At 72.5% G+C, this 55865-nt stretch carries 58 protein-coding genes (1 of these 58 running past the window's edge); 23 read left to right on the top strand and 35 right to left on the bottom strand.

The genetic code is table 11. The features are described 5' to 3' along the window. From ald to ACTG9Q_RS04785, 9 genes are all read left to right on the top strand, one after another. Positions 1-358 carry the end of an alanine dehydrogenase gene (ald, locus tag ACTG9Q_RS04825; RefSeq protein ID WP_455571383.1) on the top strand. It extends 758 nt beyond the left edge of the window, so the window shows 358 of its 1116 coding nt (coding positions 759-1116); its start codon lies beyond the left edge, outside the window; it ends in the stop codon at positions 356-358. A gap of 163 nt (positions 359-521) precedes the next feature. Continuing rightward, positions 522-776 carry a hypothetical protein gene (locus ACTG9Q_RS04820; RefSeq protein WP_455571382.1) on the top strand — a complete coding sequence of 85 codons (255 nt, stop codon included), beginning with the start codon at positions 522-524 and terminating at the stop codon, positions 774-776. Further along, positions 773-1090, top strand: coding sequence for a hypothetical protein (locus ACTG9Q_RS04815; protein WP_455571381.1), 318 nt, complete (start codon positions 773-775; stop codon positions 1088-1090). The genes ACTG9Q_RS04820 and ACTG9Q_RS04815 overlap by 4 nt, the downstream gene beginning before the upstream one ends. A 79-nt stretch (positions 1091-1169) precedes the next feature. Next, positions 1170-2438 carry an ABC transporter ATP-binding protein gene (locus tag ACTG9Q_RS04810; protein WP_455571380.1) on the top strand — a complete coding sequence of 423 codons (1269 nt, stop codon included), beginning with the start codon at positions 1170-1172 and terminating at the stop codon, positions 2436-2438. Then, the gene (locus ACTG9Q_RS04805) at positions 2438-3343 is read left to right on the top strand and encodes an ABC transporter permease (protein WP_455571379.1); all 906 of its coding nucleotides are present in this window, start codon (positions 2438-2440) and stop codon (positions 3341-3343) included. Before ACTG9Q_RS04810 ends, ACTG9Q_RS04805 begins: the two co-directional genes overlap by 1 nt. Positions 3344-3405: 62 nt before the next feature. Beyond that, positions 3406-7311, top strand: coding sequence for an ABC transporter transmembrane domain-containing protein (locus ACTG9Q_RS04800; RefSeq protein ID WP_455571378.1), 3906 nt, complete (start codon positions 3406-3408; stop codon positions 7309-7311). Positions 7312-7558: 247 nt separating this feature from the next. Continuing rightward, positions 7559-11254: a multifunctional oxoglutarate decarboxylase/oxoglutarate dehydrogenase thiamine pyrophosphate-binding subunit/dihydrolipoyllysine-residue succinyltransferase subunit gene (locus ACTG9Q_RS04795; RefSeq protein ID WP_455571377.1), complete on the top strand. Its 3696-nt coding sequence runs from the start codon at positions 7559-7561 to the stop codon at positions 11252-11254. A 25-nt stretch (positions 11255-11279) separates the two neighbouring features. Next, positions 11280-11459 carry a DUF6104 family protein gene (locus tag ACTG9Q_RS04790; protein WP_455571376.1) on the top strand — a complete coding sequence of 60 codons (180 nt, stop codon included), beginning with the start codon at positions 11280-11282 and terminating at the stop codon, positions 11457-11459. A gap of 1 nt (position 11460) precedes the next feature. Then, positions 11461-11832 carry a hypothetical protein gene (locus ACTG9Q_RS04785; RefSeq protein ID WP_455571375.1) on the top strand — a complete coding sequence of 124 codons (372 nt, stop codon included), beginning with the start codon at positions 11461-11463 and terminating at the stop codon, positions 11830-11832. A 228-nt stretch (positions 11833-12060) separates the two neighbouring features. Here the strand turns inward: ACTG9Q_RS04785 and ACTG9Q_RS04780 are convergent, their stop codons facing one another. The 13 genes from ACTG9Q_RS04780 to ACTG9Q_RS04720 form a co-directional block, all read right to left on the bottom strand. Beyond that, complete coding sequence (locus ACTG9Q_RS04780) at positions 12061-12579, bottom strand: YceI family protein (RefSeq protein WP_455571374.1); 519 nt, start codon at positions 12577-12579, stop codon at positions 12061-12063. 168 nt (positions 12580-12747) lie between these two features. Further along, complete coding sequence (locus ACTG9Q_RS04775) at positions 12748-13740, bottom strand: aldo/keto reductase (RefSeq protein WP_455571373.1); 993 nt, start codon at positions 13738-13740, stop codon at positions 12748-12750. Positions 13741-13772: 32 nt separating this feature from the next. Next, positions 13773-14204, bottom strand: a complete 432-nt coding sequence (locus tag ACTG9Q_RS04770; RefSeq protein WP_455571372.1) for a hypothetical protein — start codon at positions 14202-14204, stop codon at positions 13773-13775. After that, on the bottom strand, positions 14201-15469 hold the full coding sequence (locus ACTG9Q_RS04765) for a hypothetical protein (RefSeq protein ID WP_455571371.1): 1269 nt from the start codon (positions 15467-15469) through the stop codon (positions 14201-14203). Before ACTG9Q_RS04765 ends, ACTG9Q_RS04770 begins: the two co-directional genes overlap by 4 nt. Further along, on the bottom strand, positions 15469-15780 hold the full coding sequence (locus tag ACTG9Q_RS04760; protein ID WP_455571370.1) for a hypothetical protein: 312 nt from the start codon (positions 15778-15780) through the stop codon (positions 15469-15471). Before ACTG9Q_RS04760 ends, ACTG9Q_RS04765 begins: the two co-directional genes overlap by 1 nt. Before the next feature lie 66 nt (positions 15781-15846). Further along, entirely contained in the window at positions 15847-17010 is a 1164-nt protein-coding gene (gene hutI, locus ACTG9Q_RS04755; protein ID WP_455571369.1) for an imidazolonepropionase, read from the bottom strand. After that, entirely contained in the window at positions 17007-18284 is a 1278-nt protein-coding gene (locus ACTG9Q_RS04750; RefSeq protein ID WP_455571368.1) for a formimidoylglutamate deiminase, read from the bottom strand. Before ACTG9Q_RS04750 ends, hutI begins: the two co-directional genes overlap by 4 nt. After that, positions 18281-18409, bottom strand: a complete 129-nt coding sequence (locus ACTG9Q_RS04745) for a hypothetical protein (protein ID WP_455571367.1) — start codon at positions 18407-18409, stop codon at positions 18281-18283. The genes ACTG9Q_RS04750 and ACTG9Q_RS04745 overlap by 4 nt, the downstream gene beginning before the upstream one ends. Continuing rightward, entirely contained in the window at positions 18406-19605 is a 1200-nt protein-coding gene (locus tag ACTG9Q_RS04740) for an allantoate amidohydrolase (protein ID WP_455571366.1), read from the bottom strand. Before ACTG9Q_RS04740 ends, ACTG9Q_RS04745 begins: the two co-directional genes overlap by 4 nt. After that, complete coding sequence (gene hutU, locus ACTG9Q_RS04735; protein ID WP_455571364.1) at positions 19602-21239, bottom strand: urocanate hydratase; 1638 nt, start codon at positions 21237-21239, stop codon at positions 19602-19604. Before hutU ends, ACTG9Q_RS04740 begins: the two co-directional genes overlap by 4 nt. Continuing rightward, positions 21236-22753, bottom strand: coding sequence for a histidine ammonia-lyase (gene hutH, locus ACTG9Q_RS04730; RefSeq protein WP_455571363.1), 1518 nt, complete (start codon positions 22751-22753; stop codon positions 21236-21238). Before hutH ends, hutU begins: the two co-directional genes overlap by 4 nt. A gap of 73 nt (positions 22754-22826) precedes the next feature. Continuing rightward, the gene (locus ACTG9Q_RS04725) at positions 22827-23813 is read right to left on the bottom strand and encodes a hypothetical protein (protein WP_455571362.1); all 987 of its coding nucleotides are present in this window, start codon (positions 23811-23813) and stop codon (positions 22827-22829) included. Then, a complete protein-coding gene (locus tag ACTG9Q_RS04720) occupies positions 23810-24301 on the bottom strand; it encodes a SigE family RNA polymerase sigma factor (RefSeq protein WP_455571361.1) in 492 nt (163 codons plus the stop codon). The genes ACTG9Q_RS04725 and ACTG9Q_RS04720 overlap by 4 nt, the downstream gene beginning before the upstream one ends. A 67-nt stretch (positions 24302-24368) precedes the next feature. On the opposite strand from ACTG9Q_RS04720, the gene ACTG9Q_RS04715 reads away from it, so the two are divergent. After that, a complete protein-coding gene (locus tag ACTG9Q_RS04715; protein WP_455571360.1) occupies positions 24369-25154 on the top strand; it encodes an IclR family transcriptional regulator in 786 nt (261 codons plus the stop codon). 211 nt (positions 25155-25365) lie between these two features. On the opposite strand, the gene ACTG9Q_RS04710 is transcribed toward ACTG9Q_RS04715, so the two are convergent. From ACTG9Q_RS04710 to ACTG9Q_RS04690, 5 genes are all read right to left on the bottom strand, one after another. Next, positions 25366-26772, bottom strand: a complete 1407-nt coding sequence (locus ACTG9Q_RS04710) for a TIR domain-containing protein (protein ID WP_455571359.1) — start codon at positions 26770-26772, stop codon at positions 25366-25368. A gap of 70 nt (positions 26773-26842) precedes the next feature. Next, the gene (locus ACTG9Q_RS04705; RefSeq protein WP_455571358.1) at positions 26843-27760 is read right to left on the bottom strand and encodes a glycine betaine ABC transporter substrate-binding protein; all 918 of its coding nucleotides are present in this window, start codon (positions 27758-27760) and stop codon (positions 26843-26845) included. Continuing rightward, the gene (locus tag ACTG9Q_RS04700; protein WP_455571357.1) at positions 27757-28482 is read right to left on the bottom strand and encodes an ABC transporter permease; all 726 of its coding nucleotides are present in this window, start codon (positions 28480-28482) and stop codon (positions 27757-27759) included. The genes ACTG9Q_RS04705 and ACTG9Q_RS04700 overlap by 4 nt, the downstream gene beginning before the upstream one ends. After that, on the bottom strand, positions 28479-29117 hold the full coding sequence (locus tag ACTG9Q_RS04695) for an ABC transporter permease (RefSeq protein ID WP_455571356.1): 639 nt from the start codon (positions 29115-29117) through the stop codon (positions 28479-28481). Before ACTG9Q_RS04695 ends, ACTG9Q_RS04700 begins: the two co-directional genes overlap by 4 nt. Then, positions 29114-30253 carry an ABC transporter ATP-binding protein gene (locus ACTG9Q_RS04690; RefSeq protein ID WP_455571355.1) on the bottom strand — a complete coding sequence of 380 codons (1140 nt, stop codon included), beginning with the start codon at positions 30251-30253 and terminating at the stop codon, positions 29114-29116. Before ACTG9Q_RS04690 ends, ACTG9Q_RS04695 begins: the two co-directional genes overlap by 4 nt. A gap of 133 nt (positions 30254-30386) precedes the next feature. Here ACTG9Q_RS04690 and ACTG9Q_RS04685 point away from each other — a divergent pair, with 133 nt between their 5' ends. Further along, positions 30387-31832, top strand: a complete 1446-nt coding sequence (locus ACTG9Q_RS04685; protein WP_455571354.1) for a bis-aminopropyl spermidine synthase family protein — start codon at positions 30387-30389, stop codon at positions 31830-31832. A gap of 50 nt (positions 31833-31882) precedes the next feature. On the opposite strand, the gene ACTG9Q_RS04680 is transcribed toward ACTG9Q_RS04685, so the two are convergent. The 3 genes from ACTG9Q_RS04680 to ACTG9Q_RS04670 form a co-directional block, all read right to left on the bottom strand. Further along, positions 31883-32362, bottom strand: a complete 480-nt coding sequence (locus ACTG9Q_RS04680; RefSeq protein ID WP_455571353.1) for an SRPBCC family protein — start codon at positions 32360-32362, stop codon at positions 31883-31885. Between the two features lie 73 nt (positions 32363-32435). Further along, entirely contained in the window at positions 32436-34973 is a 2538-nt protein-coding gene (locus tag ACTG9Q_RS04675; protein ID WP_455571352.1) for an EAL domain-containing protein, read from the bottom strand. Positions 34974-35036: 63 nt separating this feature from the next. Further along, complete coding sequence (locus ACTG9Q_RS04670; RefSeq protein ID WP_455571351.1) at positions 35037-36221, bottom strand: NAD(P)-dependent malic enzyme; 1185 nt, start codon at positions 36219-36221, stop codon at positions 35037-35039. Positions 36222-36564: 343 nt separating this feature from the next. On the opposite strand from ACTG9Q_RS04670, the gene rfbC reads away from it, so the two are divergent. After that, positions 36565-37164, top strand: coding sequence for a dTDP-4-dehydrorhamnose 3,5-epimerase (gene rfbC / locus ACTG9Q_RS04665; protein ID WP_455571350.1), 600 nt, complete (start codon positions 36565-36567; stop codon positions 37162-37164). Here rfbC and ACTG9Q_RS04660 read toward each other — a convergent pair. Then, a complete protein-coding gene (locus ACTG9Q_RS04660; RefSeq protein ID WP_455571349.1) occupies positions 37161-37460 on the bottom strand; it encodes a S26 family signal peptidase in 300 nt (99 codons plus the stop codon). The two genes, rfbC and ACTG9Q_RS04660, sit on opposite strands and share 4 nt — an antisense overlap. Before the next feature lie 91 nt (positions 37461-37551). On the opposite strand from ACTG9Q_RS04660, the gene sodN reads away from it, so the two are divergent. Further along, positions 37552-37959 carry a superoxide dismutase, Ni gene (gene sodN, locus ACTG9Q_RS04655; protein ID WP_455571348.1) on the top strand — a complete coding sequence of 136 codons (408 nt, stop codon included), beginning with the start codon at positions 37552-37554 and terminating at the stop codon, positions 37957-37959. Positions 37960-37987: 28 nt separating this feature from the next. On the opposite strand, the gene ACTG9Q_RS04650 is transcribed toward sodN, so the two are convergent. Beyond that, positions 37988-38470 carry a hotdog fold domain-containing protein gene (locus ACTG9Q_RS04650; RefSeq protein ID WP_455571347.1) on the bottom strand — a complete coding sequence of 161 codons (483 nt, stop codon included), beginning with the start codon at positions 38468-38470 and terminating at the stop codon, positions 37988-37990. A 62-nt stretch (positions 38471-38532) separates the two neighbouring features. Here ACTG9Q_RS04650 and ACTG9Q_RS04645 point away from each other — a divergent pair, with 62 nt between their 5' ends. Further along, a complete protein-coding gene (locus ACTG9Q_RS04645; RefSeq protein WP_455571346.1) occupies positions 38533-39090 on the top strand; it encodes an acid phosphatase in 558 nt (185 codons plus the stop codon). A gap of 9 nt (positions 39091-39099) precedes the next feature. Continuing rightward, a complete protein-coding gene (locus tag ACTG9Q_RS04640) occupies positions 39100-39570 on the top strand; it encodes an N-acetyltransferase family protein (RefSeq protein ID WP_455571345.1) in 471 nt (156 codons plus the stop codon). 46 nt (positions 39571-39616) lie between these two features. Here ACTG9Q_RS04640 and ACTG9Q_RS04635 read toward each other — a convergent pair whose 3' ends face one another. Then, positions 39617-40024 (bottom strand): hypothetical protein, encoded by a 408-nt coding sequence (locus ACTG9Q_RS04635; RefSeq protein ID WP_455571344.1) that lies wholly within the window; start codon positions 40022-40024, stop codon positions 39617-39619. A gap of 276 nt (positions 40025-40300) precedes the next feature. Between ACTG9Q_RS04635 and ACTG9Q_RS04630 the strand changes: the two genes are divergently transcribed. Continuing rightward, positions 40301-41218, top strand: a complete 918-nt coding sequence (locus ACTG9Q_RS04630) for a diacylglycerol/lipid kinase family protein (RefSeq protein ID WP_455571343.1) — start codon at positions 40301-40303, stop codon at positions 41216-41218. Between the two features lie 222 nt (positions 41219-41440). After that, on the top strand, positions 41441-41695 hold the full coding sequence (locus ACTG9Q_RS04625) for a WhiB family transcriptional regulator (RefSeq protein ID WP_455572010.1): 255 nt from the start codon (positions 41441-41443) through the stop codon (positions 41693-41695). A gap of 88 nt (positions 41696-41783) precedes the next feature. Here the strand turns inward: ACTG9Q_RS04625 and ACTG9Q_RS04620 are convergent, their stop codons facing one another. Both ACTG9Q_RS04620 and ACTG9Q_RS04615 read right to left on the bottom strand, forming a co-directional pair. After that, complete coding sequence (locus tag ACTG9Q_RS04620; RefSeq protein WP_455571342.1) at positions 41784-43295, bottom strand: sensor histidine kinase; 1512 nt, start codon at positions 43293-43295, stop codon at positions 41784-41786. 3 nt (positions 43296-43298) lie between these two features. After that, positions 43299-43514: a biotin/lipoyl-binding carrier protein gene (locus tag ACTG9Q_RS04615; protein ID WP_455571341.1), complete on the bottom strand. Its 216-nt coding sequence runs from the start codon at positions 43512-43514 to the stop codon at positions 43299-43301. A 161-nt stretch (positions 43515-43675) separates the two neighbouring features. Here ACTG9Q_RS04615 and ACTG9Q_RS04610 point away from each other — a divergent pair, with 161 nt between their 5' ends. Continuing rightward, positions 43676-43750, top strand: coding sequence for a 50S ribosomal protein bL37 (locus tag ACTG9Q_RS04610; protein WP_096498094.1), 75 nt, complete (start codon positions 43676-43678; stop codon positions 43748-43750). A gap of 60 nt (positions 43751-43810) precedes the next feature. Here ACTG9Q_RS04610 and rsrA read toward each other — a convergent pair whose 3' ends face one another. Together rsrA and ACTG9Q_RS04600 are read right to left on the bottom strand one after the other, a co-directional pair. Further along, on the bottom strand, positions 43811-44092 hold the full coding sequence (gene rsrA / locus ACTG9Q_RS04605) for a mycothiol system anti-sigma-R factor (RefSeq protein ID WP_455571340.1): 282 nt from the start codon (positions 44090-44092) through the stop codon (positions 43811-43813). Then, a complete protein-coding gene (locus tag ACTG9Q_RS04600; protein WP_455571339.1) occupies positions 44089-44703 on the bottom strand; it encodes a sigma-70 family RNA polymerase sigma factor in 615 nt (204 codons plus the stop codon). Before ACTG9Q_RS04600 ends, rsrA begins: the two co-directional genes overlap by 4 nt. 181 nt (positions 44704-44884) lie before the next feature. Here ACTG9Q_RS04600 and ybaK point away from each other — a divergent pair, with 181 nt between their 5' ends. Then, positions 44885-45361, top strand: a complete 477-nt coding sequence (gene ybaK, locus ACTG9Q_RS04595; protein ID WP_455571338.1) for a Cys-tRNA(Pro) deacylase — start codon at positions 44885-44887, stop codon at positions 45359-45361. 161 nt (positions 45362-45522) lie between these two features. Here the strand turns inward: ybaK and ACTG9Q_RS04590 are convergent, their stop codons facing one another. After that, the gene (locus ACTG9Q_RS04590; RefSeq protein ID WP_455571337.1) at positions 45523-46134 is read right to left on the bottom strand and encodes an alpha/beta hydrolase family protein; all 612 of its coding nucleotides are present in this window, start codon (positions 46132-46134) and stop codon (positions 45523-45525) included. Further along, positions 46131-46889, bottom strand: a complete 759-nt coding sequence (locus ACTG9Q_RS04585; protein WP_455572009.1) for an SOS response-associated peptidase — start codon at positions 46887-46889, stop codon at positions 46131-46133. The genes ACTG9Q_RS04590 and ACTG9Q_RS04585 overlap by 4 nt, the downstream gene beginning before the upstream one ends. A 105-nt stretch (positions 46890-46994) precedes the next feature. On the opposite strand from ACTG9Q_RS04585, the gene aroA reads away from it, so the two are divergent. Further along, entirely contained in the window at positions 46995-48257 is a 1263-nt protein-coding gene (aroA, locus tag ACTG9Q_RS04580) for a 3-phosphoshikimate 1-carboxyvinyltransferase (RefSeq protein ID WP_455571336.1), read from the top strand. A 2-nt stretch (positions 48258-48259) separates the two neighbouring features. After that, a complete protein-coding gene (gene rsgA / locus ACTG9Q_RS04575) occupies positions 48260-49273 on the top strand; it encodes a ribosome small subunit-dependent GTPase A (RefSeq protein WP_455571335.1) in 1014 nt (337 codons plus the stop codon). A gap of 16 nt (positions 49274-49289) precedes the next feature. Here rsgA and ACTG9Q_RS04570 read toward each other — a convergent pair whose 3' ends face one another. Beyond that, positions 49290-50048 (bottom strand): helix-turn-helix domain-containing protein, encoded by a 759-nt coding sequence (locus ACTG9Q_RS04570; RefSeq protein ID WP_455571334.1) that lies wholly within the window; start codon positions 50046-50048, stop codon positions 49290-49292. Between the two features lie 123 nt (positions 50049-50171). Here ACTG9Q_RS04570 and ACTG9Q_RS04565 point away from each other — a divergent pair, with 123 nt between their 5' ends. Then, the gene (locus ACTG9Q_RS04565) at positions 50172-50993 is read left to right on the top strand and encodes a hypothetical protein (RefSeq protein ID WP_455571333.1); all 822 of its coding nucleotides are present in this window, start codon (positions 50172-50174) and stop codon (positions 50991-50993) included. 66 nt (positions 50994-51059) lie between these two features. Here the strand turns inward: ACTG9Q_RS04565 and pruA are convergent, their stop codons facing one another. Genes pruA through ACTG9Q_RS04550 form a run of 3 tightly spaced genes read right to left on the bottom strand, consistent with a single transcriptional unit; the run spans position 51060 to position 54546 of the window. Then, positions 51060-52688 carry an L-glutamate gamma-semialdehyde dehydrogenase gene (gene pruA, locus ACTG9Q_RS04560; RefSeq protein ID WP_455571332.1) on the bottom strand — a complete coding sequence of 543 codons (1629 nt, stop codon included), beginning with the start codon at positions 52686-52688 and terminating at the stop codon, positions 51060-51062. A gap of 57 nt (positions 52689-52745) precedes the next feature. After that, positions 52746-53249, bottom strand: a complete 504-nt coding sequence (locus tag ACTG9Q_RS04555; protein WP_455571331.1) for a DUF6912 family protein — start codon at positions 53247-53249, stop codon at positions 52746-52748. A 4-nt stretch (positions 53250-53253) separates the two neighbouring features. Continuing rightward, on the bottom strand, positions 53254-54546 hold the full coding sequence (locus ACTG9Q_RS04550; protein WP_455571330.1) for a wax ester/triacylglycerol synthase family O-acyltransferase: 1293 nt from the start codon (positions 54544-54546) through the stop codon (positions 53254-53256). A 16-nt stretch (positions 54547-54562) separates the two neighbouring features. Between ACTG9Q_RS04550 and ACTG9Q_RS04545 the strand changes: the two genes are divergently transcribed. Next, positions 54563-55339: a TrmH family RNA methyltransferase gene (locus ACTG9Q_RS04545; protein ID WP_455571329.1), complete on the top strand. Its 777-nt coding sequence runs from the start codon at positions 54563-54565 to the stop codon at positions 55337-55339. Here ACTG9Q_RS04545 and ACTG9Q_RS04540 read toward each other — a convergent pair. Then, the coding region (locus ACTG9Q_RS04540) for an HAD-IA family hydrolase (RefSeq protein ID WP_455571328.1) at positions 55316-55865 on the bottom strand (550 nt) is incomplete at its 5' end. The genes ACTG9Q_RS04545 and ACTG9Q_RS04540 overlap by 24 nt on opposite strands.

The raw sequence follows: 55865 nt of genomic DNA, 5'->3' as shown, positions 1-55865 counted from the left end.
GCTGGTCGCGCAGATGCAGCCCGGCTCGGTGCTGGTGGACATCGCCATCGATCAGGGCGGCTGCTTCGAGGACTCCCACGCCACCACGCACGCCGACCCGACCTATTCGGTACACGAATCGGTCTTCTACTGCGTGGCCAACATGCCCGGCGCCGTGCCGCGCACGTCGACCTTCGCCCTGACCAACGTCACCCTCCCCTACGCCGTCGCGCTGGCGGACAAGGGCTGGAACCAGGCCCTGCGCCAGGACCGCGCGCTGGCCCTCGGCCTGAACACCCACGCGGGGACGGTGACCAACGAGCCGGTCGCCGCCGCGCACGGGCTGACCCACACACCGGTCGAGATGGCATTGGCCTGAGAAGAAAGCAAAGGGCGGCCCGCTCAACCAGCCTGGGGGTCACTGGGAGCGGGCCGCCGTCTATAGCTTAGGCACAAACGAGACGGAGCGCTGCATCGGGGGCCGATTTCGCCGGTAATAGTTCTCCACCAGTTATGACACCAACGGGTGAGAAGTTCGACAGGTGAGTGAATTCACCCCACTGCCGCTACGGATCGCGGTCACCGAGGCCGATACCAAGACGGTGACGGAGCCTCGCTGGAACATTGGGTGCCGCGACCCCTTCGGCCGTGACCGCGCGGTCACGGTGCTGATCGAGTCCGACCTGGTGCTCATCGTGCCGCCGCCGGGCGCGTCCGCGGTGCTCTCCGCCCAGCAGACCCGGTCCCTGGGCGCGGCACTCGGGCAGGCGGCCGTGGAAGTCGGCCAGCGCGGATGAGCGCCGAGGACGGCGATGCCGACATGCGCGCGGCGGTCATGCACCGGCTCGCGATGCTCGACGACGCCGCCGACCGCGCCGACGAGCGCACGCTGCTGCCGTTGGCGCGCAGCGAGATCAGCCGCCTGGTCGACGGCTGGCGCCTGCTGCTGACCGTGCACCACCCCGACGCCGACAGCCGCTGCCAGGCGTGCCCGGCCGGGTTCCGCGCCAAGCGCTGGCCGTGCCAGGTCTGGCGGATGGCCCACGACCACCTCATCGGCGACGGCCCCGCGCGCGCTCGCACCGGGTTCGCGCGGCGTCACCGGCGGTGATCTCGCCGGTCCTCCCACGGGGACCGCTGGGCATGGGGCAAGATGGCCGCCACGACATGCCAGGCGATCGGGAGGGCCCGTGCAGGACGGTAGCGGTCGCATCGTGGTGCAGAACCTGACGAAGAACTTCGGTTCGGTGGCCGCGGTGCAGAACCTGAGCTTCCACGTGGAGCCGGGTTCGGTGACAGGGTTCCTCGGGCCCAACGGGGCGGGGAAGACCACGACGCTGCGGATGCTGCTCGGTTTGGTCCGCCCGACCGCCGGGTTCGCGACGATCAACGGACAGCCCTTCTCCGGGCTGGGAAACCCCGGGCGGGTGGTCGGCGCGGTGCTGGAGGCGCAGGGCTTCCACCCCAAGCGCTCGGCGCTCAACCACCTGCGGGTGTACTGCTCGGCGATGGGCCTGCAGGACCGCCGCGCCGACGAGGTGCTGCACCTGGTCGGGCTGGCCGCCACCGCCAACCGCGCGGTGGGCGGGTTCTCCCTGGGCATGAAGCAGCGCCTGGCACTGGCCACGGCGCTGCTCGGCGACCCGCAGGTGCTGGTGCTCGATGAGCCCGCCAACGGCCTGGACCCGGAGGGCATCGCCTGGTTGCGCTCGTTCCTGCGGTCCTTCGCCGCGTCCGGGCGGACGGTGCTGATCTCCAGCCACCTGCTGGCCGAGATCGAGCAGACCATCGACCAGGTGGTCATCATCAGCCGCGGGCAGACGATGTTCTACGGGATGCTCGACGACCTGCGCCGCTCGCAGCAGACCCGGGTGATCGTGCAGCCCGCCGATCCCGCCGCGCTGGTCACCGCGCTGCAGGAGGCCGGGATCAGCGGCATCCAGCCGACCGGCGACGGCCGGGTGGCCATCGCCGACGCCACCGCCCAGCAGATCGGCGACGTCGCGGCGAAGGCCGGGGTGGCGCTGTACGGGGTGCAGGAGGAGCGCGTCGACCTGGAGCAGCTGTTCTTCCGGCTGACCAGCGGCCAGTACGCCGCACCGCCGCAGGTGCAGTACGGCACGCCGCCGCAGGTCGGCTACACGCCGCCGCAGGGATACCAGCAGCAGGGATACCAGCAGCCCGGGTACCAGCCCGATTATCAGCAGCCCTCGCCTTACCAGCAGCAGGGCTACCAGGCGCAGCAGTCGGGCTACCACAAGCCCGTGCAGCCGGGCTACCAGTCCGGCTACCAGCAGCCCCCGCAGCACTCGGGCTACCACCAGCCGGTCCAGCAGCCCGGCTACCAGCCGCCCGCGCAGGAGTCCGGCTACCAGCAGCCCTCGCCTTACCAGCCGCCGTCGGCGCCGCCCGCGCCCGAGGCCAAGCCGGAGTCCAACGAGCAGGGGGGTAACGCCTGATGGGCAGGCTGATCAGCGCGGAGTTCCGCAAGATCACCACCACGAAACTGTGGTGGGCACTGATGATCCCGGCTTTCCTGCTGGCGTTCGGCTGGGCGTGGGGCGCCGCCGCGCTGACCACCGAGCTCATCTCCGAGGCCATGGACGAGCCGCTGATCCAGGACACCAGGGTGCCGCTGGACGAGTTCTCCTGGTCGGTGATCGCGCTCTCGCGCGCGGTCAACTTCGCCTCGATCTTCCCGATGATCTTCGGCGCGCTCGGCCTCGCGAACGAGCTGAGCCGCAAGACCATCACCACGACCTTCCTCACCGCCGCCTCCCGCACCTCGGTGCTGGGCGCGAAGGCCATCACCTACGCGCTGTGGGGCGTGATCTACGGCCTGCTGATCGGCCTGGGCGCCAGCCTCGGCGTGCTCGTCGGGTCGGACTCGAGCCTGCTGCCCGAGGGCGGGCAGTGGTTCGTCATCCTGCTCTCGGGCGTGTTCATGTGTGCCCTGTGGACGCTGCTGGGTCTCGGTGTCGGCGCGCTGCTGGGCTCCCCGGTGGGCGCCCTGGTGCTGCTGCTGATCTACGCGCTGATCGTCGGCCCGTTCGGCGAGGTGGTGCTGCTGGCGGTCACCGAGTGGCAGAACCTGCCCGGCATCCTGCCCAACGGCTCGGCCAACGGCATGACCGGCTCGACGGCGGCGGCGCTGCTGTTCGACCAGGTGCAGTCCATCGTGCTCGACCAGGGCGGCACGCCCGCCAGCGACGAGGACAGGGACAGCTTCGAGCAGGTGGTCCGGGTGATCGCGGGCGCGCCGGGGGCGTTCTCGCCGTGGCTCAGCGGGCTGGTGTTCGCCGCGTGGTCGGCCCTGTTCGTCGGGATCGGCATGGCCCGCAACGCCGGGCGCGACATCACCTGAGTTGTCCACAGGCCGCGAGAAAGGGTGGCGGGCACGTCGGGGGCTCGGCCTAATGTGGAAGCGTGAGGGATGACTCCGCTTCCACGGGCTGGATTCGCAGGCTGACCCGGGCGTGCTGGCGCCACCGCGGGCTGGTCGTGCTGTCCGTGCTCGCCTCCGTCGTGGGCGTCGGGTTCGTGGCGATCAGTCCACTGCTGGTGAAGTTCGTGGTGGACGACGCCGTGGCAGGCTCGACCGACCGGCTCGGCTGGCTCGTCGGCGCCCTGGCCGGGCTGGCCGTGCTGAGCTTCGGCAGCGCGTTCCTGCGCCGCTACCTGGGCGGGCGGCTGGCCCTGGACGTGCAGCACGACCTGCGCCAAGCGGTCTTCGGCGCGGTGCAGCGCCTCGACGGCGGCAAGCAGGACGCGTTGCGCACCGGTCAGGTGGTCTCGCGCTCGATCACCGACCTGCAGTTGGTGCAGGGGCTGCTGATGATGGTGCCGCTGTCCATCGGCACGGTGGTGTTCGCGATCGTCGCGCTGGCGTCGATGGTGTGGCTCTCGCCGCTGCTGACGCTCGTGGCGTTCGTCGTCGTGCCGATCGTGGCGTGGGTGGCCCTGCGGATGCGGCGCACGCTGTTCCCGGCGACGTGGTCGGCGCAGCAGCGCGCCGCCGACCTGGCCCAGCACGTCGAGGAGACGGTCACCGGGGTGCGCGTGGTCAAGGGTTTCGGCCGCGAGACCCGCGAGGTCGCGCGCTTGGAGGACAGCGCCCGCGTGCTCTTCGCCGAGCGAATGCGCGCCGCCCGGCTGACCGCGCTCCCGGCGGCGACCCTGGTGGCGGTCCCGATCGCCGGGCAGGTGGGCGTGCTGGCGCTGGGCGGGCTGCTGGCCATGCGCGGCGAGGTCAGCCTGGGCACGTTCCTGGCCTTCGCCGGGTACGTGGCGAACCTCGTCGGCCCGACCCGGCTGCTGGCGGGCCTGGTGGTCAACGCCCAACTGGCGCGCGCGGGCGTGGAACGGGTCTACGAGCTGATCGATTCCCAGCCCGACGTCACCGACGCCCCCGACGCGCGGGACGTCCCGGAGGGGCCGGTCGCGGTGGAGTTCGACGCCGTGGGCTTCGGCTACACCCGCAGCGAGCCGGTGCTGGACGGGGTCGGGCTGCGCGTGTCCCCCGGCGAGACCCTGGCGCTGGTGGGCACGGCGGGCTCCGGCAAGTCGACCGTCTCCCTGCTGCTGCCGCGGTTCTACGACGTGCACGCGGGCGCGGTCCGGGTGGGCGGGGTCGACGTCCGGTCGCTGCGGCTGCATTCCCTGCGCAGCACCGTGGGGGTGGTGTTCGAGGAGGCGTTCCTGTTCTCCGACAGCGTCGGCGCCAACATCGCCTACGGCCGTCCCGACGCCACCGACGAGGACATCCGCGCCGCGGCCAAGGCCGCCCAGGCGCACGACTTCATCGAGGCCCTCTCCCACGGCTACGACACCGTGGTGGGCGAACGCGGGCTGACCCTCTCCGGCGGGCAGCGCCAGCGCGTGGCCCTGGCCCGTGCCCTGCTCTCCGACCCCCGCGTCCTGGTGTTAGACGACGCCACCTCCGCGGTGGACGCGGGCACCGAGTCCGCCATCCACGACACCCTCCGCGAGGTCACCGCCGACCGCACCACGCTGCTGATCGCCCACCGCCGGTCCACCCTGTCCCTGGCCGACCGCATCGCCGTCCTCGACCGGGGCCGCGTCGTCGACACCGGCACCGACGCCGAGCTGCGCGCCCGCTGCGCCCTGTACCGCGCGCTCTTGGCGGGCCCGGGCGATGCCATCGAGGACCCGACCAGCCGTCCCGTCACCGACCTGGTCCCCGGCCCCGACGGCACCACCGCCGCCCTCTGGCCCGCGGAGCCCGAGCCGGACCCCGAGTCCCCTGAAGATCACTCCCAGTCCGCTCCGCGCGAGCACGGGTCAGCGGAGACCCCCGGGCCCGACGCGGACCTGGTGAGCGTCCGGGCGCACACCCGCAGGCGGCCCACGCGCGGCGGTGGCGTGGTTCGCCCGCCCGCGCCGCGGGGCACGGTTCGACCGGCCTCGGCGCGGGCGGGGCGGATGGGCGGCGGCGTCGCCGACGTCCTGGGCGCCCTGCCCCCGACCCCGGAGCTGCTGGCCCAGGTCGAGGCGCTGCCGCCCGCCACGGAGCGGCCGGACCTGCGCGGTGTCGACGCGACGGCGCCGGACCCCGGCTTCCGCCTGGCCCGGCTGCTGCGCCCCATGCGCGCGCCGCTGGCCGTCGTCGCCATGCTGGTCGTCGCCGACGCGCTGGTCGCCGTGGGGATGCCCGCGCTGATCAGGATTGGCGTGGACGACGGCGTGCTGACCGGGTCGACGGGGACACTGTGGACGGTCACGGCGGCGGCCGCGACGCTGGCGGCCATCGCGTGGGTGAACACCGCCCTGATCACCGTGCTGACCGCCCGGGTCGGCGAACGGCTGCTGTACCTGCTGCGGGTGCGCAGCTACGCGCACTTACAACGCCTCGGGCTCGACTACTACGAGCGCGAACCCGCCGGTCGCATCATGACCCGGATGACGACCGACGTCGACGCGCTGTCCACGTTCCTGCAGACCGGGCTGACGGGCGCGGTCTCCGGGCTGCTCACGGTCATCGCGGTGACGGCGGGGCTGCTGCTGACCGACCTGTCGTTGGCCCTGGTGGCACTGGCGATCCTGCCTCCGCTCGCCGTGGCGACGATGGTGTTCCAGCGGTTATCCACCACCGCGTACACCGAGGCGCGGGAGCGGGTGAGCGCGGTCAACGCCGACATGCAGGAGAACGTCTCGGGGCTGCGGGTCTCGCAGGCGTTCACCCGCGAGGGGGTGGCCGCGCGCCGCTTCGCCGAGCGCAGTGACGCCTACCGGCGCTCGCGGCTGCGGGCGCAGCGGTACGTGGCCACGTACTTCCCGTTCGTCGCCCTGCTGGCCGACCTGGCGCAGGCGGCGGTGCTGGTGGTCGGCGCGCAGCGGGTGGTGGCCGGGGAGTTGCAGCCCGGGGTGCTGTTGGCGTTCATGCTGTACCTCGGGCTGTTCTTCGGGCCCATCCAGCAGCTCTCCGGCGTCTTCGACGGCTACCAGCAGGCCCGCGTCGGCCTGCGCCGGATCGGGGATCTGCTGCGCACCCCGACCACCGTGACCCCGCCCGCGGTGCCGGTGCCGGTGCCCGCGCACCTGTCGGGCGAGATCGAGCTGCGCGAGGTCACCTTCGCCTACCCGGGCACCGACACCCCGGCGCTGCGCGGGGTGTCCCTGCGGGTGCGCGCCGGTGAGACGGTGGCCTTCGTGGGGGCGACCGGGGCGGGGAAGTCGACGGTGGTCAAGCTGCTGGCCCGCTTCTACGACCCCACCGGCGGGGCCGTCCTGGTCGACGGGATCGACCTGCGGCGGATCGACCTCACGGGCTACCGCTCGCGGCTGGGTGTCGTGCCGCAGGAGCCGCACCTGTTCACCGGTGACGTCGCCCGCAACGTCGGCTACGGCGACGACGACGCCACCCCCGCCGAGGTCGAGGGGGCGGTCCGGGCGGTGGGGGCGCTGACGATGGTCGCCGAGCTGCCCGGCGGCTTCCGCCACGAGGTCGGCGAGCGGGGCCAGTCCCTCTCGGCGGGCCAGCGGCAGCTGGTCTCCCTGGCCCGCGCCGCCCTGGTCGATCCCGACATCCTGCTGCTCGACGAGGCCACCGCCGCCCTGGACCCGGCCACCGAGGCCACCGTCCTCACCGCGAGCGACCGCCTCAGCCGCTCGGGCGCCGCCCCGGCGGGCCTGTCCCGACCGCGCACGACGATCGTCGTCGCCCACCGCCTGGCAACAGCGGCCCGTGCCGACCGGATCGTCGTGCTCGACCACGGCCAGGTGGTGGAGGAGGGCACGCACGCCGAGCTGCTGGCCGCGGGCGGGCGGTACGCGCGGCTGTGGGAGCAGTCCACCCATTCGGGAACCCGCTGAGCAACAGGTGTGTCGGCGGTCATAGCACCGAACTCCCAGCGCCCGCACCCCCGCCCGCCTCGACCAGACCCACGTCGAGCTGCTGCGGGCCGCTTATGCGGAACCGATCACTTGATCGATGCAGCAAGACAGAGCACCATGAGGTCGCTCACGGCCGTCCTGCTGATTTACCGCACGGGCTGGGACAGGACTAGCCTGGTACGGGGTTCCGTATGAGATCGAGAATGGATAGAGGCGAGAGCCAGCCGTGTCCAGCAGCAGTCCAGCGTCACAGTTCGGTGCGAACGAGTGGCTGGTCGAGGAGATGTACGAGCAGTTCCTCGCCGACCCCTCGTCGGTAGACCCGGCGTGGCACGACTTCTTCGCCGACTACAAGCCGACCCAGCGCGCGGCGAGCCAGGGGGCCGCGCAGGCCAAGGCCGCCGGGACAGCCACCAAGACCGCCGCTCCGCCGTCGGGCAACGGGCAGGTCAAGCCGGCCGCACCCGAGCAGGCCGCAGCCGAGCCGGCCTCAGGCAAGCAGGCCCCAGGCAAGCCCACCCAGGCCGAGCCATCCAAGCCGAAGGCCGAGGCCGCCAAGCCGAAGGGTGAGCAGCCCAAGGACGGCGAGCAGCGCACCCAGCTGCGCGGCGCGGCGATGGCGATCGCCAAGAACATGAACGCCAGCCGGGACCTGCCGACGGCGACCAGCGTGCGCGCGGTCCCGGCGAAGCTGCTGGCCGACAACCGCATCGTCATCAACAACCACCTCAAGCGCACCCGCGGCGGCAAGGTCTCCTTCACCCACCTCATCGGCTACGCCATGCTGCGGGCGCTGGAGTCATACCCGAACCTCAACCGCCACTACGCCGAGGTCGAGGGCAAGTCCTTCTCCGTCACCCCCGAGCACGTCAACCTGGGCCTGGCGATCGACCTGCCCGGCAAGGACGGCTCGCGGACCCTGGTGGTCGCCTCCATCAAGGGCTGCGAAGGCATGAGCTTCCAGCAGTTCTGGCAGGCCTACGAGGACATGATCCGCAAGGCCCGCACCGGCTCGCTGACCGCGGACGACTTCGCGGGCACCACGATCTCGCTGACCAACCCCGGCGGCATCGGCACCAACCACTCCGTGCCCCGCCTGTCGGTCAACCAGGGCGCGATCCTGGGCGTCGGCGCGATGGAGTACCCCGCGCCGTTCCAGGGCGCCTCCGAGCGCACCCTGATCGACATGGGCATCAGCAAGATCATCACGCTGACGTCCACCTACGACCACCGCATCATCCAGGGCGCGGAGTCCGGCGAGTTCCTGCGCCGCATCCACCACCTGCTCCTGGGTGAGGACGGTTTCTACGACGGCATCTTCACCTCGCTGCGCATCCCGTACGAGCCGATCCGCTGGACCGAGGACATCACCGAGGGCCCGGTCGACAAGACCGCCAGGGTGATCGGCCTGATCGACGCCTACCGCACCCGCGGCCACCTGATGGCCGACACCGACCCGCTGAACTACCGGCAGCGCAAGCACGAGGACCTCGACGTCCGCTCGCACGGGCTGACGCTGTGGGACCTCGACCGCAAGTTCCCGGTCGGCGGGTTCGGCGGCAAGGAGAAGATGCGGCTGCGCGACGTCCTCGGCGTCCTGCGCGACTCCTACTGCCGCACCGTGGGCGTGGAGTACACCTACATCCTCGACCCGGCCGAGCGCCGCTGGATTCAGGAGCGGGTGGAGATCCCGCACGAGAAGCCCCCGGCCGCGGTGCAGAAGTACATCCTGAGCAAGCTCAACGCCGCCGAGGCGTTCGAGACGTTCCTGCAGACCAAGTACGTCGGGCAGAAGCGGTTCTCCCTCGAGGGCGGCGAGTCGGTCATCCCGCTGCTGGACACGCTGCTGGACAAGGCCGCCGAGTTCGAGCTCGACGAGGTCGTCATCGGCATGCCGCACCGCGGGCGCCTCAACGTGCTGGCCAACATCGTCGGCAAGCCGATCTCGCAGATCTTCCAGGAGTTCGAGGGCAACCTCGACCCCGGCCAGGCGCACGGCTCCGGTGACGTGAAGTACCACCTGGGCGCGGAGGGCAAGTACTTCCGCATGTTCGGCGACGGCGAGACCAGGGTGTCGCTGACGGCGAACCCCTCGCACCTGGAGACCGTCGACCCGGTGCTCGAGGGCATCGTCCGGGCCAAGCAGGACCTGCTGGACAAGGGCGAGCAGGGCTTCACCGTGCTGCCGGTCGCGCTGCACGGCGACGCCGCGTTCGCCGGGCAGGGCGTGGTCGCCGAGACGCTGAACCTGGCGCTGCTGCGCGGGTACCGCACCGGCGGCACCGTGCACGTGATCATCAACAACCAGGTCGGCTTCACCACCGCCCCCGAGCACTCCCGCTCGTCGCAGTACGCCACCGACGTGGCGAAGATGATCCAGGCGCCGGTGTTCCACGTGAACGGCGACGACCCGGAGGCCTGCTACTGGGTGGCGCGCCTGGCGATGGACTACCGGCAGACGTTCAACAAGGACGTCGTCGTCGACCTGGTCTGCTACCGCCGCCGCGGCCACAACGAGGGCGACGACCCCTCGATGACCCAGCCGGGCATGTACGACATCATCGACGCCAAGCGCAGCGTGCGTAAGGGCTACACCGAAGCGCTGATCGGCCGCGGCGACATCTCCGTCGAGGAGGCCGAGAAGGCGCTGCGGGACTTCTCCAGCCAGCTGGAGCACGTGTTCAACGAGGTCAGGGAGCTGGAGAAGCACCCGATCTCGCCGAGCCCCTCGGTCGAGTCCGACCAGCAGATGCCCGCCAAGCTGCCGACCGCGGTCTCCGAGGCCGTGCTGGCCGCCATCGGCGACGCGCACATGGACCTGCCGGAGGGCTTCAGCCCGCACCCGCGGGTCAAGCCGGTGCTGGAGCGCCGGGTGAAGATGGCCCGCGAGGGCGGCATCGACTGGGCCTTCGCCGAGCTGCTGGCGTTCGGCTCGCTGGTCATGGAGGGCCGCACGATCCGCCTGGCGGGTCAGGACTCCCGCCGCGGCACCTTCGTGCAGCGCCACTCCGTGGTCATCGACCGCAAGTCGGGCAAGGAGTTCCTGCCGCTGCAGCACTTGGCCGAGGACCAGGGCAAGTTCATGGTCTACGACTCCGCGCTCTCGGAGTACGCGGCGCTGGGCTTCGAGTACGGCTACTCGGTGGCCGACCCGGAGGCCCTGGTGCTGTGGGAGGCGCAGTTCGGCGACTTCGTCAACGGCGCGCAGTCGGTGATCGACGAGTACATCTCCTCCAGCGAGGCCAAGTGGGGCCAGCGCTCGGACGTGGTGGTGCTGCTGCCGCACGGCCACGAGGGCCAGGGCCCAGACCACACCTCCGGCCGCATCGAGCGGTGGCTGCAGCTGTGCGCCGAGGGCTCGATGACGGTGTCGATGCCGTCGACCCCGGGGAACTACTTCCACCTGCTGCGCCGCCACGCCCTCGACGGCGTGCAGCGCCCGCTGATCGTGTTCACGCCGAAGTCCATGCTGCGCAACAAGGCCGCGGTCAGCGCGGTCGCCGACTTCACCGGCGAGTCCCGGTTCCAGACGGTGATCGATGACTCCACTGTGGACGCCTCCGCGGTCACCAAGGTGCTGTTCGTCTCCGGCAAGCTCTACTACGAGCTGATCGCCGAGCGCGAGAAGCGCGGCGCCTCGGACGTGGCGATCGTGCGGGTGGAGCAGCTGTACCCGGTGCCGGAGAAGAAGCTGGCCGCGGTGTTCGCGAAGTACTCCGGCGCCCAGGCGGTGCGCTGGGTGCAGGAGGAGCCCGCCAACCAGGGCTCCTGGCCGTTCTACGGCCTGCTGATGCCGGAGCTGTTCCCCGACGCCCCGCGCGTCACCCGGGTCTCGCGCCGCCCGATGTCGGCGCCGTCGGCCGGGTCGAGCAAGGTGCACGAGCTGGAGCAGCGAGCGCTGATCGAGAAGGCGTTCGAGTAGAGGGTTCCGCACGAAACGAGTAGGCGTGTACTTCACCGATCGCGGTATCGAGGAGCTGGAGAGTCGACGGGGCGAGGAGGAGGTCACACTGGCCTGGCTGGCCGACCGCCTCCGCGCCTTCGTCGACGCCAACCCCGACTTCGAGGTCCCCATCGAACGCCTGGCCACCTTCCTGGCCCGCGACGACGAGGACTTCGAGGACTGACATGCCCGGCTTCATGCTGATCCTGCTCATCCTGATCGGCCTAGGCGTGGTGGTCACGGTCATCGTGATCACGACCAACAACACCAAAGCCAAGCGCGCGATGTACCCACCACCCGGCCACCACCCACCGCCAGGTCAGTTCCCACCGGGCCAGTACCCGCCCGGCCAATTCCCCCAGGGCCAATACCCACCCGGCCACCACCCACCGCCGAGCCAGTACCCACCGGGCCACATGCCACCCGGCCAGTTCCCCCAGGATCAGTTCCCACCGGCGCAGTTCCCCCAGCAGGGCCAGCACCCGCAGGGCCAGGTCCCCCCACCCGGCCCGAACCCGCCCGGTCCCTACCCGCCCCCCGGCCAGGGACCGTACTAGCCCTCCCCTGCCACGCAGCCCGCATCCTCCGACCGGCCCGCCCCCCTGCCGCACACCCTCACCTGCTGAAAAAACAACCCCGCCCATACATGGACAACCCCCGCCCACCCTGGGGGGACGGCCCTTGTCCAGTCTACCGGCGCGAGGGGTCGCTGACGGGGAAAAACGGCGGGGTGTGGACAACTCGGGCCTCTGTGGACAAACGAGGTGGGGAGGGTGCGGTTTGTGCTACGCCTCCCGGTTCCGCACCGCCGTCAGGTCGAGGTGCAGGGCCAGGTTGCGGCCGGTCATGCCCTTCATCGCCGTGATGCCGAACTCGTAGCGGTCGACGTCCGCGGCCGCGTGCACCACGACCTGGTCACCGTCCACCGACGCGCTCTCGATCCGGACCGGGAGGGGACGGGTCTCGCCGCGCACCGTCAGGGTGCCGCGCAGGGTCCAGCCGTCCTCGGTCTTGTCCATGCCGGTCGCGGTGTAGGTGATTTCCGGGTGGTTGCCGGTGTCGAGGTACGTCGCCGAGCGGACCATGCCGTCGCGGGCCTTGTTGCCGGTGGTGAAGCTCCCGGCGAGGATCGTGGCCCACGCCGTCGACCCGGCCACCGGGTCGGCGACCTGGATCAGCCCGTCCCGCAGGGCGAAGCTGCCGCGGACCTTCCCGAGGCCGAACATGTGCTTCGTCGTGAACGAGATCGCCGAGGCCGTCGGGTCGATTCGGTACTCGCCCGCGGCGGGGATCTGGACGGTCAAGGTTCCTCCTGATGGGTCGCCCGGCTCTCCCCGAACGCCGCGGAGGCCGGGCCGTCAGCCGAGCGTAGGCGTGAGGCCGATCCCGGCCGGGGCCGGTGTCGACTTCGGTCGGTCCGCGACGCGCCTGGTCGAGCACGGGGCCGTCGTGCTCGACCAGGGCGGCGGACGTCACCAGGCGTAGGCCTCCGGGGCGGGCTTGGCGCCGTTGGGGGCGGGGGCGGGGAACAGCTCGTCCAGAGAGGACAGGGTGGCGTCGTCCAGCGTGATCTCCAGGGCGCGCAGGGAGCCGTCGAGCTGCTCGGTGGTGCGCGGGCCGATGATCGGGCCGGTGACGCCGTCCTGGTGCAGCAGCCAGGCCAGGCCGACGTTGGCCGGGTCCTCGCCGAGGTCGGCGCACAGCTTCTCGTAGGCCTCGATGGTGTCGCGGTGCTGGGCCAGCGCCTCGCCGGAGCGTCCGCTGGTGCCGCGGGAGGCGCCGCCCTCGCGCTGCTTGCGCAGGACGCCGCCGAGCAGGCCGCCGTGCAGGGGCGACCAGGGGATCACGCCGAGGCCGTAGTGGCGGGCGGCGGGCAGGACCTCCAGCTCGGCCCAGCGGGTCAGCAGGTTGTAGATGGACTGCTCGCTGACCAGGCCGAGGAAATGCCTGCTGCGCGCGGCTTCCTGCGCCTGGGCGATGTGCCAGCCCGCGAAGTTGGACGAGCCGAAGTAGAGGACCTTGCCCTGCTGGCGCAGGACGGTGAACGCCTCCCAGATCTCCTCCCACGGCGTGTTCCGGTCGACGTGGTGCATCTGGTAGAGGTCGATGTGGTCGGTCCGCATCCGCGTGAGCGAGCCCTCGACGGCCCGGCGGATGTTGAGCGCGGAGAGGAACGTCTCGTTGGGCCAGTCGCCCATGCTGCCGTAGAGCTTGGTGGCGATGACGGTCTTCTCCCGCCTGCCGCCGCCCTGGGCGAACCACCGCCCGATGATCTGCTCGGTGATCCCCTCCCCCTTCTGCCACCCGTAGACGTTGGCGGTGTCGAAGAAGTTGATCCCGTGCTCATGGGCGCGGTCCATGATCGTGTGGCTGTCGGCCTCGCTGGTCTCGGGCCCGAAGTTCATCGTGCCGAGGACCAGGCGGGACACGGACAGGCCGCTGCGGCCGAGGTGGGTGTACTCCATGTCTCCAACCTAACCCCGGAGCGGCTCCAGGATCAGGTCGTGAACAGCCACCACGTCACCACCGGTCGCGCCGGGTCGGTGCGGTCGACCAGCACCTCCCGGGTCACCGCGCCGCGACGGTCCTGCGCCGAGGCGATGTCGGTGCCGGGGTCCTGCTCGGCCACGGGCGGCATGTGGACCTGGCGTCCGGGCTGCAGGGGGGTGGTGAAGCCGGAGTCGTCGAGCAGCGCGGACACGTCGGCGGAGTCCACCGCGATGGCGACGGTGTAGAGCTGGTCGATGCCCTTGTCGCCGCGCACGCCGAGGACGTCGGCCCCCGGCGGCAGGACGATGCCGCCGAAGGCCAGGGCCTCGGACGTGCTCACGGCGGGCATGCGGTCCTCCTGGTGGGTGGTGAGCATGACGACGGCGGCCAGCGCGACCGCCAGGACGGCCGCTGCGGCGACGACCGCCCAGCGGGTCATCGCGGACCGCGGCCGGGGTCGGTGCGCGTGCCGTCGCGACTCTGCGGAGGGTCGGGCAGCTGCCCCGCCTGGGGCACCTCGCCGGTGTAGGACTTGGTGTCGGTGGAGCCCGCGATGTCGTACTCCTGGGCCACGCCCGCGCGGTGCATCTCGGCCATCTGGCTGTCCTCGATGGTGATGGGTCCGATGTCGGTGGACTTGCCGCCGTCCCAGTTGTAGCGGTCGAACACGTGAACCTGGTAGTTCATGTCCACTATCGGTTGACCCCCGGGAGTGGCGGGCGGGTGCACCGTCGCCACGCCGGTCACCGCGTACTGGACCCCGCCCATCGCGTAGAACCAGTCCTTGTTCTCGCCCTTGGTGATGTAGTGGCCCTGCCAGCCGGTGTCGAATCGGACCGGGCGGCCGTAGCCCCCGGTGGCGGCGGCGTCGGCGGCGATGCGCCGGACCTCGGCGGTGGCCCTGTCGTCGACGGTGGCCTGGAAGCCGGGCGCGTCCCGCATCATGTGGTCCGGGTTGACCGTCAGGGGCGCGCCGGAGTTGGCGAGGTAGTGGTTCAGGTGCGCGGCGGCGTTGGTCAGTCCGACGGCGTCGGCGGCGTCGGCCGCCTGGAACGCCAGCGCGCGCACGGTGTGGTCATCGGCAGTGGTCCACCACGGGTCCGTGCCGTGTCCGCCCGCGCCGGGGTCGGTCGGCGGGTTCGGCGGCGGGCCGGGGATGGCGGGCAGGCCGTGGCCGAATCCCACGGCGGCGGCCTCGGCGAGGGTGCGGGCGCCGCCGTCGGTGATCTCACCGCGCACGACCTTGCCGAGCACGTCGGCGAGCGCGGCGTCGATCTCGCCCGCTCGGCGCAGGATCAGCTGGACGCGGTGTTCCAGGTCGGTCCGGACGCTCGCGCGGGCCGGGTCGGCGGGGACCGGCGGCACGTCGGCCACCGCGCCGCCGTCGCTGATGGTGAACCGGTGGTGGCGGGCCAGTTCCTCGGCCTCGGTGACGACGTGGCGCAGGCCGATGAGCTCGTCGGCGGCGGTCATCAACGCCCGCCGGACGACGTTGACCGCGGCGACGATGTGCTCCAGTTCGTCGGCGAGCCGGTCACGGTGTGCGGCGGCGTCCGCGGCCTCGCCCGTCCACGCCTGCGGGCGGGTGGCGGTGGCCAGGTCGTCGGCGAGGCCGACCAGCACGTCGCCACGGGCTTTGAGCACCTGTTCGGCGTCGTCCAGTGGTTCGGGGCGCCAGCCGCGGACCGCGCCGTAGGCGGGCATCAGCTTGGCCCGAGTCTGGTGGCCGGGACCCGGAATCCGCGCTCGGCGTCGGCCTCGTTGGCGGCGTAGAGTTCCTCGGCGCGGACCATTTCCGCGCCGAGGGTGCCGACCGCGGTGCTCCACGCGGTGACCTGCCTGGCCCAGGTGGCCGCCACCGTGGCGATCACCTCGGCGGAGTGGGCATCGGGCAGGGCCGGTGGCACCCCGGCGACCGCGTCGGCCAGGTCCACCCGGCGGGCCTGCTCCCCCGCGCTGATCGCGGCGTTCCCGGCCGCGCGCAGCTGATCCAGCACCAGCTCGTAGCCACTCATGCGACCTCACATGGAGTATCACCGACGTGCCGTTGTGTGCGACGGTACGGGACCCACGGACGCGTGTCAGCAGTTTGGCTGCACTACAGGGTTTCCAGCTCGCCAGACGGCGCTGGTGAGTGGAACTCCTGGGCGGTAAGCCAAATGAGTGATGGATGGCGCGTCGAGGAGGTGGATGTCGGCCCGCGCGCCCGCGGCGATGAGGCCGATATCCGTGCGATTGAGGGACTTCGCTGCTCCGATCGTGGCGGCGCGGACTGCTTCCGTGACCGACAGCCGCATTTGCAGGACGGCGGTGGCGACGCAGTAGGCCATGGAGGTGGTGTAGGAGGAGCCGGGGTTGCAGTTGGTGGCGAGGGCGATGGTGGCGCCCGCGTCGAGGAGGCGGCGGGCGTTGGGGAGGGGTTGGCGGGTGGAGAGGTCGCAGGCCGGGAGGAGGGTGGCGACGGTGTCGGAACCTGCCAGGGCGTCCACATCGGACTCGGTGAGGTGGGTGCAGTGGTCTACGCTGGCGGCGCCGAGTTCGACTGCCAGCGCCACACCGGGGCCGGGGCCGAGCTGGTTGCCGTGGACGCGCAGGCCGAGGCCGTGGGCGGCGGCGGCTTGGAGGACCGCGCGGGACTGGTCGGCGTCGAAGGCGCCGGTTTCGCAGAAGACGTCGGCCCAGCCGACGTGGGGGGCCACGGCTGTGAGCATCTCGCCGATGACCAGGTCCACATAGGAATCCGCGGACATACCGGGGGGCACCAGGTGCGCGCCGAGGAAGGTGACCTCGTCGGCGGCGGTGGCGGCGATGCGGGCGGAGCGGAGTTCGTCGGCGACGGTGAGGCCGTAGCCGGTCTTGGTCTCGATGTAGGTGGTGCCCTGGGCGACGGCCTCGGCGACGTGGCGGTGCAGGACGGCGGTGAGTTCGGCGTCGGTGGCGGCGCGGGTGGCGGTGACCGTGGTGGCGATGCCGCCGGCGGTGTAGGGCTGTCCCGCCATGCGGGCGGCGAACTCGGCGGTGCGGTCGCCCGCGAAGACCAGGTGGGTGTGGCTGTCGACCCAGCCGGGGAGCGCGGCGCGGCCCTCGGCGTCGTACACCGCGTCGGCGGCGGGGGCGCGCGCGGCGGGGCCGACCCAGGCGATCCGGTCGCCGTCGATGACCAGGGCGGCGTCGGTCAGGGTGGGCTGGTCATCGACGGCGTGGGTGGTGAGTTCGGCGATGTTGGTGATCAGGGTGGTCGTCACAGGGCCTCGATCGCGGTGGTGAGCAGGGGGGCGATGTCGCCGAGGATATGCCTGCCCGAGCGGACGATTTCGCGGCCGTCGCGGATCACGGTGTCCACATCGGACGCGGTGGCGGCGAGGACGGCTTGGGCGGGCAGGCAGCCCGCGGTGCGGACGGTGTCGAGGCGGACGGCGACGAGGTCGGCGGGGGCGCCGACGGCGATGCGGCCCGCGTCCCAGCCGATGGCGGCGTGGTTGGTGAGGGCGGCGACCAGCTCGGCGGGGGTGAACCGGCCGCGCTCGCCGGTGCGCAGGCGTTCGCCGTGCTCCAGCGCGCGGGCCTCCAGCAGCGGGTCGACGACGGCGTGCTGGTCGCTGCCGAGGGACAGCGCCGCGCCCGCGTCGGCGAGGGGGCGGGCGGGGCCGATGCCGTCGGCGAGGTCGGCCTCGGTGGTGGGGCACAGGCAGACGCCGCTGCCGCCGAGCAGGGTGGTGTCGCGCGCGGTCAGGTGGGTGGCGTGCACGGCGGTGAACCGGGGGCCGAGGACTCCGGCCTCGGCCAGCAGTTCCACCGGCGTACGGCCGTAGGCCGCCACGCAGGCGGCGTTCTCGGCGGGCTGCTCGGAGACGTGCGCGTGCAGCGGCCCGTCGAAACCCGCCACGGTCGGCAGGTCGGCGGGGAGCACCGCGCGCACCGAGTGGATCGCCGCGCCCACCCGGAATCCGGCGCCGGGCCGCAGGGCGGCGACCCGCTGCGCCCACGCCTGCGCCGTGCCGTCGGAGAACCGCAGCTGCGGCTCGGACAGCTCCTGGCCGATCCCGCCCCGCAGGTAGCAGGTGTCCAGGAGGGTCAGCCGGATGCCCGCCTCCGCCGCCGCCGCGCGCAGCGCCGACGCCATCGCGTTCGGGTCGGTGTAGCGGGCGCCGCCGGGGGCGTGGTGCAGGTAGTGGAACTCGCCGACGCCGGTGACGCCGGCCAGCGCCATCTCGGCGTACGCCGCCCGCGCCAGCCGGAAGTACGAGTCCGGGTCCAGGCGCGCCGCGACCTCGTACATCCGGGTCCGCCACGTCCAGAACGTGCCGCCGCCGTCGTGGGTACGGCCCCGCAGCGCGCGGTGGAAGGCGTGCGAGTGGGCGTTGGCGAAGCCGGGGAACACCACCCCGGGCAGCCGGGTCGCGGCCCCGGCGGGCACCCCGGCCGTGACCGAGGTGAACACCCCGTCGGCCACGGTGACCAGCACGTCGGAGGCCAGGCCGGTGGGCAGCCAGGCGTAAGGGCACCAGTAGGCGGTCATCGGATCAGGTGGACGGGGACATCGGCCAGCGCGCCCGCGCCCGCCTCGCGGTTGACCACGGTGACCAGCACGTCGGTGACCAGGCTGGCGGGCAGCCAAGCGAGGGCACACCCATAGGCGGTCATCGGGCCAGGTGGGCGAGGACGTCGGCCAGGGCGGCCGCGCCTGCCTCGCAGTCGGCGGCGGTGGCGAACTCCTCGGGCGCGTGGCTGATGCCGGTCGGGTTGCGCACGAACAGCATCGCGGTGGGCACGTGTGCGGCGAGGATGCCCGCGTCGTGGCCTGCCCCCGTGGGCAGGTCCGGGACACCGCCCAGCACGCCGGACAGCTCGTCGCGCAGCGCCGGGTCGAACACGACGGTGTCCCCATAGGACTCCTCGGTGACCGTCACCGAGCAACCCTCGGCCGCCGCCAGGTCCTCCGCCGCCGCGGCGATCTCCGCCACCACCGCGCGGGTCGAGGTGTCGTCGACGGCCCGCGCGTCCAGCCAGAGGTCCACAGTGGACGCGATGACGTTGGTGCCGCCCGGGACCGGGACGATCCGGCCGACGGTGGCCCGCGAGCCCGCCACCGCGGCGGCCGCGGCCCGCGCGGCGAGGACGACCCCGGCGGCGGGCAGCATCGGGTCGCGGCGGTCGGCGAGCAGGGTCGCGCCCGCGTGGTTGCCCTCGCCGGTGAACCGCAGCCGCCAGCGGCCGTGCGCCAGGATCGAGTGCGCCACCCCGACCGGCGCGGCCAGGTCGACCAGTCCCCTGCCCTGCTCGACGTGCAGCTCCACGAACACCCCGATCCGCCGCAGCGCCTCCTCGTCGCGCCCGACCAGCCCCGGCTCCAACCCGCTGTAGGACAGCGCCTCCGCCAGCGAGTGCCCGTCCGGGTCGGTCAGGCGCAGCGCCGCGGCCGGGTCGACCGAGCCGGTCATCAGCCGCGACCCGAGGCAGGCCAGCCCGAACCGGCCGCCCTCCTCCTCGGCGAACACCGTCAGCGCCAGCGGGCGCCCCGGGGTGAAACCCCGCTCCCGCAACAGGTCCACGGCCGCCAGCGACGCCGCCACGCCCAGCGGCCCGTCGTAGGCCCCGCCCCCGGGCACCGAGTCCAGGTGGCTCCCGGTGACCACCGCGCCGTCCCCCGGCGCGCCCCACCACGCCCACAGGGTGCCGTTGCGGTCGGTCTCCACCGACAGCCCCCGCCGCACGGCCTCCTGCGTGAACCACGCCCGCAGCTCCAGCTCGGCGCGGTCGAACCCGTGCCGGGAGTACCCGCCGCGCCGGGGATCGGCGCCCACCGACGAGATCGCGCCCAGCAGCGCGGCGACGCTCACCGGGCCATCGGGACGGTGACGCCCCGCTGCTCGGCCACCGCGGCCGCCGCGTCGTACCCGGCGTCGACGTGGCGGATCACGCCCATCGCCGGGTCGTTGGTCAGCACCCGCTCGATCTTCTGGCCCGCCAGCGCCGTCCCGTCGGCCACCGTGACCTGGCCCGCGTGGATGGAGCGGCCGATGCCGACGCCGCCGCCGTGGTGGATCGACACCCACGTCGCGCCGGAGGCGGTGTTGACCAGGGCGTTGAGCAGCGGCCAGTCGGCGATGGCGTCGGAGCCGTCGGCCATCGCCTCGGTCTCCCGGTACGGCGAGGCCACCGACCCGCAGTCGAGGTGGTCGCGGCCGATGACCACCGGCGCGGACAGCTCCCCGGAGGCGACCATCTCGTTGAACCGCAGGCCCGCCAGGTGCCGCTCGCCGTAGCCGAGCCAGCAGATGCGGGCGGGCAGGCCCTGGAACTCGACCCGCTCCCCCGCCAGCTTGATCCAGCGCGCCAGCGACTCGTTCTCCGGGAACAGCTCCAGGATCGCCCGGTCGGTGGCGGCGATGTCGGCCGGGTCGCCGGACAGCGCCACCCAGCGGAAGGGGCCCCTGCCCTCGCAGAACAGCGGCCGGATGTAGGCGGGCACGAAGCCGGGGAAATCGAAGGCCCGCTCGCAGCCGCCCAGTTTGGCCTCCCCGCGCAGGGAGTTGCCGTAGTCGAAGACCTCGGCGCCGCCGTCGAGGAAGCCGAGCATGGCCTCGACGTGCTCGGCCATCGACTCCCGGGAGCGGTCGGTGAACTCGTCGGGCTTCTTCGCCGCGTAGTCGCCCCAGTCGGCCAGGTCGACCCCGCGCGGCAGGTAGGCCAGCGGGTCGTGCGCGGAGGTCTGGTCGGTGACGATGTCCACCGCCAGCCCGCGGCGCAGCAGTTCGGGCAGCACCTCGCAGGCGTTGCCGATGACGCCGACCGAGACGGCCTCGCCCTCGCGCTTGGCCCGCTCGACCCTGGCGACGGCCGCGTCCAGGTCGGGCGCCAGCTCGTCGAGGTAGCGGGTCTGCACGCGGCGCTGGGCGCGTTCCGGGTCGACCTCCACGACGAGCGCGACGCCGCCGTTCATCGTCACCGCAAGCGGTTGCGCCCCGCCCATGCCGCCGAGCCCCGCGGTCAGGGTGAGCGTTCCCCGCAGCGTGCCGCCGAAGCGCTTGTGCGCCACCGCGGCGAAGGTCTCGTAGGTGCCCTGCAGAATCCCCTGCGTGCCGATGTAGATCCACGAGCCCGCGGTCATCTGCCCGTACATCGTCAGGCCCGCGGCCTCCAGCTTGCGGAACTCCGGCCAGGTGGCCCAGTCGCCGACCAGGTTGGAGTTGGCGATGAGCACCCGCGGCGCCCACTCGTGGGTGCGCATCACCCCGACCGGCCTGCCCGACTGCACCAGCAGCGTCTCGTCCTCGGCCAGGGTGGTCAGCTCGCGGGTGATGGCGTGGAAGCTGGGCCAGTCCCTGGCCGCCTTGCCGGTGCCGCCGTAGACGACCAGGTCGTCGGGCCGCTCGGCGACGTCGGGGTCGAGGTTGTTGTGGAACATGCGCAGCGCGGCCTCGGTCTGCCAGGACCTGGCGGTGCGCGCGGTCCCGCGGGCGGCTCGGATCATCGGGTACTCCTCACGAGGTGGCCGGAGCGGACGAGCTCCTCGGCGGCGGCGATCTCCGGGGCCAGGTGGCGGTCGGGACCGGGCCCCGGGACGCGGTCGCGGAGGGCGGCGACGGCGGCCGCGGTGGCGGGCGCCGGGGTCAGCGGGGCGCGCATGTCCAGCGCGCGGGCGGCGGTGAGCAGTTCGATCGCCAGCACGGTGGCCAGCCCGTCGACGGCCCTGCGCAGCTTGCGCGCGGCCGACCAGCCCATGGAGACGTGGTCCTCCTGCATGGCGCTGCTGGGGATGGAGTCGACCGAGGCGGGCACGGCCAGGCGCTTGAGCTCGGAGACGATCCCGGCCTGGGTGTACTGGGCGATCATGTGGCCGGAGTCGACGCCCGCGTCGTGCGCCAGGAACGGCGGCAGGCCGTGCGAGCGGGACACGTCCAGCATCCGGTCGGTGCGCCGCTCGGCCATGCTTGCGACGTCGGCGACCGGGATGGCGAGGAAGTCCAGCACGTAGGCCACGGGCGCGCCGTGGAAGTTGCCGTTGGACTCCACGCGGCCGTCCGGGAGCACGACCGGGTTGTCGATGGCGGCGGCCAGTTCGCGGTCGGCGACGGTCTCGGCGTGGGCCATGGTGTCGCGGGCGGCGCCGTGGACCTGGGGGGCGCAGCGCAGGGAGTACGCGTCCTGCACGCGGGTGCAGTCCGGGCCCCGGTGGCTGGCCACGATCGGGGAGTCGCGCAGGTACTCCCTGATGCGCGCCGCCGAGACCGCCTGGCCGGGGTGCGGGCGCAGGGCGTGCAGGTCGGGGGCGAAGACGCGGTCGGTGCCGAGCAGGGCCTCCACGCTCATCGCGGCGGTGAGGTCGGCGGTGTCGAGGAGGGTGCACAGGTCGGCGAGGGCCAGGGTGAGCATCCCGAGCATCCCGTCGGTGCCGTTGATGAGGGCCAAACCCTCCTTCTCGGCGAGCACGACGGGGGTGAGCCCGGCCTCGCGCAGGGCGTCCTGGGCGGTGGCCGGGCCGGATGCCGTGTCGACCTCGCCCTCGCCCATCAGCGCCAGCGCGACGGCCGAGAGCGGCGCGAGGTCGCCGGAGCAGCCCAGCGAGCCGTGCTCGGGGACGACGGGGGTGATGCCCGCGTCGAGCATGGCGGCGAGGGCGGCCACGGTCGAGGCGCGGACGCCGGTGCGGGCGGTGGCCAGGGTGCGCAGGCGCAGGAGCATGAGGGCGCGGACGACCTCGGTCTCGACCCTGGGCCCGGCCCCGGCGGCGTGGGAGCGGATGAGGGAGCGCTGCAGGGCGGTGCGGCGGTCGGCGGGGATGTGCCGCACGGCGAGGGCGCCGAACCCGGTGGAGACGCCGTAGGTGGGGGTGGTCGCCTCGGCGAGGCGCTCGACGTGCGCGCGGGTGGCGGCGACGGCGGCCAGGGCATCGGGGGTGACCCCGACCCCGGCGCCGTGCCGGGCGACGGCGACGACCTGGTCCCGGGTCAGCGGCCCGCCGTCGAGGAGAACTCGTTCCTGCATAGGCCCATCCCAGTCCTCACCGGGCTCGGGCACGAGTGGGGAACGGGTGATGTTGTCTGGGATACCAGACGAGTCAGCGAGTGCCGAGCCAGGGGTTGTCGACGTCCGGGCCGATCCGCATGGTCTCGGCGACCTCGACCAGCATGGGCACGCGGTCGAGGTCGGGGGAGTCCGCGTAGTGGCGCACGACCAGCCAGCGCCCGTCCAGGTCCACCACCAGCGTCTCGGTGGGTGCTGATTCAGAGAGCGGCCGGTGGGTGATCACGCGTGCGGGGCGCCCGAGCACGGTCACCTCCAGGTCGGGTGCCGCGATGACCGGGTCGATCGGGGCGAGTTCGGCGGTGAGCAAGCGGCCTCCGGTGTCCAGAGACGTGGTGAACAGGACAGAGGCGCCGGTCGCCGTGCTCCGCACGCCATACGTCAAGTGACTGGGGCTCCTGCCCGCGGGCAGGCCGAATTCCAGCGAAGTCCGCAGCGGCGGCCCCTCGCCCTGGCGGATTCCCCGCGCGATCCGCACCAGGGTGTCCCGGTCGGTGAGCCGGAACGGCGCGAACAGGCGGAGGCTCGCGCGGCCGTGCTTCCAGGCCACACCTCGGACCCCGTGCTCGTCGAAGTACCGGCCGCTGCCCATCGCGCCGAGGTCGACCGCCTCCTGCCCGCCCTCGGTGGGACCGTCGTACTCGGCCCGCAGGGTGAGCGAGGCCTTCATGTGCTCATCAAGCGGGCCGGAGTGCCAGTGGCGGGTCACGATCGCGTTGTCCCGGGACGCCGTCCTGGCCTGCTCAGTGATCCCGGGCGGCAACCACGTCGGGTTCAGCCCTACCCACGCTTCGCGCGGGGCGGCCGAGGGGAAGCGGGCCGGTGACGTACCCCCCTCGTCACCGACCCGCAGCAGGGGAACCGCCACCGCCACGAGCAGCACGGCCGCGGCGACGGCCACGAGCGCGAACCGGGGACGGCGGCTTCGGTCCAGCGCGGCGCGGACGGCGCTCTCGTCGGGGGCGTGGTCGGCGAGGTTGTGGAGGGTCTCGCGCAGCAGGTCGTCGAAGTCGGTCCTCATCGGTGGGTCTCCTGCTCGGTCTCGACGTCCGCGCGCAGGGCCGAGACCGCGCGGGAGATGTGGCTGCGGACGGTGCCCGCCGAGCAGCCCAGCTCGGCGGCGATCTCGTCGTCGGTGCGGCCGTCGTAGTAGCGCAGGATGACTGCGGCGCGCTGTTTGCGCGGCAGGCGGGCGATGCCCGCGAGCAGGGCGGCCCGCTGGTCGACGGCCGCGGTCGGGTCGGCGATGGGCGGGGCGAGCGCGTCGAGGGCGCCGAGGGAGACCGGGACGTCGGCGCGGCGGCGGCGCCAGGAGAGGAACTCGTTGGTCACCATCCGCTTGACGTAGGCGTTGGGCTGGTCGAGGCCGCCAATGCGGTTCCACCGCTGCTGTGCGCGCACCAGCACCTCCTGCACGATGTCCTGTGCTTGCGCGGGGTCGCACGTCAGCACCGTGGCGTAGCGCAGTAGTGGCGTCAGGCGCTGGTTGAGGAAGTCCTCGAAGGTCACGACGCTCCCCTCGTCAGTCCTCCAACGTCCCTGTCCCCGGTTCTGTTGAGTCGTACTGTGCGCTTTTGTGGGAACCAGCAGCGACGTGCCCGCTCTGCGCCGGGGGCTGGCCGTGCTGCGCCTGCTGGCGGGCAAGGCCGGTCCGGTCGCCGCGGCGACCGTCGCGCGGGATCTCGGGCTGCCCCGGTCCACGACCTACCACCTGCTCGCCGAGCTGGTCGACGCCGGTTTCGTCACCCACCTGCCCGAGGAGCGCCGCTACGCGCTGGGCTTGGGCGCCTTCGAGCTGGGATCGGCGTACCTGCGCCACGACCCGCTGGAACGGCTGGCCCGGCCGGTGCTGGCCCGGCTGATCGCGCGCACCGGGCACACCGCGCACCTGGGGGTGCTGCACGGGCGCGAGGCGCTGTACCTGCTGCGGGAGCAGCCCCCGCACGCCGGGACCGTGGTCACCGACGTCGGCGTCCGGCTGCCCGCGCACCTGCCCGCCTCCGGCCGCGCGATCCTGGCCCGCCTGCCCGCGCCCCAGGTCCGGGCCCTGTTCCCGAACCGGGCGGCGTTCGTCGACCGCACCGGCCGCGGCCCCCGCCACCTCCCGGCCCTGCGCACCCTGCTGGCCGGGGAGCGCCGCCGCGGCTGGTCGGTGGAGGACGGCTACGTCACCCCCGGCTTCGCCTCCGTCGCCGCCCCCGTCCTCGACCACGCCGGACACCCCATCGCCGCCATCAGCACGACCTTCCGCCACGACGGCCCCCGCCCCTGCGGCCAACTCTGGCCCGACCTGGCCACGGAGACGATCCGCGCGGCGGCCGAGCTGAGCGGGCGCATCGGCGGCCGGGGCCTGGCAGGCTGACCCCGCCAGGACCGTGGCTTTCCGCTCGTCGCGCGGCCCTGCTCCTCGCCGCTGGCCGCAGGCCTGGTCACCGCAGCCGAACGCAGGCCCGGTCGCCGCAGCCCGACACGGACCCGGTCACCGCAGCCGAACAGGTCCGGCCGCCGCAGCCGACACAGGGTCCAGTCGCCGCACGGAACACAGGGCCCGGTCGCCGCCGCCGGACGTAGGTCTAGTCGGGCCGTTTGGGCTGGGGCGGGTACAGCAGGGGTCGCAGCACGGCGTCCCAGCGGGCCAGTTCCGCCACCTGCTCGCGCAGGGCCCGGCGGTCGGACAGGTGGCACACGGCGAGCGCCACGGCGGCGAGCGCGACGGCGGCGGCGCAGTACCCCGCCACCACCGCGACAGCCCGCCCGGTCACCTCGCCCGCGGACAGCGCGAGCACCACACCCGTGACGCCCAGGGCGAGCACGCCACCGAGCGTGCCGAGGACAACGACGGGGAACGGGAGCCCGTGCCTCCCCGAGGTGAGCCACTGCCACCAGGTGCGGCGGGTCCGCGCCTCCACCACCGCCCGGATCTCCGCCAATGCGAGGTACACCGATTCCGCCTGCCGCCGCCCGGCGAAGTCCAGCGACCGTCGCCGGTCCGCGGTGAGCCGCTCGTGCAGCCGGGCAGCGGCCCTGCGGAAGGTGAACGGGTCCGGGGTGACCGGGGGCGGCCACGCGGTGTCCCGCGGCGACAGCCGCCGGATCAGGCGCTGGACGTACCAGCCGAAACCGACGCAGACGCCGACGATCAGCAGGGCCTTGAACTCCGCGCTGGGATCGAGGACGTCGAAGAGCAGTTTCACCGACCAGATCACGGCCACCGCGAGCAGGAGCACCGCCAGGGGCCAGCTGCGGCTCAGGTTCTTCCGCATCGACCGCTCCTGGTCCCGCTTGGTCACCATGCCCAGCCGTGGGCTGACGAGCGTCATCAGCACGGTGAAGGCGGTGAGGACGGCGAGCACCACGGTCGTGATCCAGCCCGCCGCCGCGAACGCCCGCCACCACGCGGGCGTCGGTGGCGCCAAGGCCAGCAGTGGGGGAAGACCTCCGAACACCAGACCCGCGGCCATGGCGCTCAGGGCCAGCCGCAGGCGCGGGCGCGACGGCAGGTCGCCGGTCGGTTCCGCGACCGTGACGGGCACCTCGCCCGCGGCGCCGGTCCGCTCGACCGCGGTGATCAGCTCGGCGATGTCGGACGGGTAGTGGGTGAAGCGGAGAACTGTGGACTGGATGAGGGTCACCGCGGCGATGTCGGCGGGCACCTCGCCGTACTCGGGGTTGCGCGCGGGCACCAGCAGGACCGGGATCACCGTCTTGCCCTCGCGCAGGGCGGTCAGCAGCTCGTGGTGGACCCAGTCCTTGTGCCGCTCGGCGGTGAAGTCGCCGACCCAGCCGTCGTGGATGACGGCGACCACGACCGCGCTGGCCGCCAGCGCGTCTTCCAGCTCGTCGGGGTACCGATCGCCCACGGACAGGCGGGTGTCGATGAAGACCTGGTCGTGGCCGAAGTGCAGGGCCAGGCTGTTGGCGATCGCGGCCGCTTCGACTAGTGCCCCCGCGCGCCGGTAGCTGACGAACACCGTGCCCATGGCCTGCCTTCCGCGGGCGTCAAAGAGAACACCGGACCGGCTGGGGTCAGCCGGTCCGGTGTTCGGGGCGTCAGAGGCCGACCGAGGCCAGCCAGTCCTTGGCGACCTTGGCGGCGTCGGGCTTGTCCGGCGCGTTGAGCTTGGTGTTCAGCTCGATCAGGGCCTCGGTGGTGAGCTTGGCCGAGATGGCGTTGAGGACCTCGGTCACCTCCGGGGTCGCCTTGCTCTTGTTGATCAGCGGGACGACGTTCTGGGCGGCGAAGTTGGCCTTCGGGTCCTCCAGCACGACGAAGTCGTTCGCGGTGATGGCGGGGTCGGTGGTGAACAGGTCCGCGGCGGTGACGGCGCCGGACTTCAGGGCGTCGACGGTCAGCGGGCCGCCGACGTCGAGGGACTTGTACTCCTTGATCTTCAGGCCGTACTTGTCCTGCAGGCCCGGAATGCCGTCCGCGCGCTTCTGGAACTCCGGGGGCCCGCCGAAGATCACGTCGGGGCTCTTGGCCAGGTCCTCAATGGACTTCAGGCCCATCTTGTCCGCCATGGCGCGGGTGACGACCACGGCGTCTTTGTTCTCCGCCGCCGACTTGTCCAGCACCGTCAGGTCCTCGGGCAGCGCGGCCTGCAGCCCGGAGTAGACCTCGTCGGACGCGCTGACGGCGGCGGTGCTCTCGAGGTGGACCAGCAGGACGCCGGTGTACTCCGGGATCAGGTCGATGGAGCCGTCCTGCACGCCGGGGAAGTAGGTCTCGCGGCTGCCGATGTTGAGCTTGCGGGTGACCGTGATCCCCTTGGCCTCCAGCGCCGCGGCGTACATCTCGGCGAGCAGGGTGCTCTCGGGGAAGTTCGCCGAGCCGACGGTGATCGTGCCCGCCGCGGCGGGGGCGCCGTCCGTGGTGGTGGCGGGGTTCGACAGCGGGTCGGACGAGCCGCCGCAGGCGGTCAGCGTCATGGCCGTCACCGCCACCAGCCCGGCGAGTGCGCGCTTCATGGGAGATCTCCTCTGATGGTTGCTTTCCTCGCCCGGGGCGAGCCGGTCGCGCGCAGACCTGGTGAGACCACCAGCCACTGCACGCCGGTCAGGGTCAGCTCGACCAGGACGGCCAGCGCCGCGATGAGCACGGCGCCGCCCGCCATCTGGTCGAACTCGCGGAAGGCGTAGCCGTCGATGACGAAGCGGCCGAGGCCGCCGAGGGACACGAACGCGGCGATGCTCGCGGTGGCGATCACCTGCAGGCTCGCCGTCCGCAGGGCACCGAGCACCAGCGGCAGGGCGTTGGGCAGCTCCACGCGCAGCAGCACGCCGCGCTCGCGCATCCCCATGCCGCGGGCGGCGTCCACAACGGACCTGTCGACGTTGTTGATGCCCGCGTACGTGCCCGCCAGCAGCGGCGGGATCGCGATGAGCACCAGCGCGATGGTCAGCGCCTCCTCCGCCAGCAGCACGCCCATCGCCAGCACCAGCAGGATCAGCAGGCCCAGCTCGGGCAGCGCGCGGAAGGAGTTGACGAAGCCGACGACGAAGGTGACGCCGCGGTTGGTGTGCCCGATGTAGGCGCCGAGCGGGACCGCGATCAGCGCGGCGATCGCGACGGCGACGGCGGTGTAGCGCAGGTGCTCGATCAGGCGCTGCGGGATGCCGGGCGCGCCGAAGGTGGTCGTCCAGTTCGCCGGGTCGCCCAGCCAGGCGAAGAGCTGCTCGAAGACGTTCACGCGCGCTCCCTCGTCCACGGGGTCAGCGCCCGCCCGAGCAGCGCCAGCAGGGCGTCGATGATGAGCGCCAGCAGCAGGATCAGCAGGATTCCCGCGATGATCTCGGCGTAGTTGGTGCGCTGGAAGCCCTCGGTGAGGAACGCGCCTAGCCCGCCGACGCCGATCAGCGCGCCCACGCTGACCAGGCTGATGTTCGACACCGCCGCGACCCGCACGCCCGCGATGAGCACCGGCACCGCCAGGGGCAGCTCCACGGCGAAGAACCGGCCCGCGCCGCGGTAGCCCATCGCGGTGGCCGCCGCGGTGACCGACTCCGGCACCGCGCCGAGCGCGTCGGCGACCGAGCGGACCAGCAGCGCCACCGTGTAGACGGTGAGCGCGACCTGCACGTTGAGCGGGTCGAGGATCTGGGTGCCGATGATCAGCGGCATCATCACGAACAGCGCCAGCGACGGGATCGTGTACAGCAGGCCCGAGACCGGCACCAGCACCAGCCGCGCGGCCTTCCAGCGCGCGGCGGCCCAGCCCAGCGGCAGCGAGATCAGCAGCCCGGCGACGACCGGCACCAGCGCCAGCCATAGGTGGGTGAGACTGACCCTGCCGAGGTCGCCGAGGTGCTCGACGACCCAGGTCACGTCGGGACCTCGCCGGAGCGGCGGGCGGCGGCCAGCGCCGCGATGACGCTGGAGGCGTCCACCCCGCCCACCACCGCGCCGGAGGCGTCGACGGCGATCCCCCACGCCGACGGCGAGCTCAGCGCCGCGTCGAGGGCGTTGCGCAGCGACCCGGACGGCCCGGCGGACTCGGCGTCCACTTCGTACAGCGACCCGCCGGACACCAGCCCGTCGGCGGTCACTTCACCATCCATTGTGGACAGCATATCCGAGGAAACCCAGCCGAGCGGCCGGTTCTGCGCGTCGACCACCACCGCCCAGCCCGACTGCGACAGCCGCGCCCGCGCCTTGGCCACCGGGGTGCCCACCGGCACGACCGAGACCGGGCCGAGCGGAACGCCGTGCGCGGACAGGAACCCGAGCCCGCGGTAGCCGCGGTCGCGGCCGACGAACGAGGCGACGAAGTCGTCGTGCGGGGAGGCCAGCAGCGCCGCCGGGGTGTCGAACTGGGCCAGCCGCCCGCCGACGCGCAGCACGGCCACCCTGTCGCCGAGCTTGACCGCCTCGTCGATGTCGTGGGTGACGAAGACGATGGTCTTGCCCAGCTCGGACTGCAGGCGCAGCAACTCGTCCTGCAGGTCCTCGCGGACGATCGGGTCCACGGCGCTGAAGGGCTCGTCCATCAGCAGCACCGGCGGGTCCGCGGCCAGCGCGCGGGCCACGCCCACCCGCTGCTGCTGCCCGCCGGAGAGCTGCTTGGGGTAGCGCTTGCCCATCTCCGCGGGCAGCCCGACGGTTTCGAGCAGCTCGACGGCGCGGGCCCGCGCGGCGCGGCGGGTGGCGCCGGTCAGCAGCGGCACCGTGGCGATGTTGTCCACGACCGTGCGGTGCGGGAACAGCCCGGCGTGCTGGATGACGTAGCCGATCCCCCGGCGCAGCAGCGCGGGGTCCTGGCCGAGGACGTCGACGCCCGCCAGCCGGATCGTGCCCGCGGTGGGGTCGATCATCCGGTTGATCATGCGAAGGGAAGTGGTCTTCCCGCACCCCGAGGGTCCGACCAGGACGGTGACCTGGCCTTCCGCGGCGGTCAGGGTCAGCTCGTCGACCGCGACCGTGCCATCCGGGTAGCGTTTGGACACGGCTTGGAACTCGATCACCCGGGCCCCTCGGGTCGGGACGGCACCTTGCCGGCCGTGCACGCGACGACCGACCCTAACGTGTGCCTGTGACAGCGGCAGCGTTTCCCAGCCCTTGATCGGCCGTCCGGGTCAATCGCCCTAAGCTCGCCGGGTGTCGCTTACCGAGTTCCTGTCCTCCCGGGGCGTGCACGCCCGCGCGCTGCGTCCGATCATCGGACTGCTCGGCGAGGACTGGCAGCCACTCGACGCCCTGGTCCGGGCCGCCGCCGTCCCGCGGCGCACGGTGGAGGAACTGCTGGCCGCCGCCGGGGACGACGTCCAGCAGCGCGACCGCACTTGGCGCCTGCGCGCCCCGGTGCCCGCCCCCGCTCCCCCCGAGCCGCTGGACGCCCTGGCCGGCTACCTCGACGGCGTCCCCCGCCCCCTGCGCGCCCTCGACCACGTCCAGGCCGACCTCGCGACCCTGGAGCGCCGCGCCCGGTGGCTCGACGAGACCTACGAACTCGACGGCGCGCACCTGGTGTGCGTCGGCGACCACGACCTGACCGCGCTGGCCGCGTGCACCGCCCGCCCGTCGCTCACGGCAACCGTCATCGATGTCGACGAGCGCCTGCTGGAGTACATCGACAAGACCGCGACCGCCCGGGGCCTGAACGTGCGCTGCCTGCACGCCGACCTCCGCTTCGGCCTGCCGCCCTCGGTCGAGGACACCGCCGACCTGGTCTTCACCGACCCGCCGTACACCCCCGAGGGCATGCGCCTGTTCCTGGCCCGCGGCGTGCAGGCCCTGCGCGGCGACGGCCGCATCGCCGCCGCCTACGGCTACAGCGACCGCGCGCCCGCCCTCGGCCTGCGCGTGCAGCGCGAGATCATCGGCCTCGGCCTGGCCATCGAGGCGGTCCTGCCCGCCTTCCACCGCTACCACGGCGCCCAGGCCGTCGGCAGCGCCGCGGACCTCTATGTCCTGCAGCCCACCGGCAACTCCGCCCAGCAGGCAGCGGCGGCCGTCCGCGCGTCCACCACCGCGATCTACACCCACGGCCCGCAGTCGGTGGAGTCCACCGCGACCGCCGGGGACGCCGTGGCCGCCCTGCTGCGCCTCTCCGGCGCGGGCGCCGTCACCCCGCCCGGCTGGTCGGAGCCGCTGCGCGCGGAACCGCTGGCCATCGACCTCGCCGCCGACCCGGGGCCCTGGCTGGCCCGCACCCTCCTGGCCGCCCCCCGCACGCCGGTGGCCGCCCTCGTCCCCAACAACCACCCCGACATCGCCGACCAGGCCGGTCAGCAGGCCCTGGCCGCCCTCATCGGCGCCAAGTTCCGGCTGACGTTCCACCGCAGCGTCCCCGACGGCAAGCACGCCATCGTCACCGCGACCCCGATCCGCGCCGAGGGCGTCGCCGCCGCGCTGCTGGAGCGCCCCCACGGCACGCTGGCCAACATCTGGCGCGAGGCGCTCATCCGGCACTCCGGGGGCGCCCTGACCAAGCGCGAGGCGCGCGCCGAGGTCGCCGAGCGGGCCCCGGACCTGGTCGGGGAACGCCTGGTCGACCTCCCCCGCCACCGCGTCGCCGCCCTGCTCGCCGCGGCTGCGCGGTGACAGCCGGATGACAACGCGCCCTCAGGCTGATTCCCTCAGGCCGCTTCCCCTCAGGCCGATTCGATGTGCCGCTTGAGGTTGTGCAGGGTCAGCGCGATGTTGGCCTTGTTCAGCCCCACCCGGTCCGGCTCGCCGGTGATCATGATGGCGAACGGGATGAACCACGACGGCACCTGCAGGTAGTTGCTCTCGGTCACCCGGCACCCGTCGGGGGTCTCCTCGACCTCGTACTCCCACCGCGAGATCGGGGTGCGGAACGGGGTGTGCACCGAGTAGGCGAAGCGGCGGCCCGCCTCGAAATCGGTGACGCTGCAGATCGTCGTCCAGCGGCGCCAGCCGTTGCGGTTGGCGCCCGCGAACCGCGCGCCCACCACGGGCTCGGTGGCGCCATCGAGCCAGCGCGCGCTGACCAGTTCGGAGGCGAAGTCGGCCATGACGACCGGGTTGCTGACATAGGCGAAGACCTCCGACGCCGGGGCGTCGATCGTCACCGTGCCACGGGCGGTCGGCTCAACAGCGATAGCAGTCATGTCAAGATCACACCAGCGGGGAGGACAACCGACAACCTCGGGCGTGACCGACCCCGCAACTCGTTACCGACGCTCAAGCGCCGTTGGGAATCCTTAACGGTCCCTGCTTGAGAAGTTCACGGAACCGGGGCGCGGGCAGCGGCCGCGACAGCAGCCAGCCCTGGTAGGCGTCGACGCCGACCCCGCGCAGCACGTGGAACTGCGTGGCGTTCTCCACGCCCTCGGCGACGCAGCGCCTGCCCATCGCGCGGGCCATGTCGACCAAGGCGCGGGCGACGGCGAAATCCGAGGCGTCGGTGGCCACGCCGGAGACGAACCGGCGGTCGATCTTGATGATCTGCGCGGGCAGCTCCTTGAGCCGCGCCAGCGAGGAGTAGCCGGTGCCGAAGTCGTCCACGGCGAAGCGCACGCCCTTCTCGACCAGCTCGTCCATCGCCTCGCGGCTGCGCGAGGGCAGATCGATCAGGCTGGTCTCGACCAGCTCCAGCACCACCCGGTCCCAGGAGATCCCGGTCGCGGCCACCGTGGCGGTGACGGTGTCGACGAACTCCGGGTCGCCGGGCACCAGGCCGCCGAGGTTGACCGCGATGCCGACCCCGCCGCCCAGCGTGCCGCCCGCCAGCTGCGGCCAGTCGGCGGCCTCGGTGAACGCGGTGCGCAGCACCCAGCGGTCCAGCTCGCCGAGCAGGTCGCCCTGCTCGGCCACCGGCAGGAACTCGCCGGGCATGAGCAGGCCGCGCTCGGGGTGCGGCCAGCGCACCAGCGCCTCGGCGGAGAGCACCGTGCCATCAGAGCCGACCACCGGCTGGTAGTGCAGCACGAGCTGGTCGTTGGCGATGGCCTCGCGCAGCTGGCCCTCCAGCATCATCTGGCTGTTGGCCGAGGCGATCAGCGCCGCGCTGGCCAGCGACACCCGCCCGGTGCCGCGCGCCTTCGCCGCGAACATGGCCGCGTCGGCGTAGCGCAGCAGGTCGGCGCCGCTGGTCTCCGGGCCGCTGGGCACCGCGGCGCCGATGCACGCCGAGACCCGCAGCAGCTGCCCGCGCACCGGCACGGCCGTGCGCAGCAGGCCCGCGGCGGTGTTGGCCAGCGCCTCCACCCCGCCCGCCTCGGCGACGTCGGAGCAGATCACCACGTACTCGTCGCCGGACATCCGCGCCACCGTGCACGACGGCGGCAGCCCGCGCTCCAGGCGCCGGGCCAGCGCGGTGATCAGCTCGTCGCCGACGTCGTGGCCGAGGGAGTCGTTGACCCGCTTGAAGTTGTCGACGTCGCAGAACAGCAGGGCGATGCGGTCGCAGTCGCGCCCGCCGAGCAGCTTGCCCAGCAGCTCCTTGACCGCCGCGCGCCCCGGCAGGCCGGTCAGCTCGTCGTGGGTGGCCTGGTAGCGCAGCCGTTCGGCGGCCCTGCGCCGGTCGGTGACGTCGGCGAAGACGACCAGCCAGAACCGCTGCCCGTCGTCGGAGACCGACACCGTGGAGGTCAGCTCGCAGTAGACGGGCTTGCCCGCGGCGGCCATCAGCACGCACTGGCCGCTCTGGAAGGCGCGCCCGCGGCGGTACTCGCGGTCGTCGGGGTGGCTGAGCTGGTCGGCGGTCAGCCCGCGCAGCCGGTCGAGGTCGGTGCCCAGCAGGGTGCACAGCGCCTCGTTGGCGTCGACCAGCCTGCCCTCGTCGTCGAACAGGCCGATGCCGACCGGGGTGATGGCCACCAGGTCGGTGAAGCGCTTGCTGGAGCGCTGCATGCGGGTCTCGGTCGAGCGCTGCTCGGTGACGTCCTGCGCGGTGCCGATCATCACGCGCGGGTCGCCGTCGGGCCCGGCCGCCTCGCCGCGGATGCGGAACACGCGGCGCTTGCCGTCCGGGCGGATGACCCGGTGCTCGCACTCGACGGGCCGGTGCGTGCTCGCCAGCTCCTGCCAGCGCTGGTCCACCCACCCGCGGTCGTCGGGGTGCACGAGGTCGAGGTAGTCGGCGTAGCAGATGCGCGTGCCCGGCTCGACGCCGCCGAGCTCGTAGAGCATCGAGGACCACAGGCACTCGTTGGTCTCGGTGTTCCACTCCCACGTGCCGAGCCGCGCCACCCGCTGCGCCTCGCGGAACAGCCTGCTCTCCTGGCTCAGCTGCCGTTCCAGGCGCCGGACCTTGGTGACGTCCTGCACGGTGCCGTGGATGCGCTCGGCCCCGCTGACCTGGTCGCGGCCCGTGCGGGCGCGCAGCAGGTAGACCCGGTCGCCGGTCATGTCGCGCAGCTCGGCCTCGACGGGCTGGGTGGAGCGGTGACCCGCGAGCCGGGCGCGGAACTCGGCGAGCCGGTCCCGGTCCTGCGGGTGCACCATGTCGATCAGCTCGTCGAGGGTGACCTCGCCGGTCAGCCCCACCAGCGTGCGCAGCCCGTCGGAGAGGTACAGGTGGCCGGAGTCCAAATCCAGCATCCACGACCCGATCCGGGAGATGCGCTGGGCCTCGAGCAGGAGTGCGCGCTCGGCCGCCGGGGCGTCGTCGTAGTCGACGACGACGGGCGAGACCACCTCAGGGGTCACATCGCCCGCGAAACCGCCGGTCGGGCGCCCGGCCCTGGGCAGCCCGCCGCGCACGACATGCTCGGCCACGGCGCGATCCCTCCACCCTACGAGTTGGCGGGTGGGGCACCGCTGCCGAGCATCCCGCCTGCCTCAGGCTACCCCGTCCTCCTTCGCCGCCCGCGCGACCGCCGCGGCCACCTCGGGCGCGACCCGCGGGTCGAGGGCGCTGGGAACGATCCTGTCGGCGGCCAGGTCCTCCTCGGCGACGGCCAGGATCGCCTCCGCCGCGGCGAGCTTCATCCGCTCGGTGATGCGCCGCGCGCCGGAGTCCAGGGCGCCGCGGAAGATGCCGGGGAAGGCCAGCACGTTGTTGATCTGGTTCGGGAAGTCGCTGCGGCCGGTCGCCACGATCGCGGCGTGCCGGGCGGCCACCTCCGGGTGAATCTCGGGGTCGGGGTTGGACAGCGCGAAGACGATCGGGTCCGGCGACATGGCGCCGACCAGCTCGACGGGCAGCTTGCCCGCGGAGAGCCCGACGAAGACGTCGGCGCCGTCGAGGGCCTCGGCCTGGCCGCCGCGCAGACCGGCCTTGTTGGTCACCCCGGCCATCTCGACCTTGATGGAGTTCAGCCCGTCGCGGTCGGCGTGCACGATGCCCTTGGAGTCGAGCAGGGTGATGTCGCCGACGCCCGCGGCGAGCAGGATCTTCGCGCAGGCCACGCCCGCGGCCCCCGCCCCGGCGATGACCACCCGCTGGTCGCCCAGGTCTCGGTTGAGGACCTTGTTGGCCCCGCGCAGGGCGGCCAGCAGCACGATCGCGGTGCCGTGCTGGTCGTCGTGCATGACCGGGCAGTCCAGCGCCTCGATGAGCTTGGCCTCCAGCTCGAAGCAGCGCGGCGCGGAGACGTCCTCGAGGTTGACCGCGCCGAAGGAGGGCCGCAGCCGCACCAGGGTCTCGACGATCTCGTCGACGTCGGTGGTGTTGAGCACGAGGGGGATGGCGTCCAAGCCGCCGAAGGTCTTGAACAGCGCGGCCTTGCCCTCCATGACCGGCAGCGACGCGGCGGCGCCGATGTCACCCAGGCCCAGCACGGCGGTGCCGTCGGAGACCACGGCCACCAGGCGCGATGCCCACGTGTAGCGGGCGGCGAGCGCGGGGTCGCGGGCGATGGCGCTGCTCACCTTGGCCACCCCGGGGGTGTAGGCGATCGCCAGCGAGCGCGGGTCGGCGAGGGGCTTGGTCACCGCGACACCGAGCTTGCCGCCCTCGTGCGCGGTGAAGATCTCCTCGTCGGTGATGGGTGCGGTCACGATGTCCTCGTTCAGTGCGGTCATTGGCGTCCCTCCTGATCGCGCGCTTGGTCCCTGGCTGCACAGCGCGGAAACGGGGTGTCGCCGGAAGGTAACCCTCAGTCCTGACACGAGGCTGGCGTGGTCACCGAACGGCGGAGATGGAACAACTTCAGCCCTGGGGTGTGGGCCGGTGGCACTGACGCCCGGGGGCGCCGCGGTCTGCACAGTGTGGCAGTCCGAATCGGGGATGTCTGCGGCGGGGATCACATATTCGACAGCTTTCTCGCAGGTCAGAGGCAGTTTCTCAAGACGTCCGTCCGGTTTGCGAGTGGTGGTTAACATATTCGGAGCGTGACCGGTTGATCGGATCAGTACGCTGCCCGGCGTGCACGCACGTGAACTCGCAGTCCCCGGCGCGTTTGAATTCACCCCGCGCTCCTTCCCCGACGACCGCGGGGTGTTCGTGTCCCCGTACCAAGGCGACGCCCTGTTCGAGGCGGTCGGGCACCGGATGCCGGTGGCCCAGACCAACCACAGCGTCTCCCGGCGCGGCACCATCCGCGGCGTGCATTTCGCTGATGTGCCGCCGTCGCAGGCGAAGTACGTCTACTGCCCGCGGGGGGCGCTGCTCGACGTCGTCGTCGACATCCGGGTCGGGTCGCCGACGTTCGGGCAGTGGGACGCGGTGCGCCTGGACGCGGTGGACTTCCGGGCGGTGTACGTGCCCGAGGGCGTCGGGCACGGGTTCATCGCCCTGGAAGACGACACCTGCATGAACTATCTGTGCTCCACGCCGTACAACCCCCCTTCCGAGCGCGGGATCAACCCGATGGACCCGGCGCTGGAGCTGCCGTGGCCCGCGGAGATCCCGCCTTTGCTGTCGCCGAAGGACTTGTCGGCTCCCACTTTGGCCGAGGCCGCGGCCGCGGGCATCTTGCCGACGTACTCGGATTGCCTGGCGTACTACGAGAAGTTGCGCTCTTAGAGCCGCCGGGGCCGCGGCCACAGCCGCCAGCGCACGATCGCGTGCACTGTGGCCGGTCCCAGCTCGCGCGAGTCCGTCGAGCCGAACCGGTTGTCCCCGGCGACGTGCCAGCCGCCGCGCTCGGCCCGCACGGCCCGCTTGACGCTGAGCTGACGCGGTCGCTGCGGCCACGAGACGAGCACGACGTCCCCCGGCCGGGGCACGCCCCGGACGGCGAGCACCGTGTCCCCGTCGGCCAGCGTCGGCGCCATGGAGGGCCCGCGCACCCTGACCCGGCGCGCGGGCATGTGGCCCATCGGTCGCAATCGATCACCTCCACCTGCCCCACCAGCATGCCGGGAGTAGGGTCGGACGCGTCGGAGCATCCCCGTAAGCCATGGAGGAACAATGCGACTCCTGTCGCGCATCTTCTCCCCGCGCCTGGAGGCCACCGCGCACTGCGACCTCCCCTGCGGCGTCTATGACCCAGCCCAGGCCCGCATCGAGGCCGAGTCGATCAAGGCGATCCAGGAGAAGTACCAGCAGAACGAGGACCCGGAGTTCCGCACCCGGGCCATCGGCATCTGCGAGCAGCGCAGCGAGCTGGTCAAGCACCACCTCTGGGTGCTCTGGACCGACTACTTCAAGCCGCCGCACTTCGAGAAGTACCCCAACCTGCACGACCTGTTCAACCGCGCCACCAAGGCAGCGGGCGCCTCGGGCACCAAGGGCTCGATGAACCCGGACACCGGCACCACCCTGCTCGACCTGATCGCGGAGATTGACAAGATCTTCTGGGAGACCAAGCAGGGCTGAGCCAGACGTCTCTGGAACGGCGCCGACCTTACGGGGTTGGCGCCGTTTTCTGTTCTGGGGAGACGCGGATGGTGATGGTGGCGGTGACGACCTCGACGCCGGAGGTGTCGCGGATCGATACCGGGACGGGGATGTCGGTGGGTTCTGAGGAGAACTCGGGGAGGCCGTCGAGGCGGGCGACGGCGTGTAGGGCGGTGCGGGCCTTGGCCGTGTAGGTGACCGTCATGCCCTTGGGAATCCAGCGGTGGGTGGTGGGGACGGTGGCCTCGGCGAGCATTCCCATGGCGATCTCGGCCAGGTTGCAGGCGGCGATGGCGTGGAAGGTGCGCAGGTGGTTGTGCACGCCCCACCACTTCGGGGCGCGGACCTCGCAGTGGCCTGGGCGCAGGGCCACGACCGTGGGGAGGATGGTGCCGAAGTACGGCACGCGCAGGACCATGCCCGCGGAGAACAGGCGGTTGCCCAGAGGCAGGCTCGAGAGGCGCTGCCAGAGGCGGTAGGTCGGGGTCACGAGGCGATAAGCTACCGGCGGGTAACAAGTACGGCAAGGCCGGTCGGCATAAGATCGGCGCCATGGTCGTCTACCTGCTCCGACATGGCGAGACCGAGTGGTCGGCGAACGGCAGGCACACGTCGCGGACCGATCTGCCGTTGACCGAGGCGGGTGAGGTGGGGGCCAAGCGCGCCGGGGAGCGGCTGCGGGCGCTCCTCACGGAGGCGCCGCTGGTGATCAGCAGCCCGCGGCGGCGGGCGACGCACACCGCCGAGCTCGCCGGGCTCACGGTGGACGAGGTCACCGAGGACGTCCGCGAGTGGGACTACGGCGATTACGAAGGGCTCACCACCCCGCAGATCCGCGAGACCGTCCCCGGCTGGACCGTCTGGACCCACCAGTGCCCCCACGGCGAGACCGCCGACGAGGTCACCGCGCGGGCCGACGCCGTCGTCGAGCGGGTGCGCGAGCGCACCGCCGTCATCATCGGCCACGGGCACTTCGGCCGGGCGCTGGCCGCGGCCTGGATCGGTCAGCGCGCGACCTTCGGGGTGCACTTCGCCCTCGCCGCGGGCGGGGTTACCGTCCTGGGCGACGAACGGGGCGTGCCGCAGATCCGCGCGCTCAACCTGACCTGAGGGACGGCGATGATCCGGCGCGTACGGGAGTCCGATGTGGCCGCGGTGGTCACGCTGGTGCACGAGCTGGCCGCCTACGAGCGCGCCCCGCACGAGTGCCACCTGACCGCCGAGCAGCTCCACGGAGCACTGTTCGCCGACAACCCGGCCCTCTACGGCCACGTGGCCGAAGTGGACGGTGAGATCGTCGGCTACGCCTTGTGGTTCCTCAACTTCTCCACCTGGCGCGGCACGCACGGGCTCTACCTCGAAGACCTCTACGTCCGCCAGGAGCTGCGCGGCGCGGGCCTGGGCAGGGCGCTGCTGACGGAGTTGGCGCAGGAGTGCGTCCGCAACGGCTACCAGCGCCTGGAGTGGTGGGTGCTGGACTGGAACGCGCCCGCCATCGGCTTCTACAAGTCCCTCGGCGCCCTGCCGATGGACGAGTGGACCGTCTTCCGCCTCACCGACGGCGCCCTCGCCGACCTCGGCAAGGCTTGATCCTCGGCAGGGCCTAAACCTCGGCAGGGCTAGTCCTCGGCAGGGCCTAAACCTCGGCAGGGCCATCCTCGGCGGAGCCCTGCGCCCACGCCACCGACGGCGGCAGGAACAGCAGCACCAGCGTGATCACGCACACCACCGCGACCGGCACCCCGTACCAGAGCTGCCCGGAGGGGCCGATCACGTACCACGACACCCCCAGCAGGAGCAGCTGCAGGACGATCGCGGGCCCGCGCGCCCAGTGCCTGCCCAGCACCAGCCCCACCCCGCAGGCCAGCACCCCGCCCGCCAGCACCGCGAAGTACCCCGCCTGCCCGTAGACGTTGTTGCCCGCCGACGAGGACCCGGACAGCGCCCTGATCAACAGCAGCACGGCGAAGACGATGCCGAACGCGCCCTGGAGGGACACCAGCAGCCCCGCGCCGAGGACGGTCGAGGGAGACGGCGAGCGCACGGGGGGCCTTCCGGGAGGTGGTCTGCCGCACGTGATGACGGTGCGTGCACGAAACTCGATCGTATGCCACCCGGACGGCCGGTCGTCGGGGGGCAACGGGAGGTAGATGATTCAACGGTCAAGTTCCTCGTGGATCGACGAGCAGACGGTCGTCTGGGTGCACTCGCCGATCGAGGGTTCGGCGACGGGAAGGAGCGGGTAAGCCTCCAGCATGACTCCACTCGTTCCGGTGGGCCTGCGGCGCGGCGGCTCGACCGGCTGGCTTACTCTGCGGTAATGCGCGCCGTGCTGGTGGTGAACCCGCACGCGACCGCCACCACCTCGGCCGGTCGCGACGTGCTGGCGCGTGCCCTGGCCAGCCAGGTCAAGCTCGACGTGATCGAGACCGACTACCGCGGCCACGCCTTGGCGGCTGCGGCGCAGGCGCGGGCCGACGGGGTGGACCTCGTCGTCGCGCACGGTGGCGACGGCACGGTCAACGAGGTCGTCAACGGCCTGCTCCAGGAAGGCCCAGGCGCGGCGACGATGCTGGGCGTGGTCCCCGGCGGGTCGGCGAATGTCTTCGCGCGCGCGCTCGGGCTCCCGCGCGACCCGGTGGAAGCGACCCACCAGCTGCTCACCGCGCTGCAGGCGGGCCGCAGCCGCGCTGTCGGACTGGGCCGGGTCGACGCGTCGAACACCAGCCGCTGGTTCACCTTCAACGCGGGCATGGGCTGGGACGCCGACGTTGTCGCCGACGTCGACCGCAAGCGCGGCAAGCGCACCGGCCCCGGTCTCTACGCGCGCACCGCGCTGGCCAGGTACTTCACCGACGAGCGCGCCGAGCTGACGATCAAGCTGCCGGGCGAGGACCCCATCGAGGCCCTGCGCCTGGTGTTCATCTCCAACACCGACCCCTGGACCTATCTCGGCCCCCGGCCGGTGCGGCTCAACCCGGACGCGAGCTTCGACGACGGCCTGGGCGTGTTCGCCCTGAAGTCCCTCGCCCTGCCGACCGTCCTGCGCCACGTCCGCCAGGCCCTGAGCGCCTCCGGGGTGCGCAGGGGCCGCGCGCTGGTGCGCCGCGACGACGTGGACAGCGTGCTGGTCAGCGCCCGAAACCCGGTCCGACTTCAGTGTGACGGAGATCTCATCGGAGAGTTCTCCGAGGTAAGTTTCAGCGGGGTGGACCGCGCGGTAACCGTGGCCGCGTGACGGTTGTCCCTGCTGTGGTCGCGAACTGACCCGGCCGAGACCTGATCGTTGCACAGCGGAGCCGATACATCCGGACGTCGATCTTTCGGGTGAGTTCACTCACCTGGTCGGGACGACCTCTTGACATCCCGCCAGTTCGTGAAAGCATTCACAAGCACCCCGACGACCGGATGACGAACTGTGGCGCGTATGCGCGCGCCCATTACCGAGGAGCAATCAGCAATGGACTGGCGCCACCGCGCATCCTGCCGTGATGAGGACCCCGAGCTGTTCTTCCCCGTGGGAACGAGCGGCCCCGCCCTCTCGCAGGTCGCTGAGGCAAAGGCCGTTTGCACTCGCTGCCCCGTCGCCGCCTCTTGCCTGTCCTGGGCGCTGGAAAGCGGTCAGGATGCAGGTGTTTGGGGCGGGATGAGCGAAGACGAGCGCCGCGCGCTGAAGCGCCGCAACGCTCGCACCCGGGCACGCAGCAACGCCTGAGCCTGTATTACTCGATAAACGCTCCAGCCCGGCGCCGAATACCGGCGCCGGGCTTTCGCGTGTCAACTGCGTGTTAATCACCGGCTATTCAGCGGCGGTGTGACAGCGGCACGCGCAACACCGCTTCGGTGCCACTCGGCCCGTGGCTGCGCAATGACAGCGAGCCGCGCAGTTCCGACTCCACCAGCGTGCGCACGATCTGCAGGCCCAACCCGTTGTTGCGCTCCAGGGAGAACCCGCGCGGCAGGCCGCGGCCGTCGTCGGAGACCACCACGTCGAGCCAGCGCGCCGACCGGTCGGCCGACACCACCACTTCGCCCGAGCGCCCGGTCGGGTACGCGTGCTCCACCGCGTTCTGCACCAGCTCGGTGAGCACCATCACCAGCGGCGTGGCCACCTCGGCGGGCACGACGCCGAACTGGCCGGTCTTGCGCACCTTGACGTGGTTCTCGGCCACGGCGACGTCGCCGACCACCGGGATCACCTTGTCGACCAGCGCGTCGAGGTCCACCCGCTCGTCGACCGAGGTCGAGAGCGTCTCGTGCACCAAGGCGATGGCCGCGACCCGGCGCACCGACTCCGCCAGCGCCTCCTTGGCCTCCGGGCTGCTCGTGCGCCGCGACTGCAGCCGCAGCAGCGCCGCCACGGTCTGCAGGTTGTTCTTCACCCGGTGGTGGATCTCGCGGATCGTGGCGTCCTTGGACATCAGCGCCCGGTCGCGCCTGCGCACCTCGGTGACGTCGCGGCAGAGCACCAGCGCGCCCGCCGCCTTGCCGCCGGGGCGCAGCGGCAGCGCCCGGAACAGCACCGCGGCCCCGCGGCGGGACTCCGCCTCCGCGCGCATGCTCGGCTTGCCGTCGAGGGCGGCCAGGATGCGCTGGGCGATCTCGGTGGCGTCGAACGGGTCGGCGATCAGCGCCCTGGTCAGCGGGGCCAGCCTGGTGCCGACCAGGTCGGCGGCGTGGCCCATCCGGTGGTAGGCGCTCAGCGCGTTCGGACTGGCGAAGACCACGGCGCCCGCGGTGTCCAGCCGGATCAGGCCGTCGCCCACGCGCGGGCTGGTGTGCACGCCGGGGGACGGCTCCGGGGTCGGGAACGCCCCGTCGGCGACCATCTGGCACAGGTCGCCCGCGATGCCGAGGTAGGCGATCTCCAGCCCGCTGGGCACCCGGGGCACGGCCAGGTTCGTCTCCCGGGACAGCACCGCCACCACGTCGCCCCGGAAGGTCACCGGGATGGCCTCGCGGCGCACCGGCACCCCGAGGTACCAGCGCGGGTCCTCCTCGCGGCAGATGCGCCGCTCGGCGGCGGCCCGGCGCAGCTGGGGGTGCTCGGCGCGGTCGATGAAGGAGGAGACGACGTCGTCGGGGTGCGCGGTGGGGGCGGTCGTCGGGCGGGCCTGGGCCACGCAGATGAACCGGTCCTCGTCCTCGGGCGCCGGGGTGCCGTCGGGGCTGTGGGTGACCGGCACCCACAGCAGGAAGTCGGCGAAGGACAGGTCCGAGAGCAGCTGCCACTCCGCGACCACCAGCTGCAGGTGGTCCACGGCCGCGCCGGGCAGGTGGGTGTGCTCGGCGACGAGGTCGGAGAGGGTGGACAAGGGCTAGTCGACGACGGCGATCAGGTCATGCTCCTGGACGACGTCGCCCTCCTTGACGGCGATCTTGGTCAGCGTCCCGTCGTACTCGGAGAGCACCGGGATCTCCATCTTCATCGACTCCAGGATCACCACCGTGTCGCCCTCGGCGACCGGCTCGCCCTCGGCGACCATCACAGACATGACGTTGGCGACGATCTCGGCGTGGATCTCGTGGGACATCGCCCTGGCCTCCTGACAAGCGGGGTGTGCTCGGGGTCATCCAACCATGTGACCCGCGCCTCGGCCCTGGCGAAACGTACAACGACGGCGTGGCAGAATTGTCGGCGAACACGCGTTGCCGTTGTGCTAACGCGCCCCAGACGTGCACCAGAGGAGATCCCATGTCGAAGCGCGCCCGCAAGCGTCGTGACCGCAAGAAGGGCGGCGCCAACCACGGCAAGCGTCCCAACGCCTGACGTGCTGGTACGGCGAAGGCCCCCGCTCACGAGCGGGGGCCTTCGTCATGACTCATGGGTCTAGTGGGTGGGTTCTCCGCCGGTGTACTCGATGACCGTGCGGCGGATCGAGGCGCGCAGCCGGTCCCGGAACTCCATCGTCGCCTGGTCGCCGCCGCACTTGCGGGCCAGCAGGAGCTTCAAGTGCTCCTCGAGGCCGTACTCCTCCAGGCAGGGGCTGCACTCGTCGAGGTGCTGCTGGAGCACGGCGCGGCGGGTCTGGTCGCACTCGGCGTCGAGGAAGAGCCACACCTCCTTCAGCACGTCCGTGCAGGCGGTGTCGTGGTGGTTTCCGCAGCTCACGGTCCTGCCACCTCCTGTTTCGCCGTCCGCAGCATCCCGCGCTCGCGGGCCACGTCGGCCAGCAGCTCGCGCAGGGTCCGCCTGCCGCGGTGCAGGCGGGACATCACCGTACCGATGGGCGTGCCCATGATCTCGGCGATCTCCTTGTAGGCGAAGCCCTCGACGTCGGCGAGGTAGACCGCGAGCCGGAACTCCTCGGGCAGCTGCTGAAGTGCCTGCTTGACGTCGCTGTCGGGCAGCTGGTCGAGCGCTTCCATCTCGGCGCTGCGCAGACCCCTGGCGGTGTGCGCCTCGGCCTTGGCCAGCTGCCAGTCGGTGATCTGGTCGGTCGGCGACTGCTGGGGCTGGCGCTGCTTCTTGCGGTAGCTGTTGATGTAGGTGTTGGTGAGGATGCGGTACATCCACGCCTTGAGGTTGGTGCCCCTGGAGAAGGAGGCGAACGCCTGGTACGCCTTGAGGTAGGTCTCCTGGACCAGGTCCTCGGCGTCGGCGGGGTTGCGGGTCATCCGCAGGGCGGCGGAGTAGAGCTGGTCGAGCAGCGGCATGGCGTCGCGCTCGAACCGCTCACCGCGCTCGGCCGCGGTCTCGTCCTGCGCCTCGGTGCGGGGCACCGCGCTCCCTTCGACGTTGTCCGCGTATGGCTTCCCCGAGCTTACGCGGCCAACCCTGGCCCGGCTGTGATGCAAGCCACCCACAGGGCGTGACCTGGGGCGCTTCGGCTCGATGAGCAAGTCGGTGGACACGTCAATCAGAACGCGCGCGCACCGCCGGGCATTCCCTACCCTTGGCGCCGTGGCAGGACGAGGCACCCCGGCGACCGCGCTGCTGGTCAAGCGCAAGATCACCCACACCGTGCACACCTACGACCATGATCCCCGCCAGCCCTTCGGGCTCGAAGCGGCCGCGGCGATGGGCGTCGCGCCGGAGCGGGTGTTCAAGACCCTGCTGGCGGAGGTGGACGGCGCCCTGGCGGTGGGGATCGTGCCGGTGGACGCGCAGCTGGACCTCAAGGCGCTGGCGGCGGCCCTGGGCGGCAAGCGGGCGCGGATGGCGGAGGTCGCGGCGGCGGAGCGGGCGACGGGGTACGTGGCGGGCGGGATCTCGCCGCTGGGTCAGAAGAAGCGGCTGCCCACCGTCCTGGACGCCTCGGCGCTGGCGTTCCCGACGATGTTCTGCTCGGGCGGGCGGCGGGGGCTGGAGATCGAGGTGGCCGCCCCGGACCTGGTGGCCCTGCTGTCCGCGACGGTGGCCCCGATCGCGGCCCGCTAGGTCGTGTTCAGGTGTGGTGTGCGGGAGAGTCGTGATCAGTCCGCCCGCAGGCGGTGCGGACGGATCGTCCTCATACCGGTGTCGTATTCGGGCGCATCCGGCCGTGCCGCCTGCGACCGGACTGGCGCGGCTATGCCCGTGCCTCACATCTGAAACACGGCCTAGTCCAGGGGGCGCAGGATGCGGGCCAGCCACTCCTCGACCGAGCGGGAGAGGGTGGCGGGGTCGCGTTTGAGGGAGTGGTCGCCGGGGAGGGGGATGATCTCGCGGTGGTGGGCGGGGGCGGGTTGGCCGAAGGGGTCGGACTCGCCCTGGATGACGAGGGTGGGGACCTCGACGGCGTCGAGTTCGGGTTGGCGGGTCTTCTCCGGCTTGCCCGGGGGGTGGACGGGGAAGGCCAGGCAGACCACGCCGACGGCCTCCCCGGCCGCGGAGGTGCGGCAGGCGACGCGGGCGCCGGAGGAGCGGCCGCCGAAGAGCAGGGGCAGGTCGGGGAACCACAGGGTCGACAGGTGGGCGGCGACGGCCAGCCACGCGGTGTCCAGCTGCCCGGCCGGGGCGGGCGCGCGCCTGCCCGCGACGCGGTAGGGCTGCTCGACCAACGCGACGTGCACGCCCGCGGCGGTGGCGCCGTGGGTGGCCGCGACCAGGTCGGGGGCGCCGATGCCGCCGCCCGCGCCGTGGCCCAGCAGCAGGGCGGCGCGGCCGGAGGGGGCGGAGTGCAGCTCCGCGCGGGCGGGGCCGTGCGGGGTGTCGATCGTCGCCGTGGTCATTCGGGGGCGCCGAAGAGGTCGAGGTCAGCGCGTTCGAGGTCCACGCGTTCCAGGAGGGCCGGGTTGTTGTTGCGGACGCTGTTGACCGCGGTGGAGATGGGGCGCACCTCCAAGGCGTCGACCACCTCGTCGGACACCGGGCGCAGCAGGGCGGCGACGTCGGCGCGGTCGGGGTCGAGCCAGGTGTGCCACTCGTCGGGGGTGAGCAGCAGGGGCATGCGGTGGTGGATGTCGGCCACGGGGCCCACCGCGTCGGTGGTCAGGACCGAGCAGGTGACCAGGACGGGGGCGTCCGGGTCGGCCTTGTCGTGCCAGGTCGACCACAGGCCCGCCATCGCCAGGCTGGAGCCGTCCTTCGGGGTCGTGTAGAAGGGCTGCTTGTCCTTGCCGTCGCGGCGCCACTCGTACCAGCCGTCGGCGGGCAGGATGCAGCGGCGGCGGGCCAGGGACCGCTTGAAGGAGGGCTTCTCCGCGGCGCTCTCGGAGCGGGTGTTGATCATCTTCGCGGCGCCGGACGCGTCCTTGGCCCAGTGCGGGACCAGGCCCCACTTCATCAGCCGCAGCGAGCGCTCGGTGGTCGACTCGTCGACGGTGCCATCGGCGTCGCGCGGGTGGCGCTGCACCACGGCGACCACGGACTTCGTCGGGGCGACGTTGTAGTCCGCGCCGGGGGCGTCACCGCCGATGGCGTCGATCGCGTCGAACTCGGCCGCCAGCGCCGCCGGGTCCCTCGTGGCCGCGTACCTCCCGCACACTGCTGTGCCCACCTTCCCGAAAGTGTCGACCCGAATCGTTACACGCGCTGCCGACAGTGGCGAGCCGATGGCCTGACCCTGGGCCGAATAGGCCAGGATGGAGCCATGCCGCAGCCCTGGTCAGCCCCCGTGGCGACGAGTCCCGTCCACGCAACGGTAGCGATTCCCGGCTCCAAGTCGATCACCAACCGGGCGCTGGTCCTCGCCGCGCTCAGCGGTGGGGAGTCCCGGGTCAGCAACGCGCTGCGCGGGCGCGACGCCGACCTGATGACCTCGGCGCTGCGCGCGCTGGGCGTCCCGGTCGAGGTCGACGGCGACACGATCACCCTCGGCGCGCACCCGGGCCTGCGCGGACCGGCGAGCGTGGACTGCGGGCTGGCGGGCACCGTGATGCGCTTCGTGCCCCCCGCCGCGGCGCTGGCCGACGGCCCGGTGCGCTTCGACGGCGACCCGCGCGCGCGGGAGCGGCCGATGGGCACCATCCTCGAGGCGCTGCGCGCGCTGGGCGCCTCGGTCGACGGCGACGCGCTGCCGTTCACCCTGGCGGGCACCGGCGGGCTGCCGGGCGGGTCGGTGACGATCGATGCCTCGTCGTCCTCGCAGTTCGTCAGCGGCCTGCTGCTCTCCGGCGCGCGCTATGACAAGGGGCTGACGGTGCACCACGACGGCAAGCCGGTGCCGTCCATGCCGCACATCGACATGACCGTGGCGATGATGCGCGAGGCGGGCGTGGCCGTCGACGACGGCGAGCCCAACACCTGGCGGGTCGAGCCCGGCCCGATCGCCGTGCGCGACTGGGCCATCGAGCCGGACCTGTCCAACGCGGGCCCGTTCCTGGCCGCCGCCGCGCTGACCGGCGGCGCGGTCACCGTCACCGGCTGGCCCTCGGCCACCACCCAGCCCGGCGACGCCCTGCGCCGCATCCTGTCCGACATGGGCGCCGAGGTGATTCTCGACGGCGGCGCGCTGACCGTGCGCGGCCCCGACCGCCTCACCGGCATCGACGTCGACCTGCGCGACGAGGGCGAGCTGACCCCGACGGTGGCCGCGCTGGCCGCCTTCGCCGACGGCCCGTCGCGGCTGCGCGGCATCGCCCACCTGCGCGGCCACGAGACCGACCGGCTGGCCGCGCTCGCCGCGGAGTTCACCGGCCTCGGCGGCGACGTCGAGGAGACCGAGGACGGCCTGCTCATCCGCCCGGTCCCGCTGCGCGGCGGCCCCTGGCGGGCCTACGCCGACCACCGGATGGCGACCGCGGGCGCGATCGTCGGCCTGCGGGTGGGGGGTGTCGAGGTGGACGACATCGGCACGACGTCGAAGACGCTGCCCGACTTCCCCGAGATGTGGGCCCGGATGCTGGGCGCGTAGGCATGGACCGCGACTGGAGCAGGCTCGACGAGAGCGACGTGCGGGTGCGCCCGGGCAAGGGCACCCGCCCGCGCTCCAAGCGCAGGCCCGAGCACGCCGACGCGGTGTGGGCGATGGTGGTCGGCAAGGACCGCGGCCGCTGGACGTGCGCGGTCGAGGCCGACCCCGGGCGGCTGGTGGTCGCCATGCGGGCCAGGGAGCTGGGCCGCACGCCGGTCGTCATCGGCGACACCGTCGACCTGGTCGGCGACACCACCGGCACCGTGGACACCCTCGCCCGCATCGTGCGGGTGGCCGAGCGCACCAGCGTGCTGCGCCGCACCGCCGACGACACCGACCCGTTCGAGCGGGTCGTGGTGGCCAACGCCGCGCAGCTGGTGATCGTGTGCGCGCTGGCCGACCCGCCGCCGCGCGGGGGCTTCATCGACCGGTGCCTGGTGGCGGCGTACGCGGGCGGGCTGGCGCCGCTGCTGTGCCTGACCAAGGCCGACCTGGGCGACCCGGCCGAGCTGCTGGCCTCCTACGCCGACCTGGACCTGCCCGCGGTGGTCACCCGCCACGACACCGAGCCCGACGAGCTGCGCGCGCGGGTGCACAACCGCGTCTCGGCGCTGGTCGGGCACTCGGGGGTGGGCAAGTCGACGTTGGTCAACCGGCTGGTCCCGGACGCGGCGCGGCGCATCGGCGTGGTGAGCGCGGTGGGCAAGGGCAGGCACACCTCGGTCACCGCGGTGGCGCTGCCGCTGCCCGGCGGCGGCTGGGTGGTCGACACCCCCGGCATCCGGTCGTTCGGCCTGGCGCACATCTCCCCCGACGACATCGTCTCGGCCTTCCCCGACCTCGACGCCGCCGCGGAGGAGTGCCCGTCGGCGTGCGGGCACCGCGGCGCCCCGGAGGACCCCGACTGCTACCTCGACACGGTGGTCGCCTCCGGCGAGGCGCGGCCGGGGCGGCTGGCGTCCCTGCGCAGGCTGCTCGCCTCCCGCGCGGGCGCCGCCGACGACCCCGTGGAGTAGTGCGCCAGGCCGTGTTTCAGACCTGGCCGATGTACTGGACGGCGGCGGCGCAGTTCTCGTGGGTCAGCCACCGGGATTCCGGGCGCGTCTGGGGAAGCCAGGTGACGACGACGTTGAGCCGCCGCTTGGCGTGGCGCAGCAGCCGGATGACGAAGTCGTGCACGGCCTCAGGGTCGCAGGGGTCTGAGCAGGCCAAAAAGGACATGCTGCCGCGGTTGGACACCGCCTGCAGGACCGGGACGCCGGACTGGGCGGCGCGGCCGTGCCCGACCCACACCACCTCGGCGCCGGGCAGCCAGGCGGGCAGCGCGCTGTCGCCTGCCGGGGGCATCCGGGCGCGGAGTTCGCGCAGCAGGTCCTGTGGTAAGGGGAAACCCCAGCGCACCAAGTAGTTGCCCGCGGTGGTGACCCCGAGTCGCACGTGGAACTCCCGCCACACCAGCTCGATCACCGCCTGCCTGGTCCAGAGTGGATGATTCAGTCCTTTCGCGTCCGGCGGCGCCTCGGTGACCGCCCGCGCGACCCAGAGTTGTTGTTCCGCGGTCAAAACGAGCTGGTCACCCGGTTTCCGGCCGCGCCTGCCCGGCTGGAAGGCGCCCTCGCCGCGGTCGCGGTAGTCGCGCACCCAGACCCCGACCGTCTGCCTGGACACGCCGAAGCGCCGCGCGGCCTCGACTTGGGCGAGTCCGGCTTCCACCGCGGCCACCACCTGCCGACGCAGATCCCCGAGCATGTCGGCGGGCAGTCCCCGGGCATCCCGGCCGTCCGTGAGCATGTCCGACCAACGACGGGCGGCGACTGGGGATTCGCGGATGTTTCGTAGAGTCGGTCCCATCGGAACCGGCGAGCCGTTTCGGGCGTCCTGGTTTCATACACTGACTTTCACCGAGGGGACCACATGGGCAAGACCACGCTGCTGGCCGCGGCTCTGGCGCTAGTCGCGCTGGCGGGATGCGGCACGACCACCCCGGGCGTCCCGACGACCGACGCGCCCGGCCCCGCCACGACCAGCGCGGAGGGCGGCTCCGGCACCGCGTTCGACAGCCTCAAGGCCCTCAGCGACGCCGTCAACGAGAAGAGCGCCAGCGCCCAGAGCGCGAAGATGACCTTCAAGAGCTCCGCCGCGGGCCAGGAGTTCACCGGCGAGGGCGCGTTCCGCTTCGCGGGCGAGGACACCGCCATGGAGATGACCATGACGATCCCGCAGGTCGGCGAGATGACGATGCGCATCGTCGACGACCTGGTCTACATGAAGTTCCCGCAGGAGCTGGTGCCCGGCAAGCCGTGGGTGAAGATCGACCCGAAGTCCGACAACGAGATGGCCAAGTCGATGGGCGACGTGATCGACCAGGCCAAGCGCACCGACCCGCGCTCGATGCTGGAGCAGCTGGCCAAGAGCGGCACGATCAAGGACTTCAAGTCCGACACGATCGACGGCCAGGAGACCACGCACTACACGATCGAGGTCGAGCTGAGCAAGCTCGGGGACGCGGAGCTGGGCATGGACCCGGCGGCGATCAAGGAGCTGGAGAAGGCCGGGGTCAAGACGCTGACCTACGAGGTGTGGGTGAACGAGGAGAACCTGCCGCTGCGCTTCGTCACCGAGGTCCCGGTCATGAACCAGAAGGTCTCCGTGCAGGCCGACTACACCGACTGGGGCACCCCGGTCGACGTCGAGGCCCCGCCCGCCAACCAGGTCGGGGAGATGCCGTCGTACTAGTCAGGCGGAAAGCGCCCCGCACCCGATCACCGGGCGCGGGGCGCTTCCTGTTCAGCCCACGCGCTGTCAGCCCATGTGGGGGTAGCGGTGGTCGGTCGGGGGAACGAAGGTCTCCTTGACCGAGCGGGGGCTCACCCACCGCTGGAGGTTGTAGATCGAGCCCGCCTTGTCGTTGGTGCCCGAGGCGCGGGAGCCGCCGAACGGCTGCTGGCCCACGACGGCACCGGTGGGCTTGTCGTTGACGTAGAAGTTGCCCGCGCTGAAGCGCAGCGCCCGGTGGGCCTGCTCCACCGCGGCGCGGTCGGTGGCGAACACCGCGCCGGTCAGGGCGTACGGGCTGGAGGTGTCGACCAGCTCCAGCACCTTGGCGTACTCGGCGTCGTCGTAGACGTGGACGGCGAGGATGGGGCCGAAGTACTCGGTGGTGAAGGGCTCCTGCAGCGGGTCGCTGCCCAGCAGGACCGTGGGCTGGACGAAGTAGCCGACCGAGTCGTCCGCCGTGCCGCCCGCCAGCACCTCGATGGAGGAGTTCGCCGCGGCCGCCTCCAGCGCCGCCTTGTGCTTGGCGAACGCCCGGGAGTCGATGACCGCGCCGCCGAAGTGGGAAAAGTCGGTGACGTCGCCGTAGGACAGGGTCCTGACGGTGTCGACCAGCTGCTCGCGGACGCCGCCGTCCCACAGGGACCGGGCGATGTAGGCGCGCGAGGCCGCCGAGCACTTCTGGCCCTGGTACTCGAAAGCGCCGCGCACCATGCCCGTCACGACCGCGCCCGGGTCGGCGGAGGGGTGGGCGACGATGAAGTCCTTGCCGCCGGTCTCCCCCACGATGCGGGGGTAGGAGCGGTAGGTGTCCAGGTTGGACCCGATGAGCCGCCACAGGTGCTTGAACGTCGCGGTGGAGCCGGTGAAGTGCAGGCCCGCGAACTCCGGGTCGGTCATCGCGACCTCGCTGACGGCCGTCCCGTCGCCGGTCACGAGGTTGATCACGCCCGCGGGCAGGCCCGCCGCCTCCAGCAGCCGCATCGTGTGGTGCGCGGCCAGGCCCTGCGTCGGCGAGGGCTTCCACACCACGGTGTTGCCCATCAGCGCGGGCGCGGTGGGCAGGTTGCCCGCGATGGCGGTGAAGTTGAACGGCGTGATCGCGGTGACGAAGCCGTCGAGGGGGCGGTGGTCGAAGCGGTTCCAGAAGCCGGGCGCGGACTGCGGCTGCTCCTCGATGACCCGCCGGGCGAAGGCCACGTTGAAGCGCCAGAAGTCGATCAGCTCGCAGGCGCTGTCGATCTCGGCCTGCTGGGCGGACTTGGACTGGCCCAGCATGGTGGCGGCGTTGAGGGTGTCGCGCCAGGGGCCCGCGAGCAGGTCGGCGGCGCGCAGCAGGACGGCGGCGCGCTCGTCGAAGGGCAGCTCGCGCCAGGCGGGGGCGGCCTTCTTGGCCGCGGCCACCGCGTCGGCGACGTCGGCGTGGGTGGACTGCGCGGTGGTGCCCAGGACGTGGCTGTGGTCGTGCGGCTGCACGACGTCGACCCGGTCACCGCCCGCCATCCGCTGCTCGCCGCCGATGGTCATGGTCAGCTCGGCGTGCTCGGCCTCCAGCTCGGCGATCCGCCGGACCAGCGACTCCCGTCGCGGGCTGCCGGGGGCGTAGGCGTCGATCGGCTCGTTGACCGGCGCGGGAACGGACGAAACGGCGTCCATTGTGTGGCTCGCCTCCTGTGTGTCGCGGGTGGGCGCTTACATCCTGTCATGGGATGTCTACATCAGCTCCAGCAGGAACGGCAGCTCCTGCGGGGCGTACCAGGCCAGCTCGTGGTCCTCGGCGTCGCCGAGGGTGAACTCGGCGTCCGGGTCGCCGAGGTCGGCGGCGTCGACCACGGCCGCGGCCGCGCGGACGGCGGGCTCGGCCTCGGCGGTGTCCAGGTGCACCGCGGCGACCACCTTCAGCTGCACCGGCCCGGCCAGCCGGACCACCGAGTAGTCCAGGTCCGGGCGCAGCTCGGCGCCGTCGACGTCGGCGGAGACCACCGCGCGGCGGGTCGGCGCGCCGGGCTCGTCGGCCAGCTCGGCGTTGAGCAGGCGCAGCGAGGCGCGGGCGGCGTCGAGCATGGCCGCGTACTCCAGCTCCTCGTCGCCCCCGCTTGCGTAGGACTCGCGCAGCGCCGGGGTCAGCGCGAACGCGGTGTTGCCCACCGCGGTCAGCTCGCCGTCAGCGTTGAGCGCCCGCAGCATGGCCACCGTCGCCGGGATGTAGACCCTCACCTGATCACGCCTTCACCGTTGTGGACAGTTCCTCGATCGACTCTCCCAGCATCACGGCCAGCTCGTCCACATCGGACATGGCGTCCCGGTCGCCGGTCAGGCCGAAGTACACCCCGCCGTCGTAGGAGGTCACCCCGACGGCCAGGGCCTGCCCGGGGGCCAGCGGCATGACCGGGAACATCTCGGTCAGCCGCGCGGGCCCCGCGTAGAGGGGGACCTGGGGGCCGGGCACGTTGGTCACGGTCAGCTCGAAGCCCGACAGCGACGCCGCGGCGCGCGCGGCCAGCGAGTACAGCCCGCCCAGCCGGTGCAGCGCGGTCGCGGCCACCGCGGTGTCGTTGTGCGGGCCCATGGCCTGGCGCACGCGCCGCAGCCGTGCCGCCGGGTCGGGCTCGCCGACGGGCAGGTCGACCAGGTGCGCGGCGACCCGGCCATCGGGCACGGCCAGCGGCACGAGCGCCCGCACGTCGGCCCGCGGCTCGCCACGGGCGCCCAGCCAGGCCCGCAGCGCCCCGGCGACCACCGCGAGCACCACGTCGTTGACGGTACCGCCGTGCGCGGCGCGGATGGCGCGCAAGTCGCCGAGGCGGGCCCTGGCGACGGCGTAGCGGCGGGCCTTGCCGACCCGGGTCCGCAGCGGCCCGGTCGGGCTGGGCGCGAACACCGACGACAGCCTGCCCACTGTCGTGGACACGGTGGCGCGGGTGTTCTCCACCAGCTCGCCAGGGCTGCGGACGGTGTCGATGACCGCGTCGCGCAGCAGCCGCACCGCGGTGGGCGGGCGGCGCGGGCGCCAGGGCGCCTCGGGCTCGTCGGCCACGCTCGGGGCGTCGTCGAGGATGAGCTGGGCGAAGTCGACGGTGCGCACGCCGTCCACCAGGGCCTGGTGGGTCTTGGTGATCAGCGCGACGTGCCCGCGGGCCAGGCCCTCGACCAGGTACGCCTCCCACAGCGGCCGGGACTGGTCCAGCGGGCGGGCCATCAGCCGGGCGACGAGGTCGAAGAGCTGCTCGTCGCTGCCCGGGCGCGGCAGCGCGGAGCGGCGCACGTGGTAGGCGACGTCGAAGTCCGGGTCGTCCACCCAGACCGGGCGGGCCAGGCCGCCGGGCACCGCGGTGACCTTCTGCCGGTAGTGCGGCACCAGCGGCAGCCGCCGCTCCACGAGCGCCACGAGCCGCGCGTAGTCGAACCCGGACCTGGGCCGCCGGAACACCGCCACCCCGGCGACGTGCCGCGGCGTCGCGGGGTCCTCCAGCGCGAGGATCGACGCGTCGGGCGCGGAGAGGCGGTCGGGCACGCACCGATCCTGGCACATGCCATCCTTGGCGGCTGTGGCCTCCGACACCGCATCGCCGAAAGACCGTTTCGTCACCGTGTACGGGCGCAAGCCCGTGCTGGAGGCGCTGGCCGACCCCGCGCTGGTGATCGACAAGGTGCTGCTCGCCGACAACGCGCGGGCCCTGGAGATCGTGCACGCCGCCCGCGACCGCGGGGTGCCGGTGCACCGGGCCACAGCGCAGCGGGTGAAGGTGCTGGCGGGCAACGGGAAGCAGGACCAGGGCGTGCTGGCCGACGTCGTCGCGCCCCGGATGCGGTCGCTGGCCTCGGCGCTGAGCTCGCCCCCGCGCACGGTGTTGCTGCTCGACGGCATCACCACGCCCGCCAACGTCGGGATGATCCTGCGCACGGCCACCGCGGCCGGGATCGGCGGCATCGTGGTGCCCCGGCGCGGGGTGGCGGGCATCGATCCGCTGGTGGTGAAGGCGTCGGCGGGGGTGGCCTTCAGCGCGCCCGTGCTGCGCTGCTACACCGCCGCGGAGGCCGCGACGGCGCTGCGCTCGGCGGGGTACCCGCTGATCGGCCTGGCCGCCGACGCCCGGCGCACGGTGTTCTCCGCCGAGCTGCCCGCCCGGTGCGCCTTCGTCATGGGCGGGGAGACCGCGGGGGTCTCCCCGGAGGTGCGCGAGCAGGTCACCGGGTGGGTGTCGATCCCGATGGCGGGCGGGGTGGAGTCGCTGAACGTGGCCAGCGCGGCGGCGGTGCTGTGCTTCGAGCTGGTCCGGCGCTCACAGGCCGAGAAGGACCGCTAGCTCCTCCACAGTGGACTCCGCGGCGGTGTGGTGGACGCCGGTCATGCCCGCGGTGACGGCGCCGCGGACGTACGCGGCGATGTCGTCGACGTAGACGCAGGCCCGCGGCGCGGCGTGGAGCCTCCCGGCCGCCAGCTCGTAGATCCGCCGGTCCGGCTTGCCGTAGCCGACCTCGCCGGAGACGACGACGGCGTCGAAGACCGGCGGCAGCCCGGCGGGGACGTGGTCGGCGTTGGACAGCAGGGCGGTCTTCAGCCCCGCCGCCCGCGCGGCGGTGACGGCCTCGGCGACCGCGGGGTCGGTGAACGTGCCCGCGTAGTCGACGATCAGCGCTTCGTACAGCGGTCTCCCCTTGATACGGCACCTTGATATGGCGCTTAAAACACAGTGCTGAAATACGGCGCTTATTGAGGCGAAAGTATTAGGTTGCCTATGTGTCGGCGTAGCGGACGTGTGGGGCACGGAAGTAGCCGCGGACGATGTGCGGTTGGCGTTGGCGGCGTCGCAGGAAGCGTCGGGTCTCGTG

This window comes from Actinokineospora lacus, from assembly GCF_053813445.1.
This window is presented reverse-complemented; position numbering and strand designations above follow the sequence as displayed.

Coding starts and splice junctions, on each gene's coding strand:
- ACTG9Q_RS04705 (WP_455571358.1), bottom strand. CDS start 27,760: ATGAAGCGCGCACTCGCCGGGCTGGTGGCGGTGACGGCCATGACGCTG.
- ACTG9Q_RS04565 (WP_455571333.1), top strand. CDS start 50,172: ATGGGCAAGACCACGCTGCTGGCCGCGGCTCTGGCGCTAGTCGCGCTG.
- ACTG9Q_RS04625 (WP_455572010.1), top strand. CDS start 41,441: ATGGACTGGCGCCACCGCGCATCCTGCCGTGATGAGGACCCCGAGCTG.
- ACTG9Q_RS04785 (WP_455571375.1), top strand. CDS start 11,461: ATGCCCGGCTTCATGCTGATCCTGCTCATCCTGATCGGCCTAGGCGTG.
- ACTG9Q_RS04680 (WP_455571353.1), bottom strand. CDS start 32,362: ATGACTGCTATCGCTGTTGAGCCGACCGCCCGTGGCACGGTGACGATC.
- hutH (WP_455571363.1), bottom strand. CDS start 22,753: ATGCAGGAACGAGTTCTCCTCGACGGCGGGCCGCTGACCCGGGACCAG.
- ACTG9Q_RS04725 (WP_455571362.1), bottom strand. CDS start 23,813: ATGAGGACCGACTTCGACGACCTGCTGCGCGAGACCCTCCACAACCTC.
- ACTG9Q_RS04760 (WP_455571370.1), bottom strand. CDS start 15,780: ATGAGTGGCTACGAGCTGGTGCTGGATCAGCTGCGCGCGGCCGGGAAC.
- ACTG9Q_RS04645 (WP_455571346.1), top strand. CDS start 38,533: ATGGTCGTCTACCTGCTCCGACATGGCGAGACCGAGTGGTCGGCGAAC.
- ACTG9Q_RS04815 (WP_455571381.1), top strand. CDS start 773: ATGAGCGCCGAGGACGGCGATGCCGACATGCGCGCGGCGGTCATGCAC.
- pruA (WP_455571332.1), bottom strand. CDS start 52,688: ATGGACGCCGTTTCGTCCGTTCCCGCGCCGGTCAACGAGCCGATCGAC.
- ACTG9Q_RS04670 (WP_455571351.1), bottom strand. CDS start 36,221: ATGACCGCACTGAACGAGGACATCGTGACCGCACCCATCACCGACGAG.
- ACTG9Q_RS04805 (WP_455571379.1), top strand. CDS start 2,438: ATGGGCAGGCTGATCAGCGCGGAGTTCCGCAAGATCACCACCACGAAA.
- ACTG9Q_RS04640 (WP_455571345.1), top strand. CDS start 39,100: ATGATCCGGCGCGTACGGGAGTCCGATGTGGCCGCGGTGGTCACGCTG.
- ACTG9Q_RS04630 (WP_455571343.1), top strand. CDS start 40,301: ATGCGCGCCGTGCTGGTGGTGAACCCGCACGCGACCGCCACCACCTCG.
- hutU (WP_455571364.1), bottom strand. CDS start 21,239: ATGATCCGAGCCGCCCGCGGGACCGCGCGCACCGCCAGGTCCTGGCAG.
- ACTG9Q_RS04590 (WP_455571337.1), bottom strand. CDS start 46,134: ATGACCACGGCGACGATCGACACCCCGCACGGCCCCGCCCGCGCGGAG.
- rsgA (WP_455571335.1), top strand. CDS start 48,260: ATGGACCGCGACTGGAGCAGGCTCGACGAGAGCGACGTGCGGGTGCGC.
- ACTG9Q_RS04660 (WP_455571349.1), bottom strand. CDS start 37,460: ATGGGCCACATGCCCGCGCGCCGGGTCAGGGTGCGCGGGCCCTCCATG.
- ACTG9Q_RS04775 (WP_455571373.1), bottom strand. CDS start 13,740: ATGGAGTACACCCACCTCGGCCGCAGCGGCCTGTCCGTGTCCCGCCTG.
- aroA (WP_455571336.1), top strand. CDS start 46,995: ATGCCGCAGCCCTGGTCAGCCCCCGTGGCGACGAGTCCCGTCCACGCA.
- ACTG9Q_RS04765 (WP_455571371.1), bottom strand. CDS start 15,469: ATGCCCGCCTACGGCGCGGTCCGCGGCTGGCGCCCCGAACCACTGGAC.
- sodN (WP_455571348.1), top strand. CDS start 37,552: ATGCGACTCCTGTCGCGCATCTTCTCCCCGCGCCTGGAGGCCACCGCG.
- ACTG9Q_RS04770 (WP_455571372.1), bottom strand. CDS start 14,204: ATGACCCGCTGGGCGGTCGTCGCCGCAGCGGCCGTCCTGGCGGTCGCG.
- ACTG9Q_RS04745 (WP_455571367.1), bottom strand. CDS start 18,409: ATGACCGCCTATGGGTGTGCCCTCGCTTGGCTGCCCGCCAGCCTGGTC.
- ACTG9Q_RS04545 (WP_455571329.1), top strand. CDS start 54,563: ATGCCATCCTTGGCGGCTGTGGCCTCCGACACCGCATCGCCGAAAGAC.
- ACTG9Q_RS04750 (WP_455571368.1), bottom strand. CDS start 18,284: ATGACCGCCTACTGGTGCCCTTACGCCTGGCTGCCCACCGGCCTGGCC.
- ACTG9Q_RS04710 (WP_455571359.1), bottom strand. CDS start 26,772: ATGGGCACGGTGTTCGTCAGCTACCGGCGCGCGGGGGCACTAGTCGAA.
- ACTG9Q_RS04570 (WP_455571334.1), bottom strand. CDS start 50,048: ATGCTCACGGACGGCCGGGATGCCCGGGGACTGCCCGCCGACATGCTC.
- ACTG9Q_RS04615 (WP_455571341.1), bottom strand. CDS start 43,514: ATGTCCCACGAGATCCACGCCGAGATCGTCGCCAACGTCATGTCTGTG.